This window comes from Sporosarcina sp. FSL W7-1349 (genome assembly GCF_038003045.1).
Taxonomy (GTDB): Bacteria; Bacillota; Bacilli; order Bacillales_A; family Planococcaceae; genus Sporosarcina.
Genome location: NZ_JBBOOK010000001.1, coordinates 1,498,604 through 1,556,274, shown reverse-complemented (window position 1 = coordinate 1,556,274; position 57,671 = coordinate 1,498,604). Strand labels below are relative to the sequence as shown.

Annotated in this window: 50 protein-coding genes and 1 other annotated feature (2 of these 51 running past the window's edge); of the genes, 48 read left to right on the top strand and 2 right to left on the bottom strand. The window is 48.6% G+C overall.

Going from position 1 to position 57,671, the window contains the following annotated elements; translation table 11 throughout:
* The 43 genes from MKY41_RS07725 to MKY41_RS07515 all read left to right on the top strand — a co-directional run.
* On the top strand, window positions 1-1,137 hold the 3' portion of the coding sequence (locus MKY41_RS07725; protein ID WP_340744481.1) for an acyl-CoA carboxylase subunit beta. 414 nt of this gene lie to the left of the window's left edge; 1,137 of the gene's 1,551 nt are visible here — the last part of the coding sequence; its start codon lies off the left edge, out of view; the stop codon is at window positions 1,135-1,137.
* Between the two features lie 122 nt (window positions 1,138-1,259).
* Entirely contained in the window at window positions 1,260-2,162 is a 903-nt protein-coding gene (locus MKY41_RS07720) for a ketopantoate reductase family protein (RefSeq protein ID WP_340744480.1), read from the top strand.
* Window positions 2,159-2,548, top strand: coding sequence for a DUF3397 domain-containing protein (locus MKY41_RS07715; protein WP_340744479.1), 390 nt, complete (start codon window positions 2,159-2,161; stop codon window positions 2,546-2,548). Before MKY41_RS07720 ends, MKY41_RS07715 begins: the two co-directional genes overlap by 4 nt.
* 87 nt (window positions 2,549-2,635) lie before the next feature.
* A complete protein-coding gene (gene bshC, locus MKY41_RS07710) occupies window positions 2,636-4,252 on the top strand; it encodes a bacillithiol biosynthesis cysteine-adding enzyme BshC (protein ID WP_340744478.1) in 1,617 nt (538 codons plus the stop codon).
* A gap of 256 nt (window positions 4,253-4,508) precedes the next feature.
* Window positions 4,509-4,940 carry a division/cell wall cluster transcriptional repressor MraZ gene (mraZ, locus tag MKY41_RS07705; RefSeq protein WP_041073868.1) on the top strand — a complete coding sequence of 144 codons (432 nt, stop codon included), beginning with the start codon at window positions 4,509-4,511 and terminating at the stop codon, window positions 4,938-4,940.
* Between the two features lie 44 nt (window positions 4,941-4,984).
* The gene (gene rsmH, locus MKY41_RS07700) at window positions 4,985-5,917 is read left to right on the top strand and encodes a 16S rRNA (cytosine(1402)-N(4))-methyltransferase RsmH (protein WP_340744477.1); all 933 of its coding nucleotides are present in this window, start codon (window positions 4,985-4,987) and stop codon (window positions 5,915-5,917) included.
* 15 nt (window positions 5,918-5,932) lie between these two features.
* A complete protein-coding gene (gene ftsL / locus MKY41_RS07695) occupies window positions 5,933-6,304 on the top strand; it encodes a cell division protein FtsL (RefSeq protein WP_340744476.1) in 372 nt (123 codons plus the stop codon).
* A 35-nt stretch (window positions 6,305-6,339) separates the two neighbouring features.
* Window positions 6,340-8,505, top strand: coding sequence for a penicillin-binding protein (locus tag MKY41_RS07690; RefSeq protein WP_340744475.1), 2,166 nt, complete (start codon window positions 6,340-6,342; stop codon window positions 8,503-8,505).
* A gap of 66 nt (window positions 8,506-8,571) precedes the next feature.
* Window positions 8,572-10,476 (top strand): penicillin-binding transpeptidase domain-containing protein, encoded by a 1,905-nt coding sequence (locus MKY41_RS07685; protein ID WP_340745657.1) that lies wholly within the window; start codon window positions 8,572-8,574, stop codon window positions 10,474-10,476.
* A gap of 70 nt (window positions 10,477-10,546) precedes the next feature.
* Entirely contained in the window at window positions 10,547-11,518 is a 972-nt protein-coding gene (gene mraY, locus MKY41_RS07680) for a phospho-N-acetylmuramoyl-pentapeptide-transferase (RefSeq protein WP_340744474.1), read from the top strand.
* Complete coding sequence (murD, locus tag MKY41_RS07675) at window positions 11,519-12,868, top strand: UDP-N-acetylmuramoyl-L-alanine--D-glutamate ligase (protein ID WP_340744473.1); 1,350 nt, start codon at window positions 11,519-11,521, stop codon at window positions 12,866-12,868.
* Window positions 12,869-12,950: 82 nt separating this feature from the next.
* Window positions 12,951-14,015 (top strand): putative lipid II flippase FtsW, encoded by a 1,065-nt coding sequence (gene ftsW / locus MKY41_RS07670; RefSeq protein WP_340744472.1) that lies wholly within the window; start codon window positions 12,951-12,953, stop codon window positions 14,013-14,015.
* Window positions 14,016-14,029: 14 nt separating this feature from the next.
* Window positions 14,030-14,815: a cell division protein FtsQ/DivIB gene (locus MKY41_RS07665; RefSeq protein WP_340744471.1), complete on the top strand. Its 786-nt coding sequence runs from the start codon at window positions 14,030-14,032 to the stop codon at window positions 14,813-14,815.
* Window positions 14,799-15,518 (top strand): DUF881 domain-containing protein, encoded by a 720-nt coding sequence (locus MKY41_RS07660; protein WP_340744470.1) that lies wholly within the window; start codon window positions 14,799-14,801, stop codon window positions 15,516-15,518. Before MKY41_RS07665 ends, MKY41_RS07660 begins: the two co-directional genes overlap by 17 nt.
* 19 nt (window positions 15,519-15,537) lie before the next feature.
* Window positions 15,538-16,257, top strand: a complete 720-nt coding sequence (locus tag MKY41_RS07655) for a DUF881 domain-containing protein (RefSeq protein ID WP_340744469.1) — start codon at window positions 15,538-15,540, stop codon at window positions 16,255-16,257.
* Window positions 16,258-16,259: 2 nt separating this feature from the next.
* On the top strand, window positions 16,260-16,631 hold the full coding sequence (locus tag MKY41_RS07650; RefSeq protein ID WP_340744468.1) for a small basic family protein: 372 nt from the start codon (window positions 16,260-16,262) through the stop codon (window positions 16,629-16,631).
* A gap of 94 nt (window positions 16,632-16,725) precedes the next feature.
* Entirely contained in the window at window positions 16,726-18,009 is a 1,284-nt protein-coding gene (gene ftsA, locus MKY41_RS07645) for a cell division protein FtsA (protein WP_340744467.1), read from the top strand.
* Between the two features lie 45 nt (window positions 18,010-18,054).
* Window positions 18,055-19,209, top strand: coding sequence for a cell division protein FtsZ (gene ftsZ, locus MKY41_RS07640; RefSeq protein WP_340744466.1), 1,155 nt, complete (start codon window positions 18,055-18,057; stop codon window positions 19,207-19,209).
* Window positions 19,210-19,785: 576 nt separating this feature from the next.
* Window positions 19,786-20,640: a sigma-E processing peptidase SpoIIGA gene (locus MKY41_RS07635; protein WP_340744465.1), complete on the top strand. Its 855-nt coding sequence runs from the start codon at window positions 19,786-19,788 to the stop codon at window positions 20,638-20,640.
* Window positions 20,630-21,340 (top strand): RNA polymerase sporulation sigma factor SigE, encoded by a 711-nt coding sequence (gene sigE / locus MKY41_RS07630; RefSeq protein ID WP_340744464.1) that lies wholly within the window; start codon window positions 20,630-20,632, stop codon window positions 21,338-21,340. Before MKY41_RS07635 ends, sigE begins: the two co-directional genes overlap by 11 nt.
* A 92-nt stretch (window positions 21,341-21,432) precedes the next feature.
* Window positions 21,433-22,218: an RNA polymerase sporulation sigma factor SigG gene (gene sigG / locus MKY41_RS07625; protein WP_340744463.1), complete on the top strand. Its 786-nt coding sequence runs from the start codon at window positions 21,433-21,435 to the stop codon at window positions 22,216-22,218.
* A gap of 214 nt (window positions 22,219-22,432) precedes the next feature.
* Window positions 22,433-22,678 (top strand): PRC-barrel domain-containing protein, encoded by a 246-nt coding sequence (locus tag MKY41_RS07620; RefSeq protein ID WP_340744462.1) that lies wholly within the window; start codon window positions 22,433-22,435, stop codon window positions 22,676-22,678.
* Between the two features lie 63 nt (window positions 22,679-22,741).
* A complete protein-coding gene (locus MKY41_RS07615; RefSeq protein WP_340745656.1) occupies window positions 22,742-23,440 on the top strand; it encodes a YggS family pyridoxal phosphate-dependent enzyme in 699 nt (232 codons plus the stop codon).
* A complete protein-coding gene (locus MKY41_RS07610) occupies window positions 23,437-23,889 on the top strand; it encodes a cell division protein SepF (protein WP_340744461.1) in 453 nt (150 codons plus the stop codon). The genes MKY41_RS07615 and MKY41_RS07610 overlap by 4 nt, the downstream gene beginning before the upstream one ends.
* A 26-nt stretch (window positions 23,890-23,915) precedes the next feature.
* Entirely contained in the window at window positions 23,916-24,200 is a 285-nt protein-coding gene (locus MKY41_RS07605; protein WP_340744460.1) for a YggT family protein, read from the top strand.
* Between the two features lie 30 nt (window positions 24,201-24,230).
* Complete coding sequence (locus tag MKY41_RS07600) at window positions 24,231-25,007, top strand: YlmH family RNA-binding protein (RefSeq protein ID WP_340744459.1); 777 nt, start codon at window positions 24,231-24,233, stop codon at window positions 25,005-25,007.
* Window positions 25,008-25,095: 88 nt separating this feature from the next.
* Entirely contained in the window at window positions 25,096-25,605 is a 510-nt protein-coding gene (locus tag MKY41_RS07595) for a DivIVA domain-containing protein (RefSeq protein ID WP_340744458.1), read from the top strand.
* Window positions 25,606-25,722: 117 nt separating this feature from the next.
* Window positions 25,723-25,942, top strand: a binding site (T-box leader).
* A gap of 71 nt (window positions 25,943-26,013) precedes the next feature.
* On the top strand, window positions 26,014-28,776 hold the full coding sequence (gene ileS / locus MKY41_RS07590; RefSeq protein WP_340744457.1) for an isoleucine--tRNA ligase: 2,763 nt from the start codon (window positions 26,014-26,016) through the stop codon (window positions 28,774-28,776).
* 399 nt (window positions 28,777-29,175) lie between these two features.
* Window positions 29,176-29,658, top strand: a complete 483-nt coding sequence (lspA, locus tag MKY41_RS07585; protein WP_340744456.1) for a signal peptidase II — start codon at window positions 29,176-29,178, stop codon at window positions 29,656-29,658.
* Window positions 29,659-30,573, top strand: a complete 915-nt coding sequence (locus tag MKY41_RS07580) for an RluA family pseudouridine synthase (protein ID WP_340744455.1) — start codon at window positions 29,659-29,661, stop codon at window positions 30,571-30,573. It abuts the gene before it with no gap.
* A 245-nt stretch (window positions 30,574-30,818) separates the two neighbouring features.
* Entirely contained in the window at window positions 30,819-31,361 is a 543-nt protein-coding gene (gene pyrR / locus MKY41_RS07575) for a bifunctional pyr operon transcriptional regulator/uracil phosphoribosyltransferase PyrR (protein ID WP_340744454.1), read from the top strand.
* Window positions 31,362-31,387: 26 nt separating this feature from the next.
* Complete coding sequence (locus MKY41_RS07570) at window positions 31,388-32,674, top strand: uracil-xanthine permease family protein (protein WP_340744453.1); 1,287 nt, start codon at window positions 31,388-31,390, stop codon at window positions 32,672-32,674.
* 190 nt (window positions 32,675-32,864) lie between these two features.
* Window positions 32,865-33,743: an aspartate carbamoyltransferase catalytic subunit gene (locus MKY41_RS07565; protein WP_340744452.1), complete on the top strand. Its 879-nt coding sequence runs from the start codon at window positions 32,865-32,867 to the stop codon at window positions 33,741-33,743.
* A gap of 1 nt (window position 33,744) precedes the next feature.
* On the top strand, window positions 33,745-35,022 hold the full coding sequence (locus MKY41_RS07560) for a dihydroorotase (protein WP_340744451.1): 1,278 nt from the start codon (window positions 33,745-33,747) through the stop codon (window positions 35,020-35,022).
* Window positions 35,022-36,122, top strand: coding sequence for a carbamoyl phosphate synthase small subunit (locus tag MKY41_RS07555; protein WP_340745655.1), 1,101 nt, complete (start codon window positions 35,022-35,024; stop codon window positions 36,120-36,122). Before MKY41_RS07560 ends, MKY41_RS07555 begins: the two co-directional genes overlap by 1 nt.
* Window positions 36,115-39,312, top strand: coding sequence for a carbamoyl-phosphate synthase large subunit (gene carB, locus MKY41_RS07550; RefSeq protein ID WP_340744450.1), 3,198 nt, complete (start codon window positions 36,115-36,117; stop codon window positions 39,310-39,312). Before MKY41_RS07555 ends, carB begins: the two co-directional genes overlap by 8 nt.
* Entirely contained in the window at window positions 39,309-40,085 is a 777-nt protein-coding gene (locus MKY41_RS07545; protein WP_340744449.1) for a dihydroorotate dehydrogenase electron transfer subunit, read from the top strand. The genes carB and MKY41_RS07545 overlap by 4 nt, the downstream gene beginning before the upstream one ends.
* Window positions 40,082-40,996 (top strand): dihydroorotate dehydrogenase, encoded by a 915-nt coding sequence (locus MKY41_RS07540; protein ID WP_340744448.1) that lies wholly within the window; start codon window positions 40,082-40,084, stop codon window positions 40,994-40,996. Before MKY41_RS07545 ends, MKY41_RS07540 begins: the two co-directional genes overlap by 4 nt.
* On the top strand, window positions 40,993-41,703 hold the full coding sequence (gene pyrF, locus MKY41_RS07535) for an orotidine-5'-phosphate decarboxylase (protein WP_340744447.1): 711 nt from the start codon (window positions 40,993-40,995) through the stop codon (window positions 41,701-41,703). The genes MKY41_RS07540 and pyrF overlap by 4 nt, the downstream gene beginning before the upstream one ends.
* A gap of 3 nt (window positions 41,704-41,706) precedes the next feature.
* Window positions 41,707-42,336 (top strand): orotate phosphoribosyltransferase, encoded by a 630-nt coding sequence (gene pyrE / locus MKY41_RS07530; protein ID WP_340744446.1) that lies wholly within the window; start codon window positions 41,707-41,709, stop codon window positions 42,334-42,336.
* Window positions 42,337-42,675: 339 nt separating this feature from the next.
* On the top strand, window positions 42,676-45,084 hold the full coding sequence (locus MKY41_RS07525) for a penicillin acylase family protein (protein WP_340744445.1): 2,409 nt from the start codon (window positions 42,676-42,678) through the stop codon (window positions 45,082-45,084).
* 137 nt (window positions 45,085-45,221) lie between these two features.
* On the top strand, window positions 45,222-47,249 hold the full coding sequence (locus MKY41_RS07520) for a FapA family protein (RefSeq protein ID WP_340744444.1): 2,028 nt from the start codon (window positions 45,222-45,224) through the stop codon (window positions 47,247-47,249).
* 128 nt (window positions 47,250-47,377) lie between these two features.
* Complete coding sequence (locus MKY41_RS07515) at window positions 47,378-49,657, top strand: S-layer homology domain-containing protein (protein ID WP_340744443.1); 2,280 nt, start codon at window positions 47,378-47,380, stop codon at window positions 49,655-49,657.
* Window positions 49,658-49,896: 239 nt separating this feature from the next.
* Here MKY41_RS07515 and MKY41_RS07510 read toward each other — a convergent pair whose 3' ends face one another.
* Both MKY41_RS07510 and MKY41_RS07505 read right to left on the bottom strand, forming a co-directional pair.
* The gene (locus tag MKY41_RS07510) at window positions 49,897-51,516 is read right to left on the bottom strand and encodes an MFS transporter (protein ID WP_340744442.1); all 1,620 of its coding nucleotides are present in this window, start codon (window positions 51,514-51,516) and stop codon (window positions 49,897-49,899) included.
* 335 nt (window positions 51,517-51,851) lie between these two features.
* Window positions 51,852-52,469, bottom strand: a complete 618-nt coding sequence (locus MKY41_RS07505; RefSeq protein ID WP_340744441.1) for a TetR/AcrR family transcriptional regulator — start codon at window positions 52,467-52,469, stop codon at window positions 51,852-51,854.
* Between the two features lie 222 nt (window positions 52,470-52,691).
* Between MKY41_RS07505 and MKY41_RS07500 the strand changes: the two genes are divergently transcribed.
* From MKY41_RS07500 to MKY41_RS07480, 5 genes are all read left to right on the top strand, one after another.
* Entirely contained in the window at window positions 52,692-54,260 is a 1,569-nt protein-coding gene (locus tag MKY41_RS07500) for a class I adenylate-forming enzyme family protein (protein ID WP_340744440.1), read from the top strand.
* 63 nt (window positions 54,261-54,323) lie between these two features.
* The gene (locus tag MKY41_RS07495; protein ID WP_340744439.1) at window positions 54,324-55,493 is read left to right on the top strand and encodes an acyl-CoA dehydrogenase family protein; all 1,170 of its coding nucleotides are present in this window, start codon (window positions 54,324-54,326) and stop codon (window positions 55,491-55,493) included.
* A gap of 51 nt (window positions 55,494-55,544) precedes the next feature.
* Window positions 55,545-56,066, top strand: a complete 522-nt coding sequence (locus MKY41_RS07490; protein ID WP_340744438.1) for an FAS1-like dehydratase domain-containing protein — start codon at window positions 55,545-55,547, stop codon at window positions 56,064-56,066.
* A 2-nt stretch (window positions 56,067-56,068) separates the two neighbouring features.
* The gene (locus MKY41_RS07485) at window positions 56,069-56,512 is read left to right on the top strand and encodes a hypothetical protein (protein ID WP_340744437.1); all 444 of its coding nucleotides are present in this window, start codon (window positions 56,069-56,071) and stop codon (window positions 56,510-56,512) included.
* Between the two features lie 5 nt (window positions 56,513-56,517).
* On the top strand, window positions 56,518-57,671 hold the 5' portion of the coding sequence (locus MKY41_RS07480; protein ID WP_340744436.1) for a thiolase C-terminal domain-containing protein. 16 nt of this gene lie beyond the right edge of the window; the window shows 1,154 of its 1,170 coding nt (coding positions 1-1,154); its start codon is at window positions 56,518-56,520; the stop codon falls past the right edge of the window.

Genomic DNA, 57,671 nt, shown 5'->3' with positions numbered 1-57,671 from the left:
TTCCCGAATCGTCGGGGAGCGGGCCGGATTTTCCATAATCAAGTGCGGTTATCCGGTTTCATTCCTCAGGTCTGCATCCTTTTCGGACCGTCTGCGGCGGGTGGAGCGTATATCCCGGCATTCTGCGACATCGTCATCATGGTAGACGGAAACGCCTCGATGTATTTGGGCTCTCCGCGGATGGCAGAGAAAGTGATCGGCGAAAAGGTGACGCTCGAAGAGATGGGTGGAGCGCGCATGCACTGTTCCGTTAGCGGAGTCGGTGATGTGTTGGCGGCGAATGAAGAGGAAGCGATTGCCGAGGCTCGCCGTTATCTTGAGTATTTCCCAGCCAACTTCACAGAGATGCCGGCCTTGAAAGAAACGGTCGCTGCAAAGGCGGGTCGTCCTTTGGAAGCGATCATTCCGGAAAACCAGAATGCGCCATTCGATATGTATGAAGCGATCGATGCATTGATCGACGAAGGCAGCTTCTTTGAAATTAAGAAACTGTTTGCGGCAGAAGTAATCACCGGCATTGCGCGGATCGAAGGGCAGCCTGTCGGGATCATTGCGAACCAGCCGAAGGTGAAAGGCGGCGTCCTGTTCGTGGACTCTGCGGATAAGATGGCGAAATTCATCAATCTTTGTGATGCGTTCTCAATTCCGCTTCTATTCTTGGCAGACGTGCCAGGCTTCATGATCGGTACAAAAGTCGAGCGCGCAGGAATCATCCGTCATGGCGCAAAAATGATCATGGCAATGAGTTCGGCAACTGTTCCGAAGATTTCCGTCGTCGTGCGCAAAGCGTATGGAGCAGGTCTTTACGCGATGGCCGGCCCTGCGTTCGAGCCGGATGTCTGCATTGCCCTGCCGACTGCCCAAATTGCGGTCATGGGTCCGGAGGCGGCGGTCAACGCGGTGTATTCCAATAAAATCGAAGCGATTGAAGATCCGAAAGAGCGTTTGGCGTTCGTTCAGGAAAAGCACAAGGAGTATAAAGAGGAAATCGATATTTATAAATTGGCTTCCGAGATGATTATCGACGAAATCGTGGCTCCTTCCAGCTTGCGTGAAGTGCTGGCGGATCGCTTCCGTCTTTATAGCACGAAAGATATTCCACAACCACCGAGAAAACACCCGGTATATCCTGTATAATCAAATAGTGGAAACAAGGCCCGCCTGGATTCCGGCGGGCTTTTACTTGAATCCGCAAAGGTTATTGCGAATTCAAGTAAAAGCCTTCCGGCGGATTATCATCATGAAAGGGGGATGGCCGAATGAAGGTGGTCATCGCTGGTGCAGGATCGATCGGCATGCTGATCGGATCCTATTTGCAAGAAGCTGCTATGGACGTGGCGTTCCATACGAGAAGAAAGGAACAGGCGGATGCTCTGAATCGGGAAGGGATTCAGCGGATCAATATGGATGGAACGGCATCCGTTTTCCCCGCTTACGCAACGGATGATATCCAACAGTTGCCGAAAGACGCCCTTTGGATTGTCAGCACAAAGTTTGCCGGGCTGCATGGCATTCTGTCCGAAATGAAGGAAACGAAGGTGACCGGGCCCATCCTTTTCATCCAGAATGGCATTGCCCATCTGGAACTTGCCTATGGATCGGATTGGGAACAGTTCGCGTTCGCGACGGTCGAGCATGGCGCGGGGCGTCTGGATGATCGGACCGTGTCCCATAACGGCGTCGGTTCCATGACAATCGCGGTCGGCAGGGGAAAACGGAATGTCTTTCATTTGCTGGATAGCGCAGTAACCGAACAATTCCCTATTGTATTTCATGAGGACGCGGAGCAGATTTTGATGCGTAAAGTGCTCATCAACTGCATGATCAATCCACTGACCGCCCTGCTGCAAGTGAAGAATGGAGAGCTGGTCGACAACTGTCATGCGTCCTCCCTGTTCCGGCAATTGTATGCGGAACTGATGGAAGCTTTTCCGGAATTCCGCACTTTCCTTCCATATGAAGCAGTGGTCGGCGTTTGCCAAAAGACGGCATCCAATCATTCCTCCATGCTGGCGGATCGGCAGGCCGGACGTCCGATGGAAATTGAAACGATAGTGACCGCGGTTATCCGAAAAGCGGAAAGCCGTAATGTATCATTGAATTTATTGAAGACGCTGGAGCGGATGTTGAAAGCGGTTGATGGGGGAGGGGCAGGTCGATGAATGAAGTGATCTCAGGGCTTCTTGGCACGATCATCCTTTTTCCGCTCATCGTCACGCTCTCCTATGTGGTAATCATGCGGAAGATGGGTAGGGCACCCGCCAAGATGATGGGGCGGGCAGCGGATGTCACGACCCCATTCCTATTTTTTGCTGTCTATGTCGTAGCCCATGCAATATTCGGGGATGGGCCTGGGTGGCTCATATCGGGGATTGCCCTCGTGATTGCCATTGTTCTCATCATCATCGAACGGCTTCGGGTGAAAGAATTCAAAATCCTTCGTGTATTGCAGCGTGCATGGCGTCTCTATTTCCTCGTGCTTTCCTTCGCATATATCATTTTGATCGCCGTTGGTGTCATCAAGAAGATTGTCGAGTATGTCGCCTAGTGGGAGTCCATAAGCATTTGTTTTTCAAATAGTTCGATTGAAATGCTATACTCGGTTCATACTGTTAGTTACAAAGGGGCTTGAACGATGGAATTGCAAGAGATGACGCTGCCAATAAAAAATAAAGTGATGCAGTCATATCAACATGATCACGGATTTGTACATACATTTTTTGATTACGTAAATAAGCAAGAGGCTTATCCAGAGCGATTGGAGGAGCTTTCTGGAAGGACCTATCGCCGGACGGAGCTGGCGGAGGTCATCCAATCCTTCATGGAGCCGTTTGGCATCTCGGAAGCCGCCCGCCGCCATATCGCGGAGTTGGGGGACAAAGCGGCGGTCGTCATCGGGGGGCAACAGGCCGGCATCATGACGGGTCCCTTGTATTCCGTGCATAAAGCGATCACGGTCATCCTTCTCGCGAAGAAACAGAGGGTGGAGCTTGAAACCCCGGTCGTTCCGGTATTCTGGGTGGCAGGCGAAGACCACGACCTGAATGAAATCAATCATGTCTATACGGAGTCAGGCGGACGGATTGCGAAAAGCCAATACCCGGAAAATTATATATTGAAGTTGATGGCTTCCGATGCGACCTATGACAAGAAGAAGATGGAGTCGTTTATTCGGGAGGTTTTTGGGAAGTTCGGGGAAACATCCTACACGAAGCGATTATTAGATGAAGTGTTGGCCGCAGTGGGAAATGAAGACAATTTCACCGGCTTCTTCGTGCGTTTGATGAATGGTCTGTTCCAGGAGGAGGGGCTCTTATTCATTGATTCGGCTTATCCGGCGCTGCGCCAATTGGAGTCGGAATACTTTCTTCGATTCATCGAAACTTCTCCGGAGCTCGCGCGTTTGATCCACGATAAGGAACAAGCATTTGAACGAGAGGGGTTCGGGACACCGATCATGGCGCAAGAAGACGCAGCCCATCTTTTTTATGTGCATGAAACGGGGCGGATCCTTCTTTCCAGGGAAAATGGCGAGTTTGTAAACCGTGCTAGCGGCATCCGGTTCTCGAAAAGGGAGTTGCTTCGCATTGCGGAGACGGAACCGTGGCTGCTAAGCAATAATGTAGCCTCTCGTCCGCTGATGCAGGATATGGTATTCCCGGTTTTGGCATTCGTTGGCGGACCCGGAGAAATCGCCTACTGGGCCGTGCTGAAAGACGCGTTCCATCATCTTGGTATGAAAATGCCAATCATCGTCCCCCGGATGTCGATGACGCTCGTCACGCCCCAGGTCAACCAAGAACTGGAGAAGAGATCGTTCTCGGTAGTGGATGTGATAAACGGCGCAGTCGGGAAAACGCGGGAGTCATTCATTGAAAGCTTGTCAGATGAGCGATTCGAGTCATTTATTGTGGAAACGGAAAGACTGCTCACCGAACAATATGGCAAGATCGCAGCCCACCTGGGACAAGAATATCCGACGGTCGAAAAATTGGCCGACAAAAATCTAGGGTTTCATCTAAAACAGCTCGGTTATTTACAAGATAAGAAAGAAGAAGCCGATCTGCTAAAAAATGATGCCGTTCTCCGTTCATTTGATCTGCTTGAGTCCGAGCTGTTTCCGAACGGAGGCTTGCAGGAACGGGTTTACACACCATATGGCTATATGAACGAATATGGGCCGTACCTCATACAGGATTTATTGAAACTGCCATTCACCATCGACAGTTCCCATAAGGTCGTCTATCTGTAACACAACGTGACATCTTCCGAGGCGCAGTTGCGGCTCTTGTCGCATCGTTGCTGGAATGTAATGGAATACAAAAAAATGTCGAACACTCATGCAAGCATAGTCATGCGGGCAGGGGTGTTTTCTTTTTTGCATTGAAATCTCAATGAATGAAGTACTATTGACACATTTTGATATGTAATCGGTATTATTCTCATGAAACTGGTGGAGGAATGTGGGGGGATGTGGTACATTAAATTCATATAGTGGGGTGAAGAGTATGTTCATGGGGGAGTATCAGCACACTGTCGATACAAAGGGCCGCCTGATCGTTCCTTCGAAATTCAGGGAACATCTCGGGGATGGTTTCGTATTGACAAGAGGGCTCGATAATTGCCTCTTTGGCTACCCGATGGATGAATGGAAGCGCTTGGAAGAAAAGCTGAAGGCGCTGCCTGTTACAAAAAAAGATGCCCGCGCGTTCACCCGGTTTTTCTTTTCCGGTGCAACGGAAGTGGAACTGGACAAGCAAGGGCGCATCAACATCCCATCCTCCCTGCTGCAATACGCGAAAATTGAAAAGGAATGCGTCGTCCTCGGAGTTTCCGGCCGGATTGAAGTATGGTCGAAAGACTTGTGGCAAGACTATTATGAGGACTCCGAACAATCCTTCAACGAAATCGCGGAAAATATTATTGACTTTGATTTTTAAAATTAGAAGCGTATGGTTGAACTTTTAGAAAGAAGGCGGTTTCAATGTTTCAACACACAACTGTATTACTTCACGAAGCCGTCGAAGGACTGAACATAAAAAACGATGGTATTTATGTGGATTGTACGTTAGGCGGTGCCGGCCACAGCCGTGAGATTGCCAAACAGCTGGCCGAAGGCGGAAGGCTGATCTGTTTCGATCAGGACTTGACTGCTATCGAGGCGGCCAAGGAAACGTTGCGAGAGTATTTGCCGAATGTGACATTCATCCACTCCAACTTCAGAAACCTCAAAACGGAATTGGAGAAGATCGGCGTTGACGGGTTGGATGGCATCCTCTATGATCTCGGGGTTTCGTCCCCGCAACTGGATACGCCCGAACGGGGGTTCAGCTATCATCACGATGCCCCGTTGGACATGAGAATGGATCAGGATGCTCCATTGACGGCATATGACATTGTCAACGAATGGCCTTACGAAGAGCTTGTCCGTATATTCTTCCGCTATGGGGAAGAGAAATTCTCCAAGCAGATCGCACGGAAAATCGAGGAGGCGCGCAAGCACTCACCGATTCGGACGACGACCGAGCTGGCTGAATTGATCAAATCGGGCATTCCGGCGGCGACCCGCCGAACAGGTGGACATCCGGCGAAGCGTGTCTTCCAAGCAATCCGGATTGCGGTCAATGATGAATTGGGTGCCGCAGAACAATCTTTGACGGACGCCATCACATTGCTGAACCCGGGAGGCCGGATCAGTGTAATCACCTTCCATTCATTAGAAGACCGATTGTGCAAAACAATCTTTAAAGAAGCATCTTCCTTACCGGATCTACCACCGAACTTGCCAGTCATTCCAGAGGGGATGGAGCCGGTATTGAAACTGGTCACACGGAAGCCGATCGTGCCCACAGAGAAAGAGATAGAAGAAAATAAAAGGGCAAGGTCAGCAAAACTCAGAGTTGCAGAAAAAAAGTAAAGGGGAAATGGGTGAATGGCACTAGAACAGAGAAAATTTCAGACAACCTATGTACGCGAACTTGAAACACCGGAAGTACCGAAAAACGCACCGAAGACAAAGCCTTCCCGTCGGATTTTCTCCGTCGGGGAAAAATTCTTATTCGTGCTTGTCGCCTCCCTGCTCGTACTTTGTGCAACAACGATTTTACATACGCAGGCTCAGATCAATGACACGAATAAGGAAGTGCAATTGCTGAACAAAGAAATTGAAGAAACTACAAAAAAGAATATGGAATTGTCCATCCAAGTAAAAGAAAAATCCACATATGAGCGCATATGGGAAAAAGCGAAGGAACTCGGCTTGGATCTGAACGAGAACAACGTAAAGGTCGTGCCTGGACGATGAAAAAAAAGTTTCGATTCCAATGGGGAGCCTTTCTGATGTTTGTAGTTTACGGAGGGCTCTTTTTCCTTTTATTCGGAAGATTGCTTTTCATCCAGATCACCGGTCAGGCGGAAGGTCGGGTGATGGCCACCTTGGCTGAAGCAAAATATGCAAGGGAATCCATCCTGAAGGCAGACCGCGGGACAATTGTGGACCGCAATGGCGAATTGATCGCTTCCGACACATTGAGCTATAAACTCATTGCCGTGTTGAATGAAAAGGCGAGCAAGGATTCCAAGAAGCTCCGGCACGTCGTGGATTATGAAAAGACGGCGGAAGTCCTGGCGGAACATATTCCGCTTGAAAAAGAGAAAATCCTATCCATCATGACGGATGCAAAAGCAGCGAATGCGGACGTCTATCAAGTGGAATTCGGCAAGGCAGGACGCGACGTCAGCCATGAAACAGTTATGGCAATCCGGGAACAGGAGCTGCCAGGCATCCTGTTCATCGAAGATAAAAAACGATTTTATCCGAATGGCGTGTTCGCTTCCTACTTGGTCGGGTTTGCGACGAGGGAAGAGGATAAAGATAAAAATGTCATGACCGTCGGCAAAATGGGGCTGGAGAAAACATACAATGATGAATTGAACGGCACCGATGGAAAAGTAAATTTCGAATCCGACCGATGGGGGTTCATCTTGCCGAATTCCAAAAAGATGATCACGCCTGCACAGCACGGTCATCAGATTGAACTGACCCTTGACAAGACAATCCAAAATTTCGTGGAAGATGCACTGAATCGCGTTGAAAAGGAATATTCGCCTAAAAAAATGATGGTCATCGTAGCGAATCCGAAAACAGGTGAAATTCTGGCGATGAGTCAACGGCCGTCCTTCCATCCCGGTACCCGGGAAGGGCTGACGGAAAATTGGTTGAATGAAGCGATCGAACAAACAATTGAGCCGGGTTCGACGACGAAAATGTTCACGTTGGCCGCCGCAATCGAGGAAAAGAAATGGGATCCGGGCGCTTACTATAAGTCAGGGCAATATACCGTATATGACCGGACAATCCGCGACGTCGTCCGCCAAGGATGGGGGACTATCACATTTTTAGAAGGGTTCCAACGATCCTCCAACGTTGCGATGGCCTATTTGCTTGAAAGATTAGGCGATAAAAAATTCATCGAATACATGCATTCCTTTGGTTTCGGTAAAAAAGTCGGCATCGATTTACCGAATGAGGCATCGGGCATCATCTTAGATCGGTATCCAAGTGAGCGGTTGACGACTGCTTACGGACAAGGTTCGACTGTCACACCTATTCAAATGATCCAAGCCGCCACGGCCATCGCCAATGATGGCGTTATGATGAAACCGTATGTCATCCGATCCATTACGGATCCTAATACCGGGAAAATCGTCCAAAGCCGTAAGCCGGAAAAAAGCGGTACGCCAATTTCTGCTGAGACTGCGAAACAAGTGAGGGAGATTCTGGCTTCCACCGTCACATCGGATATCGGTACCGGCAGACCGTTTGCGCTACAGGAATATTCAGTCGGCGGTAAGACCGGTACTGCGGAAATCTCCTCCGGCGGACGCTATTTGTCCGGGAACGGAAATTACCTTTATTCCTTCCTTGGTATGGCTCCCATCGAGGATCCTCAATTGTTGACATATGTCTATGTGCAACAGCCTAGATTAGGAGATGGAGAGTATGGTTCCAAACCGGTTTCGGAGGTGTTCAACTCGGTCATGGAGAGCAGTTTGAAGTATTTGAACATCGTGCCGGAAGGGGAGACGACAGTTGAACCGACTGCACTCCCGTCGTTCATCGGAAAAGAGTCTGCCAGTGCGGTAGCAACACTTCAGGAAGAGGGTTTTGTCCCGGTCGTCATTGGTGAGGGGGGTATTGTCAAAGGGCAATATCCAGAGGGAAGCAGTGGACTTGGAAAAGGCTCCCTTGTTTTATTGAAGACGGATGGTTCAACAACATTGCCTGACTTCACCGGATGGTCCAAAAAAATGGTGTTTTCCTTTACCTTGTTATCGGGCTTGGATATCCGCATGAATGGTGACGGTTATGTCATTGAACAAAGCTTATCGCAAGGGACGGTCGTCGGACCCGAGGATCCACTCGTCATTCACTTGCAGCCTCCTTCGGAACAGTATAAGCCGAAAGAGGAGCAGGCGGAGGAGGAAACTATTATCGGAGGTTGACGAATAGCCGTTCACTCCTGTTCATACCTTGGTAGAAAAACAGGAGGCGTGTTTTCGCTGCGTTCCATGATCGATTTACAATCTAAAAAAAGATTACGTGCCGTATTCGTACTATTTCTCATACTGCTTTGTAGTGTCGTAGGGAAGCTGTTTTATAGCCAAATCGTAAAGCATGAAATACTGAAAGAGCGGGCGGAAGTGAATTGGGACCGGGAAATCCCGTTTGGCGGGATACGCGGGGACATTCTCGATCGCAACGGCAATCTGATTGTCGGCAACCAGCTGGCGCCTACTTTGTATTTCATGCCATCCCAAAATGAGGACATTGAAAGTACAGCCAATACGCTCGCCGCCGTCCTAGATGCCGATCCGGCGAAGCTGGAAGAGAAGATGTCCGAAAAGGCGTATATGGTCAAGTTGGCGCCAGAAGGGAAAAATATTACACAGGATCAAGCCGAGGAAGTTGCCAAGCTTCAACTGGATGGCCTGTATACAGGGGTCGATTTTGTCAGGCATTATCCGAATGGCGAATTGCTGTCGAGGCTGATCGGATTCACCGGTTATGACGGCGATGGCCTGGCGGGAATCGAATATGCGTATGATGAAATTTTACGGGGCACCGGCGATAAAATCCGATTGTTCACGGATGCAAAAGGGGTGCCCCTCCCTCATGTGGACGACGGGTTCAAGACGGGCAAGGAAGGAGCATCCGTCGAATTGACGATCGATCTCCGGATGCAAAAGATCGTTGAGCGCGAATTATTGCAAGCAATGGAAAAATATGATGCCGAACAGGCATTGTCCATCGTGATGAATCCGAAAACGGGCGAAATTTTGGCTCTTGCTTCCGCTCCGACCTTCCACCCTGCGAATTATCAAAAGGTAGACCCAAGTATCTATAACCGGAATCTTCCCGTTTGGATGACATTCGAACCGGGATCCACTTTTAAGATTGTCACGTTGGCAGCGGGACTGGAAGAGAAATTGGTCGATCTCCACAACGAGCATTTTTATGATCCAGGCTATACGATGGTCGGCAATGCGAGGCTTCGCTGTTGGAAACGGGATGGGCATAAAGATCAAACCTTCCTGGAAGTCGTCGAAAACTCGTGTAACCCAGGCTTTATCGAAATCGGCCAGCGGCTTGGAGCTGAAAAGCTTTCCAAATACATCCGGGATTTCGGATTTGGCCAATCGACCAAATCGGGGATTGCGGGCGAAGCGAATGGTATTTTATTTTCCAAAGAGGCATTCGGCCCGGTCGAGCAAGCGACGACGGCATTCGGTCAAGGGATTTCCGTAACTCCGATCCAGCAAGTTCAAGCTGTGGCTGCAGCAATTAATGGTGGATATTTATATAGGCCGTATATTGTGAAAGAAATTACGGATTCTAAAGGAAATCCACTGCAAACCTTTGAACCTGATATGCAGCGTCGTGTCATCGGAGAAGAAGCATCGAAGCAGGTGAGGGAAGCGCTTGAGTCCGTTGTTGCCAACGGCTCGGGCCGCAATGCGTTCACCGATGGCCTTCGAGTTGGCGGGAAGACGGGGACTGCTCAAAAAGTGCAGGATGGCCGTTACAAGGATGGCGATTACATCGTATCGTTTATCGGTTTCGCTCCGGCGGATGATCCTGAACTGCTAGTCTATACAGCTGTGGATAGTCCCAAAAACTCCGTCCAATTTGGTGGTGTCATCGCCGCTCCAATCGTCGGAAGAATCATCGAAGAGATAGCCCCATTGGCGGGTATTTCCAAAAGAGAAGGCCAGATTGAAAAAGAATATCGGTGGGGAGACACCCTCACCCATCGGGCACCTGATCTGACAGGGATGACCCGAGGGAAAATCATGAGTCAATTGCATACGTATCGCATCGAATGGCATGGCTCGGGAGAACAGGTAAAATATCAGTTGCCGGCGCCGGATACGTTGATTACGATAGAGGATGTCATTCACGTCTATACGGAATGAATGATGAATTGCAAAGGCTGGCACGGCAGGAAATTCTTGCCGTGCCGGTAGGATAGAAGGAGAAAAAAACATGACACTCGCCACGACCTTGACTGCCATTTCGGTAGCATTCATTGCTTCGGCAATACTAGGAGTTTTCATCCTCCCCGTTTTGAGGAGAATGAAATTCGGACAGAGCATCCGGGAAGAGGGACCGGAATCCCATCAGAAGAAAGCGGGAACCCCGACGATGGGCGGTCTCATCTTCATCGGTTCCATCATCATCACCACTCTTGCCCTATCATCGATTTATGATGTGATGACAACCCAGACCATCGTCCTCTTGATCGTCTTTGTCGGTTTCGGGATCATCGGTTTCCTGGATGATTTCATCATCGTCGTTTTGAAGAGGAATCTAGGATTGACCTCCCTGCAAAAATTGGCAGGTCAAATTATCGTCGCCATCTTGGCGTTTTTCCTATTGAAGCTCGGGCCGTTTGATACGACTGTCAAATTGCCATTTACAGATTTCACGATTGAATTGGGCGTATTTTATGTGGCGTTCCTATTGTTTTGGCTTGTTGGATTTTCCAATGCAGTCAATTTGACGGATGGACTGGACGGTCTTGTCGCCGGGACATCATCTATCGCGTTCGGTGCGTTCGGCGTCCACGCGCTGCTGTACGGCCAGCTGGACATTGCCATGTTCGCGTTTATCGCCACCGGGGCGATGCTCGGCTTCCTATTATTCAATGTCAAGCCGGCAAAAGTGTTCATGGGCGATACGGGATCGCTGGCTCTCGGAGGAGCGCTTGCGATGACATCTGTCCTCATCAAGCAGGAATTCCTGCTCCTCGTGATTGGAATCGTCTATGTAATTGAAACACTGTCGGTCATCATTCAAGTGATCAGTTTTAAAACGACAGGCAAACGGGTATTCAAAATGAGTCCGATCCACCATCATTTTGAATTATCCGGTTGGTCGGAATGGAAAGTTGTCCTCGTATTTTGGGGAGTCGCCTTTCTTGCAGCCATCGTTCCTGTCATGTTGGAGGTGATGTAAATGAAAAACCGGGAATTCTTCAAGGGGATGAATGTCCTCGTCCTTGGTCTCGCGAAAAGCGGGGTGGCGGCAGCGAATTTGCTGCATTCGATCGGTGCGACCGTCACAGTGAATGACGCCTCACCCGACGGAGGAAATGAGGAAGTGAAATCGCTTCGTGAAGCGGGGGTCACGGTTATTTGCGGCGGGCATCCTCCCGGAATTCTAGACAAAGGATTTGACTTGGTCGTCAAAAACCCGGGCATCCCTTATCATAATCCGGTAGTCCATGAAGCACTCCAGCGCGGCATCCCAGTCTGGACCGAAATTGAACTTACATATCGCATCAGTGAGGCTCCGATCATTGCCATCACCGGATCGAACGGCAAAACGACCACGACTACTCTCTTATTCCATATGCTCAACATCGGTAAGAAGCATCCGTTGATTGCCGGGAATATCGGAACGGTCTCCTGTTCGGTCGCCGAAAAGGCGATGGAGGACAATATCATCGTATTGGAAGCTTCCTCCTTCCAATTGATGGGGACGGAAGCTTTCCGTCCGAAAATCTCGATTTGGACCAATTTATACGACTCCCATTTGGATTATCATGGTTCGTCAGAAGCCTATGCGGAAGCCAAGTTCGCAGTTACGAAAAACCAATTGGAAAGCGATTATTTTATCTACAACGCCGACCAGCCGGAAATCGAGAAGTATGCCGCTTCCACAACAGCGACGAAAATTCCGTTCTCGCTCAAAGGCAGAACGGAATTCGGGATATCAGCGGATGAGGAAGGAATATATTGGAATGGGGAGCCGTATGTGTCCCGTTCCCTCATCATGCTGCCGGGTCAACACAATTTGGAAAACATTCTCTCCGCCACAGCTGCTGCAATTTTGTCTGGCTGTGATAAAATTGCTATCGAGAATGTACTTAGTTCCTTCACCGGAGTCAGACATCGGATGCAGTTCGTCAAGGAATCGAAGGGACGTAAATTTTACAATGATTCCAAAGCTACCAATACATTAGCGACGAAAAGCGCCTTAACGGCTTTTAACGGACCGATCGTGTTGCTTGCCGGCGGTCTGGACCGGGGGCATTCATTCGAAGAGCTCCGGCCTTATATGACGAATGTCAAGGCGGTAGTCTGCCTGGGAGAAACGGCCGCAAGATTCGCTGAGTTCGCGAAATCTTGCGGTGTACTAGACATCCTGCTCGCCGACAGCATGGAAGACGCGGTTCAGAAGGCATTTCCATTGTCGGATGAAGGGGACACGATTTTACTATCGCCCGCATGTGCCAGTTGGGATCAGTATCCGAACTTTGAAACACGCGGCGATCATTTCATCGAAGCGGTCATGAATTTGTAAAAGTTCCATGGAAATCGGGTCTGATTTTTGACCTTTGTTAGTAATTTTCGGAAGGATGCGTTCACTGGACAGAAAGTTGAAAATGGCTTTTGTCGTTTCAGCCATAGGACTTTCCCTGATCGGGCTGGCATTCGTGCATTCGGCCGGTTCCTATTGGGGCATGATGAGATATGCGGATACCTCGCCATTCATCGTCAAACAGGGGATTTACATGGTCGTCTCGATCGCCATCGCCTTCCTGATCATGAAGAGCCCTTGGACGTCGAACCCACGTGCGTGGACCGTATTCTATTATGCTACGATTATCTTGTTGGCACTTGTGCTCGTTCCGGGCATCGGGGCTGTCCGGAACGGATCGCAAAGCTGGATCGCCCTCGGACCGTTCAGCCTTCAGCCTGCCGAATTCGTCAAGGTGGCACTTATCGGGAAACTAGCGACGGGCATTCAGAAGACGGGTGGCAAACAGAAGATCCAGCTAAGCCATTTTGCTTTGATTTTGCTCCCGGCGGTGTTGATCATGTTGCAGCCAGACCTTGGCTCTGCCGTCATTATGATCGTTTCCGCATTTGTCATCCTCTTCATCGCGGGGTACCCATTGTCCTTTTTCGCCATTCTTGGGTTTACCGGCATCGGTGCATTTATCGCTTTGATTGCTACGGCACCTTACCGGATCGATCGGATCAAATCTTATATCGATCCGTGGAGCGACCCCCTCGGAACTGGGTTCCAGGGGATCCAATCCTTGTTCGCGATTGCGCCGGGCGGACTGTTCGGCCATGGATATGGCAACAGCCGCCAAAAGTATTTATACTTGCCCGAGCCGCAAAATGATTTTATCTTCTCGATCATTGCGGAGGAGACGGGGTTCATCGGGGCCACCTTCGTCCTTTTCCTCTTTGGAGTCCTGCTTCTGGCAGGATGCGGGATTGCAATCAGGACGGCGAGCCGGACCGAGTTCCTGATCGTTGCCGGGATGGGCGCCATGATCATCTTCCAAACTTTTTTGAATGTCGGAGTCGTCACAGGGCTTCTGCCAGTGACCGGCGTGACATTGCCATTTATCAGCTATGGCGGTTCCTCTCTCATGACGACATGGATGGCGGTGGGGACGATTCTCCATTTTGCGACGGTGAGAAATTATAGATAAAAAGGAGGCACAGAATGGATAAAGTCATTGATATAGAAGAGCGGATCCCTTCCATGCGGAAGAAAAGGCGCCGGAGAACGAATAAGAAATTCCTCTTTATCCTGACTGTATTCGTTCTTGCCCTTCTTGCCATCCTTTATTTCCAATCATCGTACAGTAAAGTCGCCCAGATCCACGTGATCGGCGCGCAACTGCATGATTCAGAGGATTATGCGAAACAAAGCGGCCTTTTGGAAGGGGATCCGGTTTGGGGATTCAGCATAGAAGAGACCGAACAAGCTGTATTGCGGATGGATGGTGTCCGAAAGGTCGAGGTTTCGCGGAAATGGCTGCGGGATGTCGAGATTACTGTGACGGAATGGAAACCGGTCGCCTATTTGTTTGATGGAACCCAATACGAACTTCTGTTGGAAAACGGGGACTTGTTCAAGGACGGGGTCAAAATGGAGACGGAAGCGCCCATACTGAATAATTTTGATGACGCTGCAATTCGTGAAGAAATGACCGGCCAGTTGCTACAGGTGGATTCCGATGTCTATGATGCCATATCGGAAATCATCTACGAAGGAACGGAAGAAGATTCCGATCGCTTGAGAGTCTATATGAACGATGGCTATGAAGTACGGGCAGTCATTTCTTCATTCGCCGATAAAATGAATTATTATCCGCAAGTGACGGCGCAATTGCAGGGTCATGAAAAAGGCGTCATCGATATGGAAGTTGGGACCTACTTCACCCCTTTCAGTGAAATGTATGGCCTGAAAGAGGAGAGTGAATCCATTGATGAAGAAAACGAATGAGGCCTACCAGAAAAAGGGCAGGCATATTCTGTTCTCGGTCGTTTTCCTTGTGCTCGGATTCATCTTGGCCTTCTCTTATCGGACACTAGGGGTCAATCAAGAGGAGGAAGCGCTCTACTCGGCGGAATTCATCCAAGAGGAGCAATATCGTGAAAATCTCGTCAATCAGCAGGAGCGGAACAAGGAATTGTTCGATGAAATAACGGCAAAGCAGGAAGAAATCCGGCAATATGAACAGACGTTTTCCAAAGGCAAGGAAAACCATGCCGATCTAGTGGAAGAAGCGAAGGATCTCCGGTTACTTCTAGGGGTCATACCCGCAACGGGAGGCGGTGTACGCGTCACCTTGAAGGATGGCGACTATGATCCGGTGGAGCAGAACCCGAACGATTATATCGTCCATGAGAGCCATGTCCTGCGTGTCGTCAATGAATTGAAAATCGCCGGGGCGCAAGGTCTTGCTATCAACGGGCAGCGGATCACTTCCAATTCGTATATTAAGTGTACAGGCCCTGTCATCACAATCGACGGAAGAACTTTTCCAGCGCCGTTTGTCATTGAAGCCGTCGGTGATATGGACGTGCTGTCAGCGTCCTTGCAATTGAAAGGCGGCGTGATTGATAGCCTCGTCCGTGATAATATTGTCGTCACGACGGAGCAGTCCAAGGAAATTAAACTGGCGGCCGTTCGCAATGAAAGTTGAGTATTGAGAGGGTGGGTGGATGAAAAAAAGAATTCAATGGCAGTTTGTATTGATTCTCCTGATTGTCGGGTTCATGACAGCCGTCCAATACAATACGATGAAAAACCCGGAAGAACGGGATACGCGAGATCTTTGGGCCATCCGCAACGATTTAGCGGCCGAACAGAAACTTCATTCCGAATTATTGTCCGAAATCCGAGATTTGGACAAGACCATCGTCACGTATAAAATGCTGGGTGAAGATGATACGGGGAAGGCGCTAACCGATACGGTGGACAAGCTGAACCGGCAGGCCGGCATGACCGAGATTGAAGGCCCGGGCATCCTCATAGAAGTGAAGCCCTCGCCGGAAAGCGTGGCATATGGCCTCCCGATTAACGGCGTTTCTCCCGACTTGCTGACCCGGTTCGTCAATGAAATCAACCGGTTCAAATGGGGGGCGCTGGAGATTGACGGAAAGCGATACACCTTATTAAGTTCCATCCGGGACATTAACGGCACCACAACGGTCAACGGGTTGAACGTGTCCACGCCCCCCTTTTCAATAAAGATTATTTCCCAAACATTGGAAGACAGTGAGAAACTATACAATTATCTACTGGCTTCGTCAATACAGGATGATTTTTATCTTGAAAATCTCATTCTCGATATCGGACAACCGACCGCCTCGATCCGGATTCGGGGTGGAGCGGAAGAATTTGAAAACCGGTTCTTAAAAGAATTGCCGAAAGGGGAATGACCATGTGGTTGCCATTGCTCGGGCTGATCATCGGGATCACGCTCGGCCTGTTGTCAGATATTCAAATACCGCAAGTGTACGGCAACTACTTATCCATCGCCGTATTAGCCGCCTTGGATACGTTGTTCGGCGGCATCCGGGCGCATTTGCAGCAAGTGTATGATGATAAAGTTTTCGTCTCGGGATTCTTTTTCAATATTGCCCTTGCTGCCGGACTGGCGTTCTTGGGCGTCCATCTCGGGGTGGACCTCTATTTGGCCGCCGTCTTCGCTTTTGGCGTTCGGCTATTTCAAAATATAGCGGTCATCAGAAGGATTCTTCTAGTCAAATGGGAGGAAAGAAGCAAAGTTTCAAATGTAAAAGGTTCGGAGTAAAAGGATTTAGAACGAAGATGTCGAAAATATTTAGACAATACGTCTCGAATGCAATAGAATGGGATGTAAGAGTCGCTATCGGAGGTGCCATGAATTGAGCCAATCACAATTATACGTTTCACTTGATATAGGTTCTTCATCGGTCAAGGTGCTGATCGGTGAAGTGGATGGCGAATCCCTGCATGTGATAGGGGTTGGCAATGTCCAATCAGCAGGAATCCGCAAAGGGACAATCGTCGATATCGATGCGACTGTCCAGTCGATCCGGAAAGCGATCGATCAGGCGGAGAGAATGATAGGGATGCACATACGGGAAGTCATCGTTGGAATTCCCGCAAATGGCGTCCATTTGCAAGATGTGAAAGGCGTCGTGGCCGTCAACTCGGAGAACCGTGAAATTACGGATGATGATTTGGATCGTGTTATGAAATCGGCACAAGTGATGTCGGTTCCACCTGAACGCGAGATTGTCAACATCATTCCGAAACAGTTCATCGTGGATGATTACGACGAGATAAAAGATCCGAGAGGCATGATCGGAGTACGGCTCGAAATGGATGGCACACTCATTACTACTTCGAAAACGCTCGTGCATAATATATTGCGTTGTGTAGAACGCGCCGGACTCGTCATCCGGGAGATTTACCTTCAGCCCCTGGCGGCAGGCACATTTGCCTTGACGGATGATGAAATGAACCACGGTACAGCCTATATTGACATCGGTGGGGGATCGACGACGATTGCCCTGTTCGATGAAGGCCGCCTGAAGGCAACAACGGTTGTCCCGGTCGGAGGGGACCATATTACAAAGGATCTTTCCATTGTTTTGAAAACGCCGACCGAACAAGCCAGGAAAATCAAACACCAGTATGGACATGCTTTTTACGATGACGCTTCGGATGACGAACTTTTCGAAGTTCCGGTAATTGGAGCAGATTCGAAAGATCAATATAGTCAACGATACATATCGGAAATTATTGGCGTCCGATTGGAAGAGCTCTTTGATTTGATTTTGGAGGAATTGTTCCGGATGGGCGTGCGTGATTTGCCCGGCGGTGTCGTGTTAACCGGAGGAATCACCAAGCTGGACGGGATTCTTCAACTAGCAAGGCATGTATTGAAAACTAGAGTCCGCGTCCATACGCCGGAATATATCGGCGTCAGAGAACCGATGTATTCCACCGCAGTAGGTTTGATCCGCTACGCGCATATGCAAGATATGTATTTCGGGCATGTGCAGGATTCACCTACAGCTACTATGGAAGCGGAAGAAACGGTTCCGGCATCCGGCATGAAAAAGAAGCCGGCCGAACGTAAGGAAAATAAGCCGGGGCTCATGACAAGAGCTAGAAAAATATTCGACAACTTTTTTGAATGATAGGGAGCTAAGGACTTCAGTAGAGATAGGTCAGGAGGAGAGATCATGCTGGAATTTGATACGAATGTTGATGCACTAGCGGTCATCAAAGTAATTGGTGTCGGCGGTGGAGGAAATAATGCAGTAAATCGAATGATTGAACATGGCGTACAGGGCGTGGAATTCATTGCGGTTAATACAGACGCGCAAGCTTTGAATCTATCGTCCGCGGAAGTAAAGTTGCAGATCGGGGCGAAATTAACACGCGGTCTGGGAGCTGGCGCAAATCCGGAAGTCGGCAAAAAAGCGGCCGAGGAAAGCAAGGAGCAGATTGAAGAAGCGCTGCGCGGCGCGGATATGGTATTCGTCACTGCCGGCATGGGAGGCGGAACGGGGACAGGGGCTGCTCCAGTCATTGCGCAAATTGCGAAAGACCTCGGCGCTCTTACAGTCGGTGTCGTAACGCGTCCATTTACGTTCGAAGGGCGCAAACGCTCGACTCAGGCAATTGGCGGAATAACGGCGATGAAAGAATCCGTCGATACGTTGATTGTCATCCCGAATGATAAATTGCTCGAAATTGTAGATAAAAACACGCCGATGCTAGAGGCATTCCGCGAGGCGGACAATGTATTACGCCAAGGGGTTCAGGGGATCTCGGATTTGATCGCGGTCCCGGGTTTGATCAACTTGGACTTTGCCGACGTCAAAACGATCATGTCCAACAAAGGTTCAGCCTTGATGGGAATCGGGTTGTCCACAGGGGAAAACCGGGCGGCGGAAGCGGCGAAAAAGGCGATTTCCAGCCCGCTCTTGGAAACATCCATCGACGGAGCGAAAGGGGTGCTCATGAATATTACGGGCGGCTCCAATTTAAGCCTCTTCGAAGTACAGGAAGCGGCCGATATCGTCGCCTCCGCATCGGATGAAGATGTCAATATGATCTTCGGTTCGGTCATCAATGATAATCTGAAGGACGAAATCGTCGTCACCGTCATCGCGACCGGCTTCAGCGAAGAACAGCTGAGCCAAGCAAGACCGGCTAGAAGCTCCGGCTTCGGAACAAACCGCGTCCGCGAACCGGAACCGAGAGAGCAACCACCGATGCGCGAGCGCCGGGAAGAAGCACCATCCTATCAGGAGCCGGTGCGCCAACAGCAAACTCACCAACAAGAAGACGCGCTGGACATCCCGACATTCCTCCGCAATCGTCGCAGATAAGAGAACAATATAAACTGCCCTGCAGCTAACTTTGCCTGCAGGGCAGTTTTTTGCCGTATTTATCCCGTGGAAAGGAAAATTTGCCTTTCCTCCGTCAATTGTAAAAGTTCTTTGCGAAAGCCATGTAGATTAATCCTTCCTACAACATTTTTAAAGAATTTCCAACAACCCCCCTGAACTTCCCAATAACCCAGGGGAAACCTCGAAACGTTCTCTCCAAACTTCGCAATGTTTCTACCGATGTTCCCAACGTTTTCCCGACTTCTAAACGTTATCAAGGAACTTCACAAGGTTTACCCCAAACTTCATAACAAAAAAAGAAACCTCGAAACGCTACCTTGCAACCTCGCAACGTTTCTCCCGAAGTTCCCAACGTACTCCTCACCTCACAACGTTTCTCCCAAAGTTCCCAATGTCCCTCCCCAACCAAGACATGCGCTTTCCTCCAAAAAATTCATTCCCCAATAAACCCTCTCCCGCAGAGTATGTCGAATATTTCTTGCGAACCTGTCCTCAATCCGACAAACATTTCAAGGCAAGGGTGGTATCGTTAACGACAAGGAGGGCGGGCGGTCTATGTATGGAGAACTCATCGTCGGCATCAATATGCTCTTCAACTATATCATTCTGTCATTTGCCAATAAGGTGGGGCCCATCCAAGCGAGTCGGGGACGCCTACTACTCGCTTCTTTTGCGGGAGCTCTCCCGGTCGTCGTCTTTCCTTCCTCCACATTTGTCATCTTTCTCTCCTTCTTTGGCATGACCGTATGCGCTTTCGGGGCAGCATCGCAAAAATGGAGAAGGTCTGCCTCCGTGGCCTTGATCGGCGGTTTGTTTGCGGGTGGGGCCTTGACTGCCATCCCTCTCCGATTCGGGACGGTGAATGAAACATTATGGGTATTGGCGTATGCCAGCGCGGCCTATGTCTCGCTCGCCTACATGAGGAAAAAATGGCTGGACATTCGGACAGCCAGTCAACTCGCCGATATGCGCGCTCCCTCCACGCTCCGAATTTGGGGTGCGGAAATGGAGGTGGAAGTGTTTGTGGATTCGGGAAATGCGTGTATGGAACCGTTGTCGGGCTCGCCTGTCCACTTTGTCTCCTTTCAAGCTGTCGAGAGCCATATTCCGGAGCCGCTGCGCCAGCCGTTGCTTGATTGGAATCCTGCTCAAACCGGTACATTGGCGGAATTCCCGGATCCTTACCGGAAGAATATGCGATTGATTCGCCTGATGACTGTCCAGGGGCAATCTTGGGCACTCGGATTTAAATTTGATCAATGGATGCTCGACGATGGGGAAGTGTTGCAACCGGGGTATATCGTACTGACACAGAACGACCGCCGTTATCCTGAAGGGGCTGCGGCCATATTGCACAGATCCGCAATGGAATCCATTAACCGGGAAAGGAGAACGAGGCATGCTGTCTAAATTAAGAATCTGGCTATCCAAATTGTTCGGCTTATTTAGAAGAAAACAAGGGACTTACTACATCGGGGGACATGAATCCCTTCCAAAGCCGCTGACCCGGGAAGAAGAAGCGGCTACACTCCGTGCTTTCATGGAGGGGGATATGAATGCTCGGGATACGCTGATCGAAAAAAACTTGCGGCTCGTCGTTTATATTGCAAGACGCTTCGATAATACGAACACTCATATCGAAGATCTGATCAGCATCGGCACCATCGGACTTATAAAAGCGATTGAGACTTTCAAAATGGATAAGAACATCAAATTGGCCACCTACGCCTCGCGCTGCATTGAAAATGAAATTTTGATGCACTTGCGGAAAACGAATCGGACACGCTCCGAAATCTCTTTTGATGAACCGCTTAATTCGGATGCGGATGGCAATGAATTATTATTGTCGGATATTCTTGGAACCGATGAACATATTATCATCGATGATGTGGAAAAGAAAATCGAAAGGCAGCATATGATCGAGGCGATCAGCACACTGGATGATCGCGAACGATATATTATGGAATGCCGCTTCGGTTTGACTGGCCAAATTGAAATGACGCAAAAAGAAGTGGCGGAACTCCTCGGCATTTCTCAATCTTATATTTCCCGACTTGAAAAGAAAATTATCTCCGATTTGCGGGAGCGCTTGAATCATCCAATCGCCTGATGGTTGAAATTGGCGGCGGACACTTCGCATATTCTGAACGGCTGCGGTTACACTACATCGTACAGTCATCACAGAATGCGGAGGCAGAGAAAATGGTACGTACAAGAGTAGAGATATGCGGAATCGATACATCTGAATTGCCATTACTCACAAACGAAGTCATGCGGGAAACATTCATCCGGTTGCAAAGTGGAGATGCATCGGCGAGAGAAGAGCTGGTAATCGGGAATTTACGACTGGTTCTTAGTTTAGTTCAACGTTTTGCCTACAGAGGGGAACAGGCGGACGACCTCTTTCAAGTCGGTTGCATCGGCCTGTTGAAATCCATTGATAATTTCGATCTCAAACATAATGTCCGCTTTTCGACGTACGCGGTGCCGATGATCATCGGGGAAATCAAAAGACATTTGCGTGATCACCATGCGGTCCGGGTTTCAAGATCGCTTCGGGATATCGCCTATAAAGCCATACGGGCGAAAGAGCAATTTATCAATGACCATCAGAAGGAGCCGAAGATATCGGATTTAGCAGCAGCGACCGGGATTCCGGAAGATGATATTCTGTTTGCGCTGGATGCGATCCAAGATCCGATGTCACTCCATGAACCGATCAACGGCGATGGGGGCGATCCGGTATTTATGATGGACCAGCTTCAGGATAAAACGGTTTCCGAAGACAAATGGCTCACCTATGTATCGGTGAAAGAAACCGTCATGACGTTGGATGAAAGGCAACAGAAAATACTATCTAAACGATTTTATTTGGGCCAGACCCAAACGGAAATCGCCAAAGAGCTTGGCATCTCTCAAGCGCAAATTTCAAGGCTGGAGAAAAATGCAGTGAAAATCATTCGGAATGGAATCGAACATAAAACATGATGGGATAAGGCTGTCTCCAAGTAGTTTGGAGACGGCTTTTATTTATATACATTTTTAAAATTTGAACGAACTTAGGATCGTGTTTGAAGGAATATAGGCTGCCGTAATTTCCGCATAGAGCGCAAAAATACGGCAAAACGATTGCTTCGCTAATGCTGAAAATCCAAATCCTTTTTTTCCACTCCTTTGCATATATTCAAGTAGGAGGGGTGCTATGAGATTTTCGGATATCCAAAAAAAAGAAGTGATCGATGTGGAAAAAGGTGCTTTTCTAGGTTTCATCCAAGATGCGACTATCGATACTGCAGATGGCAAGGTGAAGTCCTTGCATGTCGGGGGAGGGGACCGAGGCGTGTTTTTCGATACACGGGATAAGGAAGTGAAAAAAGTGCCTCTTGGAGACATAGCCACCATCGGAAAAGATATCATCCTTGTTGGTCAAAAAGGATTGAAAAAATGACTTATCATTGATATGTCGAGGTTCCCTTGATACAATGATAGGAAAGAAAGATGAAAAGTAGTGATGACAGTGGGGAACCTCCAACAAAGAATTCAGCATATTGAACATACCATACAGGAAGCATGTGACCGGACAGGGCGGAAGCGTACCGAAGTGATGGTTGTGGCAGTGACGAAACAAGTTTCAGCCAAGAGGGCGGGCGAAGTATTGGCCGAGGGTATCCATGATCTGGGGGAAAACCGTCCCGAGGGATTGCTTGGAAAACAGCAGGAAATATCAGAAGGTGCCGTTTGGCATTTCATCGGGAACGTCCAAAGCAGGAAAGTGAAAGACGTTATCAATCAGATCGATTATTTACATTCGGTGGACCGATTAAGTATCGTCAAGGAAATCCAGAAGCGCGCGACAAAAACAATTGATTGCTTCGTGCAGGTCAATGTATCGGGGGAAGCTTCCAAATCCGGCGTAGCCCCGGAAGAACTTCAACAGTTTATCGAAGAGGCGGCGGCTTATGACAAAGTCCGGATTATCGGCTTAATGACTATGGCTCCTTTCACAGAGGACCAGGATCTCATCCGTAGCGTGTTCCGCTCGCTTCGGGAGCTGCGGGACGAAATGGCAGCCCAGCAGTTGGAACATGCCCCATGTACAGAATTATCGATGGGAATGTCTAATGATTACATCATCGCTATTGAAGAAGGTGCAACCCATGTCAGGATCGGTACGGCACTTGTCGGAGCAGAAAGCGAGGTAGACGCATGAGTATCAAAAAAAAATTTGAGAAATGGTTTTACCTTTATGATGAAGACGAGGAAGAAATCGAGGAGCCGGCTCGGCGGGAAGAGCGCCGCCCGGTACAGGAACAACCGAAACGGGTGACGCCGATCAGGAAGCAGCCGGTTGGAGAGCCACAACAATCGGCTACCGTCGTCAGCTTGCAAAGCATTCAAAAGTCCTCCAAAGTGGTGCTGATCGAGCCACGGGTATACGCAGAGGCACAAGATATATCCGAACATCTGAAAAACAAACGGGCGGTCGTGGTCAATCTCCAACGGATCGAACGTGACCAAGGAATCCGGATCGTCGATTTCCTGAGCGGCACGGTTTATGCCCTTGGCGGGGACATCCAGCGGATCGGCACAGATATTTTCCTATGCGTGCCCGACAATGTGGAAGTCGCAGGCGCCATTTCCGATTATTTTGAACGATGAAAATTGAATGAGGTGTACGTTTACTAATGGCAGCTATTATTCTTCTACATGATGCAATCATGGGGGCAATCCGGATCTATTCCATCCTGCTCATTATTTATATTTTAATGTCGTGGGTGCCCGCTTCGAGAGAAACGAAGTTTGGTGAGCTTCTTGGCAAGATCGCAGAACCCTATCTTGGATTTTTCAGGAAATTCATTCCACCACTTGGCATGATCGATATTTCACCGATTGTGGCATTATTCGCTTTGAACTTCATTTCGATGGGGATTAGCGAAATATTTAAAATGATCGTTTCCTCACTATTGTGAGGATTTTTCTTTAAGGAGCCGAAAAGGACAATGGAGACGCTTTTGCAGCATTTCAGAAAAGACGAACAGCCCTTCATCGAAATGGCGACAGGTTGGGTCCGGGAAGTGGAAAACGCCTATAGTCCAAAATTGACGGGATTCCTTGATCCGAGGCAACAATTCATCGTTGAGTCAGTTGCCCGGGGAGCCGGGATGTCAGTGAGTGCGTACGGTGCCTTTGAGGACGCGGAGCGTCAACGGCTCCTCCTGTACCCTGATTATTTTTCACCCGAACCGGATGATTTCCAAGTAACCGTTTTCAAGGTGCGCTATGCTACAAAGTTTCTGACATTGGAGCATCGTGACCTGTTAGGCGCATTGCTTTCTGTCGGACTCGACCGTTCCAAATTCGGTGATATTCGGCTAAATCAGGAAGAAGTCCAATTTTCCATCGCAAATGAAATTAAAGACTATATCGTAGTCAATTTGACATCCGTCGGAAAGGCGAAAGTGACAGTGGAGGAAGTGCCGGAAGCGGGGGACTGGATCATGGCTGCCGAAACTTGGAAGGAATCGACCTACACGGTCAGTTCGCTCCGGTTGGACGTGGTCGTGGCCGCCTTGACGAAAGCTTCTCGCCAAAAAGCGGCTGCCCTTATCCAAGGGGAACGTGTGAAAGTGAATTGGGCTGTGCGTGATCAGCCTTCCTTCGAGTTGCAGGAATCGGACATGCTTTCCATTAGAGGGGCCGGCCGTTTCAAAGTATCCGCTATTGAGGGCAGGACGAGGAAAGATAAGATTCGGCTGGTGATGGGCAAGCTGGAATAGTTTTCAGATAATAGGGCGAAATATGCTGTTTTCTCTACCGGCCACCATGTATAATGAAAAAAGGATTACAATAAGGGGAGATGCTTGGATGGCGCTTACACCGCTTGATATACATAATAAAGAATTCGGTCGCGGTTTCCGCGGCTATGATGAAGATGAAGTGAATGAGTTCCTGGAGCAGTTGGTGAAGGACTATGAGAATATTCTTGATGAAAATAGACAGTTGAAAGAGAAATTGAAACAATCGCAGGAGCAGATCTCCCATTTCAACTCCATTGAAGAGACATTGCAAAAGTCGATTTTGATTGCACAGGAAGCAGCGGAAGACGTCCGCCGCAACTCGATGAAGGAATCGAAATTGATTGTCAAAGAAGCGGAAAAGAATGCGGACCGGATCATCAATGAAGCCCTGTCACGTGCCCGTAAGATCTCGGTCGAAGTCGAAGACCTGAAAAAGCAATCGAAAGTATTCCGGAACCGCTTCAAGATGCTGATCGAAGCACAATTGGATCTAATTAAAGCGGACGACTGGGACCGGCTCCTCGAATATGAAATGGACACGGAGCGGCTTGAAGTTGCAGCCGATCAGGAAAACTGACTCATCTGAATCCAGCGGAGCTGAATTCGGATAAAGCCTCCTGACCAATTACGACAAAGCGTAATTGAATGCTTGACTGAATCGGTTTCCAACCATATAATTATTTGCATATATTCACAATAGGCGTTGAAAGAGAAAGTATTTTCCGAATTTAGGTACAGCGAGCCGGGGGCGGTGGGAGCCCGGTCCATAGATTGGAAATGAAAATCACTCTAGAGCTGGATGGCGGAATTGCAGTACGTCTTCCCGGAAACACCCCGTTATGGTGTCTGAGTGGCAGCAGGATTTATCTGCTGCAAGTAGGGTGGTAACGCGAGAATTAGGCCTCGTCCCTTTTATAGGGGCGGGGTTTTTGTGTTTTTATTCGACGATGGATAGCGATTTGACTATGTTAAGGAGGAATTATGAATGGATTACAAGGATACACTGCTCATGCCGAAAACGGATTTCCCGATGCGTGGGAATTTGCCGAACAATGAGCCGAAAATGCAGGAAAAATGGGAAGAGATGGACATCTATAAAAAGGTGCAGGAGCGGACAGAAGGCCGACCGTTTTTCGTCCTGCATGATGGCCCTCCATATGCGAACGGTGATTTGCATATGGGGCATGCCTTGAACAAAGTGTTGAAAGATATGATTGTCCGTCATAAGTCGATGACCGGTTTCCATGCGCCTTATGTGCCGGGCTGGGATACACACGGTCTGCCGATCGAGCAGGCGCTCGTCAACAAAGGCGTCAAACGGAAAGAGCATTCTGTGGCGGAGTTCCGTAAAATGTGTGAGGACTATGCGTATAGCCAAATCGATAGCCAACGGTCTCAATTCAAGCGGATCGGTGTCCGTGGTGACTGGGAAAATCCGTACATCACTTTGAAACCGGCGTTTGAAGCACGTCAAATCCAAGTGTTCGGCGATATGGCGAAAAAAGGATATATCTACAAAGGGCTCAAGCCGGTATATTGGTCGCCATCGAGTGAGTCGGCGTTGGCTGAGGCAGAAATTGAATACAAGGACAAGAAATCGCCATCCATTTACGTCAGCTTCCCGGTGAAAGACGGACGGGGCGTTCTGGACACTGATGTGGAATTCATGATCTGGACGACGACACCTTGGACGATTCCGGCGAACCTCGGGATTTCGGTTCACCCGGATTTCCAATACGCTATCGTCAAAGTGAAAGACCGGAAGTTTTTAATTGCCAAAGAATTGCTTGAAATGGTAGCTAAGGAAATCGGTTGGGAAGAGTATTCCGTGGAACGTGAGCTAAAAGGGTCGGAATTGGATCGTATCGTGGCGAAGCATCCGATTTATGACCGGGATTCCCTTGTCATGCTCGGGGAGCACGTCACGTTGGAAGCAGGGACCGGCTGTGTCCATACGGCGCCAGGCCACGGGGAAGACGACTTTTATGTATCCAAAGCATATGGAATCGACGCCCTTTCTCCGATCGATGACCGCGGTGTCATGACGGCGGAAGCTCCAGGATTTGAAGGATTATTCTATGACGATGCGAATAAAGCCGTCACGGAAGCGCTGGATAAAGCGGGCGCTCTTCAGCATTTATCCTTCATTACCCATTCGTATCCACATGACTGGCGGACGAAAAAACCGGTCATCTTCCGTGCGACTGCCCAATGGTTCGCTTCGATTGAATCGTTCCGGGATGAATTGCTGGAAGCAATCCGCAATACGAAGTTCACGCCTTCTTGGGGCGAGACACGCCTGTATAACATGGTTCGTGACCGGGGCGACTGGTGTATTTCACGACAACGGGTATGGGGTGTGCCAATTCCTGTATTTTACGCGGAAAACGGAGAATCGATCATTACTGATGAAACGATTGAACATGTTTCCAACCTGTTCCGTGAACATGGGTCGAATATTTGGTTTGAACGCGAGGCGAAAGATCTATTGCCGGAAGGGTTCAAGCATGAAGGAAGCCCGAATGGCCAATTCACGAAAGAAACGGATATCATGGACGTTTGGTTCGACTCAGGCTCCACTCACCAAGGCGTTCTTGTCGAACGGGACGATCTTGTCTATCCGGCTGACTTGTATTTGGAAGGGTCCGACCAATATCGTGGCTGGTTCAACTCCTCTCTTACAACAAGTGTCGCCATCAACGGGCATGCCCCGTACAAAGGCTTGCTAAGCCATGGCTTCACATTGGACGGCGAAGGGCGGAAGATGAGTAAATCACTCGGAAACGTCATCGTGCCTGCGAAAGTTATGAACCAACTGGGCGCTGACATCTTGCGTCTATGGGTATCGTCGGTCGATTATACGGCGGATGTCCGGGTTTCCGACTCCAACTTCAAACAGGTGTCCGAAGTATACCGGAAAATCCGGAATACGCTTCGCTTCCTGCACGGCAATACGTCGGACTTCAATCCGTCTACAGACGGCATTGCTTTCGCTGATTTGCGCCCTGTGGATCAATACGTCTACATTCGCTTGCAAGACTTGATCCAAGAGGTCCGGGAGGCGTATGACCGTTATGAATTTGCAGGTGTATACCATGCAGTGAACAATTTCTGTACTGGTGAGCTTAGTTCATTCTATCTCGATATCGCGAAAGATGTCGTATATATCGAAGGGGCGGATCATCCGCACCGCCGTGCAATGCAGACCGTCATGTACGAATCCCTCATGGCGTTGCTGAAATTGCTTGCACCGATCTTACCGCACACTGCGGATGAGATGTGGTGCTACCTCGAGCATGTGAAAGAGGAAAGTGTCCAATTGACGGATATGCCGGAAGCGCAAGATTTTGGAGAAAAGGCGGCACAACTTCGCGAGCGCTTCTCGACATTGATGTTGATCCGCGACGATGTCCTAAAAGCATTGGAAGAAGCACGGAATGCAAAAGTGATCGGAAAATCGCTCGAATCGAAAGTGACCGTAGCGCTGCCTGAAAACCTTCAAGGGGTATTCAATTCAACGGATATCGACTTTGCTCAATTCTTCATCGTGTCCCAATTCGTAGAAGGGGCAATCGATCAAATGCCGGAAGGAACATTGAAGCTCGACACAGTCAACGTGCTCGTTGAGAAAGCGGACGGGGAAAAATGTGAACGCTGCTGGACAATCTCCGAAACAGTAGGTTCGGATGAAACTCATCCCGCACTATGTGCTCGCTGTGCTGATGTAGTGAATAAATATTACGCATAATGCTATAAAGAATGAACAGATAACATGTGCTTAATGACCGTAGTTGCTTGGAGTGGAAGGCGGCGACTCCTGCGGGGTGAAGCGCGAATGGTGAGACCCCGCAGGAAAAGCCGTAATGCAGAACGGCTTTTGCGCCAAAAAGCAAAGCGTTTGGCAGCACGGGATGCCTTAATTTCTGCGAAATGCGCAGAAATACGGCAAATCGAACCCTTCGTTGTTCGATTGGCTCACCCGCGCCCCGCGGAAAGCGTCCGCCTGGAACGGAAAGCAACGGTTTGATGATAATGTTCATTTTATAAAGTCACAAAGCTGCCCGAATAGCCGGATAAGGCGCGGGCGGCTTTTTTTACCTTTCGTATGGTAGAATATAAACGAAACTGTCGGACGGAGGTTGTGGGATTGCTCATTTATTACGCAGTGGCGGTATTCGTGATCATCTTGGATCAATGGACAAAATGGCTCGTCGTACAAAACATGGAGCTGAATGAACGGATCGGAATCATGGAACCTTATCTAGGATTGCTGTCCCATCGGAATCGGGGAGCGGCATGGGGAATGCTCGAAGGCCAAATGTGGTTATTCTATATTGTGACGGTTATTGTCATTGGCGGCATCATTTATTTTTTCCATAAAGAAGCGAAAGGCTATCCATTGTTTGGCCTGAGCTTGATGCTTTTGTTGGGAGGAGCGATTGGGAATTTCATCGATCGATTATGGAGGAAAGAGGTCGTCGATTTTGTCGATGTCCTGATTCCCGTCATCAATTACGACTTCCCGATTTTCAATGTGGCGGATGCTGCGTTAACCGTAGGTGTGATTTTAATCATTTTCCATCTTTTCATGGATGAAATGAAGAATAAGAAAAAGGAAAAGGTGTCCTGAATGGGAAAAATTGAAATCGAAATTACAGAGGAACAAAAAGGAACCCGGATTGACAAGGCATTAAGCGAGCTTCAGCCGGAATGGTCTCGGACACAAATCCAGCAATGGCTGAAAAGTGGTCTTGTGTTGGTTGCCGATAAACCGGTGAAGCCGAATTATAAAGTGAATCCCGGAGAGATCATCCTTGTCGATGAGCCAGAACCGGAAGAACTGGACGTCGTGGCGGAAGATCTGGGGTTGGATATCGTGTATGAGGACAAAGATGTCCTCGTCGTCAACAAGCCCCGTGGCATGGTCGTCCACCCGGCTCCCGGCCATATGACCGGCACGGTCGTCAATGGATTGATGCACCATTGCACAGATCTATCGGGTATTAACGGAGTGCTTCGTCCCGGGATTGTCCACCGGATCGATAAAGATACTACCGGTTTGTTGATGGTGGCGAAGAACGATCAGGCGCATGTCTCCCTTGTGAATCAATTGGTGGAGAAAACGGTCACGCGCGTTTACACGGCGCTTGTCCACGGACATATCGCACATGATAACGGCACTATCGACGCACCAATCGGTCGGGATCCACGGGACCGGCAAAGCATGACTGTTGCGGACAACGGAAAACATGCCGTCACCCATTTCAAAGTGTTAGAGCGTTTCGGCGACTATACGTTAGTCGAATGCCGTTTGGAAACAGGGCGGACCCATCAAATCCGGGTTCATATGAAGTATATCGGTTTCCCGCTTGTCGGAGATCCGAAATACGGACCAAAGAAGACAATCGATTTCGGGGGCCAGGTCCTTCACGCGGGAACGCTTGGATTTACGCATCCTTCAACGGAGGAATATCTAGAGTTCAGCAGCCCTTTACCCGATGATTTCCAGCAACTGCTTGACGAGTTGAGAGAAGGGGAAATTTGACTGGACCCATTGATAAATTAATAAAGTGTACAACTTATTGACAAGCAAACAATACAGAGGTATACTGAACCAAGCAATTGAATAGCGATACCTTTAAAGTCAGTCCAGAGAGGCTGGGAAGGTTGCACGGAAGTGTACAGATGAACTGTTGCGCGCAGTTTCAGTGTACCGTTTTTTCTGCACGTATACCCTCCCGCCTACCAAGGCAGGGAGGTTTTTTTGTGAAATCAGAGGAGGGCAGGGCTATGACGGAAAAAGCAAATATATTGGACGAGCAGGCTATCAGTCGGGCGATCACGCGCATCGCCCATGAAATTATCGAACGCAATCGCGGAATCGATGATTGCATGCTCGTCGGCATCAAAACGAGAGGAGCCTTTCTCGCGGAACGGCTCGCAAAGAAAATTGAACAAATCGAGGGAAAATCGATTTTGACGGGGGAACTCGATATCACACTATATCGCGACGACTTGATGCTCAAGCATGGAACGAACGAACCTCTTGTCCAAGAGGTGGATATCCAGCATGATGTTGCAGACAAGAAAGTCGTCCTTGTTGATGACGTGCTCTACACCGGAAGGACAGTACGGGCCGCGATGGATGCCGTGATGGACCGCGGAAGGCCGGCTGCGATCCAACTGGCCGTGCTTGTCGACCGAGGACATCGGGAATTGCCGATCCGCCCGGATTTTGTTGGAAAAAACATACCGACGTCCAGCGACGAACGAGTCGTTGTCAGCTTACAGGAAGCGGATAACATGGACAGCGTCACCATTCATGAAAAATAAAAAGCGTCGCGGAGGAAAAGGAAATTATGAACGGAAAAGTTCTGGATGTGCATCAAAAGCCGCCTATCGATAAATGGCTTGCCTTAAGTTTGCAACATATGTTTGCAATGTTCGGAGCGACTATTTTAGTCCCGAAACTAGTCGGACTCAGTCCCGCCATCGCGCTGTTGACAAGCGGGATTGCAACGATTGTCTTTGTCCTAGTGACCGGCTTCAAAGTACCGGCATATCTCGGATCTTCGTTCGCCTTTATCGCACCGATCTTGGCTGCGACAGAAACGGGAGGCATTGGCAGCGCGATGATCGGAAGCATGTTCGTGTCGCTAGTCTATGCGATCATCTCGCTTCTCATATGGACCACCGGGTCGGCATGGATCATGAAACTGCTGCCTCCGATCGTGGTGGGGCCGGTCATCATGGTCATCGGGCTCGGAGTGGCGCCAGTAGCAGTCAATATGGCCAGCACGATTGAAGTGGGTGGCGAAAGCGTCTATAATCTGCTGCACTTCTCGGCAGCATTAGTTACATTAGCATCGGCCATTATCTGCCTTATGTTCTTTCGGGGAGTTATCAGCTTGATGCCGGTGCTGATCGGTATCATCGTCGGATACATCTACTCCGGATTCATCGGAATCCTCGATTGGCAACCGGTGCGAGATGCGGCTTGGCTGGAAATACCGGAATTCCTAATTCCCGGTGTCGATTATGAATTTGTCATCACGCCTACCTTGCTGCTAATCATGGTGCCGATATCGATTGTCACCATTTCTGAGCATATCGGCCACCAGCTTGTACTCGGCCGGGTTGTGGAAAAGGATTTCATCAAAGATCCCGGTCTAAACCGTTCAATCCTAGGTGATGGGCTTGGGACGCTGATCAGTGGCCTGCTCGGCGGGCCGCCAAAGACGACGTATGGGGAAAACATCGGTGTCATGGCGATCACCCGGGTGTACAGTGTCTACGTCATCATGGGGGCTGCCGTGTTTGCCATCATCTTCTCCTTCATCGGTAAAATGATGGCGATGATCCAGACTATCCCTACAGCGGTTTTGGGGGGAATTTCCATTCTCCTGTTTGGAATCATCGCGTCATCCGGATTGCGAATGCTCGTTGATCATAAGGTCGATTTCGGGAATCAACGCAACTTGGTCATCGCCTCGGTCATTCTGGTCATCGGTGTCGGAGGTGCGACCATCCAAGTGAGCGAGACATTCCAAATCGGCGGCATGGCGCTGGCCGCCATCGTTGGTGTCATCTTGAACCTTATTCTCCCAGGCAGAACAGATGAAAGCCTGGCGGATGAAACTGAATAACCCACACCTTTTAACATTATCCAGAGAGATATGGAAAGGTTCGTTTGCCGGACTCCTTTACGGGACTCCTGTATGCTGCTCGCGAGCCTTTCCAAAGAACGGAAAGGCTCTTTTTTGGGAGTATGATTGACTGGTAAAAGTCATGCACTTCTGTTGATCGTGTACGGTTTCAAAAATGGGAGGTATCTACATGGAACACTTAGTTTCAATGAAACAACTATCTGAAGATAGCATTATGGCGCTCCTCGAACGCGCAGATATTTTTAAAAAGTATGGAGGCCGGGAATTTCCCGGGAAATTTAAAGTGGCCAACTTGTTTTTTGAACCGAGCACGAGGACCAAAATGAGCTTTGAAATGGCCGAAAGAAAACTAGGCCTAGATATTCTGCCATTTGAATCCAGTTTTTCCAGCACTCTAAAGGGTGAAACCTTGTACGACACCGTGAAGACTTTGGAAGCGATCGGTTTGGACGCACTTGTGATCCGACACCCCTATAATGGATACTTCAAGGAACTCATCGGGAGAACTTCCGTTTCAATCATCAATGCAGGGGACGGAGCAGGCCAGCATCCGACGCAATCCCTCTTGGACCTGTTTACAATTTGGGAAGAGTTCGGGACGTTCAAAGGATTGAATATCCTCATTGCGGGGGATATAGCACATAGCCGTGTCGCTCGTTCCAATGCGGATGCTTTGACCAAATTGGGCGCCAATGTGAGATTCCTTTGTCCGGCTGAATGGGCAGGCGAATTCGATAGTGTGGATGACTGGGACGAAGTGCTTGAAACAAGCGATGTTGTCATGCTTCTCCGTGTCCAGCATGAAAGACATGAGTCACATGACGTATTCACCGAATCCAGCTACCATGAACGGTACGGGCTGACGGAGGAACGGTCGAAAAAGATGAAGGACCGAGCCATCATCATGCACCCGGGACCGGTGAACCGCGGTGTCGAGATAGCGGAAAGCCTGATCGAAAGTCCGAAATCGCGTATTTTCAAACAGATGGAAAATGGTGTGTATGTTCGGATGGCGGTATTGGAAGCTGTACTAAAAGGGAGGAATTGACATGAAAAAACTAATCCGAGGAGTCCGAATCTTAAACGAAGAAGGACAACTTCAACATACAGATGTAAAAATAACCGATGATAAAATTACCGAAATTGGTGCGGATCTTGCTCCGGAGGGTGCTGAAACCATAGAAGGGAACGGCCTGTTTCTCTCTCCGGGATTCATCGATGTCCACGTCCATTTGCGTGAACCGGGCGGAGAACATAAAGAAACTATCGCCAGCGGGACGTTAGCAGCTGCAAAAGGCGGCTATACGACGGTGTGTTCGATGCCGAACACCCGCCCTGTGCCGGACACGAAAGAAAATTTAGATTTTGTCAATGGTTTAATTGCCAAAAACGCTTTGATCCGTGTATTGCCATACGCCTCCATCACAATCCGCGAAGCAGGAAAAGAACGGACTAACTTGGCTGAACTGAAAGAGCATGGTGCGTTTGCTTTCACCGACGATGGGGTAGGTGTCCAGCAGGCCGGCATGATGTATGAGGCGATGCAAGACGCGGCTCAAATCGGTATGGCGATTGTCGCGCATTGCGAAGACAATACCCTCATCTATGGAGGTGCAATGCACGAAGGGAAGCGCAATAAGGAATTGGGCCTTCCGGGCATTCCATCCATTGCGGAATCTGTACATATCGCGCGTGATATTCTCCTTGCCGAGGCGGCGGGAGCCCATTATCACGTATGCCATGTCAGCACGAAAGAATCCGTCCGGACGATCCGGGACGCGAAGAAAGCAGGGATCCATGTGACGGCGGAAGTAAGCCCGCACCATTTGCTCCTTTGCGAAGATGATATTCCGGGAGATGACGCAGACTGGAAAATGAACCCTCCATTGCGAGGAAAAGAGGATTTGCTGGCGCTCCGCGAAGGTTTGCTCGACGGCACGATCGACTGCATTGCGACCGACCATGCCCCGCATACAGCGGAAGAGAAAAGTGTCGGAATGGAAAAAGCACCTTTTGGCATCACGGGATTCGAAACGGCGTTCCCACTCCTGTATACGAATTTCGTCAAGGAGGGGAAATGGACGCTGCAGCAATTGATTGATTGGATGACCGCAAAGCCGGCCGAAGTGTTCGGATTGCCGTATGGGAAGCTGGAAGTCGGAGCACAGGCAGACCTGGTTCTGATCGATCTGGAAAAAGAACAAGAAATCGACCGCAACACCTTCCTATCCAAAGGGAAGAATACACCGTTCGATGGCCAGCAATGTACAGGTTGGCCGGTTAAAACGATTTACGGCGGAAAAGTCGTCTGGGAGGATGCTGAATGATGAAAAAACGATTACTCATTTTAGAAGATGGCTCTATTTTTGAAGGAATCGCTTTCGGTTCCGATGAAGCTTCCATCGGTGAAACAACGTTTTCCACAGGAATGACAGGTTATCAGGAAGTCATTTCCAACCCATCTGCATGTGGACAGATTATTGTCATGACGTATCCATTGATCGGAAATTACGGCATTAATCGCGATGATTATGAATCGATCGATTTGGCCATTAACGGACTGGTCGTACGGGAATTGGCGGACGAGCCTTCCAACTTCAGAAGCAGCATGACGTTAGATGAGTTATTATCCATTAAAGGGATTCCGGGAATCCAAGGGATTGATACACGGAAATTGACTCGCCTCCTGCGGGATAAGGGCTCCTTGAAAGGGATCTTGACAGCGGCGGGAGAAGAACCGAACATCGAGGAAAAAATTGCGGAAGTACAAGCAACAACATTACCGACCGACCTAGTGGCACGGGTTTCGACAAGAAAATCCTATCCAAGCCCAGGCCGCGGCAAGCGGGTTGTCTTGATCGACTACGGTATGAAACATGGCATCCTTCGTGAATTGAATAACAAGGACTGTGACGTCGTAGTCGTGCCGTATAATACTTCATCTGAAGAAATATTGGCCCTCAGCCCGGATGGTATCGTCCTTTCCAACGGTCCCGGCAATCCGAAAGACGTGGAAGGCGCAGTGGATATCATCAAGGAATTGCTTGGCAAAGCGCCGATCTTCGGCATCGGACTTGGCCATCAACTGTTCGCGTTAGCTTGCGGGGCAAAAACTGTGAAGCTGAAAAACGGGCATAACGGAGGGAACCACCCGGTGAAAGAATTGGCAACCGGCCGGACTGAACTGACAGCCCAATGTCATGGCTACGCGGTGGACGAAGCATCACTCGCGGGAACAGGTCTGGAAGTGACCCATATCGCATTGAATGATGGCTCGATCGAAGGATTGAAAAGCGAACAATACCAAGCATTCTCGGTCCAGTTCCATCCGGAAGCATCGCCGGGCCCTGAAGATTCGATTCATCTGTTCGGAAGATTCACCGATTTCATGAAAACGAGCAACGGAAAGGAGCATACCAATGCCTAAACGTCAAGATATAGAAACGATCCTCGTCATCGGGTCCGGCCCGATCGTCATCGGCCAAGCGGCAGAATTCGACTATGCCGGAACGCAAGCCTGCCTTTCATTAAAAGAGGAAGGATACCGCGTCATTCTCATCAACTCGAACCCGGCTACGATCATGACCGACACGGAAATTGCGGATAAAGTGTATATCGAACCGATTTCACTCGAGTTCGTCAGCCGTATCATCCGTAAAGAACGTCCGGATGCCATCCTTCCGACACTCGGAGGTCAGACAGGCCTGAATATGGCGATTGAGCTGCATGAATCAGGCATTTTGGATGAACTAGATGTGGAAATCCTAGGTACGAAACTGGATGCCATCCATCAGGCGGAAGACCGCGACCTGTTCCGAACGTTGATGAATGAATTAGGTGAACCTGTCCCGGAAAGTGAAATTATCCATAATATTGAGGAAGCCCGTGCGTTTGTCGCGGAAATCGGCTATCCGGTCATCGTCCGCCCAGCCTTTACGCTCGGCGGAACAGGCGGCGGAATTTGCTACAACGACGAAGATCTAGAGGAAATTGTTGCAAGCGGATTGAAATATAGCCCGGTTACGCAATGTCTGCTCGAAAAATCGATAGCTGGCTTCAAGGAAATCGAGTATGAAGTGATGCGGGACTCCGCGGATAACGCCATTGTCGTTTGTAATATGGAAAATGTCGATGCGGTCGGTATTCATACAGGGGACTCCATCGTCGCAGCTCCGTGCCAAACAATGTCAGACCGGGAAAATCAAATGCTGCGCAATGTATCTCTGAAAATCATCCGCGCTTTGAAAATCGAAGGCGGCTGTAACGTCCAACTTGCTTTGGATCCGCATAGCTTCGATTACTATATCATCGAGGTGAATCCGCGGGTCAGCCGCTCATCCGCCCTTGCCTCAAAAGCGACCGGTTATCCGATTGCCAAGCTTGCGGCAAAAATCGCGGTTGGCTTGACACTAGATGAAATGATGAATCCTGTTACGGGGACGACATATGCTTGTTTCGAACCGACGCTAGACTATGTCGTTACGAAAATCCCGCGCTGGCCGTTTGATAAATTCGAATCGGCTAAACGGAATCTCGGAACGCAAATGAAAGCGACCGGGGAAGTGATGGCGATCGGCCGGACGTTCGAAGAGTCCATCTTGAAAGCGGTCCGTTCCCTTGAAACCGGCCAATTCGGGCTATCCCTGAAAAATGGCTCTGAAATGTCGGATGAATGGATTGAACAACGGATCCGACGTGCGGGCGACGAGCGCCTGTTCTTCATAGGCGAAGCGCTGCGCAGAGGGGTGACGGTTGAAACGCTTCATGACTGGAGCATGATTGACGTATTCTTCCTTCGGAAATTGGAGAACATCGTCAAGTTCGAGGCTATCTTGAAGGAAAACCCATTTGATGAAACTACCTTATATAAGGCGAAACGGATGGGATTCGCAGATGTGACAATCGCCGAATTATGGAATTCGGATGAGCGAGCCGTTTATGACTTCCGTAAAGAGCAAGGTATCATCCCAGTCTATAAAAAAGTGGATACGTGCGCGGGCGAGTTTGAATCGGATACACCTTACTTCTACGGAACATATGAAGAGGAAAACGAATTTATCCAATCCGAGAAGAAAAGTGTTCTCGTCCTCGGTTCCGGTCCAATCCGTATTGGACAAGGGGTCGAGTTCGACTATGCGACCGTTCACTCGGTTTGGGCGATTCAACAGGCGGGGTACGAAGCGATCATTGTCAATAACAACCCGGAAACCGTGTCGACGGACTTCTCAATTTCCGATAAATTATATTTTGAACCATTGACGCTAGAAGATGTCATGCACATCATCGACTTGGAACAGCCGGAGGGCGTCATCGTCCAATTCGGCGGGCAAACGGCCATCAACTTGGCGGCTGGTTTGGAAGCACGCGGTGTGAAAATCCTCGGAACTTCCTTGGAAGACATCGACCGTGCGGAAAATCGTGATAAATTCGAACGTGCTTTGCATGAGATCGGCATTCCGCAACCGCTTGGGAAAACAGCAGTCTCCGTGCCGGAAGCAGTAGGCATCGCCAATGAAATCGGCTATCCAGTTCTCGTTCGCCCATCTTACGTTCTTGGGGGCCGCGCGATGGAAATCGTCTACCGCGAAGAAGAATTACTTCATTACATGGAACATGCGGTGGAAGCAAGCCCCGAGCATCCGGTATTGATCGACCGATACTTGACGGGAACAGAAATCGAAGTCGACGCGATTAGCGACGGAACGAACGTCGTTATCCCAGGAATCATGGAGCATATCGAGCGGGCGGGTGTCCACTCAGGAGACTCAATTGCCGTATTCCCTCCACAAAACTTGACAGAGCGCCAAGTGGAAACATTGGTCGATTACACGACAAGATTGGCTAGAGGGTTAAACATCGTCGGCTTGCTGAATATCCAATATGTCATCTCGGATGGCGAGGTGTATGTCATTGAAGTGAACCCGCGTTCCAGCCGGACAGTGCCATTCCTTAGCAAGATTACGAATATCCCGATGGCTAACGTCGCGACGAAAGCCATTATGGGACAAACCATTACGGATCAAGGCTATAAAACAGGACTGGCTCCTGCTCCGGAAGGCGTCTATGTGAAAGTGCCTGTCTTCTCCTTCGCGAAACTGCGCCGTGTTGATATTACACTCGGACCTGAGATGAAATCGACCGGGGAAGTCATGGGGAAAGATACAACCCTCGAGAAAGCATTGTATAAAGGCCTGGTCGCAGCCGGCATGGAGATCAAAGGCCATGGTTCCGTCCTGATGACCGTTGCGGATAAAGACAAAGAAGAAACAATCAGCTTGGCTAAACGCTTCCGGAATATCGGCTATCATATTTTGGCGACGGAAGGAACGGCAAAAGCTTTGAAAGAAGCCGGAATCTCTGTAGAAACCGTGGAGAAAATCGGTTCGGAGGGACCAGACTTGCTCGATGTCATCCAAAAAGGCGAAGCGCAATTCATCATTAACACGTTAACGAAAGGGAAGCAGCCGGAACGTGACGGCTTCCGGATTCGCCGGGAAGCGGTGGAAAACGGCGTTCCATGCTTCACTTCCTTGGATACTGCGGAAGCGACTCTCCAAGTAATCGAATCGATGACGTTCCAAATGGAGGAAATGCCAAAGCAGGAGGTACCAGTATGATTATGCAAGATCGAATGACGGTGACAAGCCAACAACAATTGGCAAAAGCCATTTTTGAAATAAAACTATCAGGAAAATTGGTCGGGGAAATTACTTCCCCCGGCCAGTTTGTCCATATCCGTGTTTCGGATTCTTTTGAACCGTTATTACGGCGTCCGATTTCCATCGCTTCGATCAATCGGGAAGCGGGGGAAATGACACTTATATACCGTGCCGAAGGAAGAGGGACATCATTGCTGTCACAAAAACGTGTCGGGGATGAAGTTGATGTGCTCGGTCCGCTCGGCAACGGTTTTTCTGTGGACGAAACCGCTGCGGGAGAAACGGCAATCCTGATTGGCGGGGGGATCGGAGTGCCGCCGCTATATGAATTGTCGAAGCAATTGACGGCAAAAGGCGTCAATTGCATTCATGTCCTCGGCTTTCAAAGTGATGACGTTGTGTTTTATGAAGAAGAATTCAAAGCGCTGGGCGAAACTTACATCGTTACAGTTGACGGGTCTAAAGGGACGAAGGGCTTCGTGACGAACGTCATGACCGAGCTTCCGACAGAGTTAGCCACGTATTATAGTTGCGGGCCAATGCCAATGCTGGATGCGGTACAAAAAATGTACGAAGGCAAAAAAGGGTTTCTTTCATTCGAACAGCGGATGGGCTGTGGAATCGGTGCTTGTTTTGCTTGCGTATGTCAAACGACGGAAGAGACGGACAAAGCGTATATCAAAGTATGCTCGGACGGTCCGGTCTTCCCGGCAGGGGTGGTGGCGATATGAACAGATTATCAGTGGAATTGCCAGGGGTGCAGTTGAAGAATCCGATCATGCCGGCTTCCGGATGCTTCGGTTTTGGGAAAGAGTACGGCCAATTATATGACCTATCGAAACTTGGCGCAATCATGATCAAGGCGACGACGCTCGAAACGAGATTCGGCAATCCGACTCCGCGTGTGGCGGAAACGGCGGCGGGCATGCTGAACGCCATCGGACTGCAAAACCCGGGCTTGCACGGAGTTATGGAAAACGAACTGCCGTGGCTGGAGCAATTCGATGTGCCGATCATCGCCAATGTTGCCGGAACGGAAACAGAGGATTATGTCGAAGTGGCCAAGACGATTTCCACCGCTCCGAATGTCCAAGCGTTGGAATTGAACATCTCTTGCCCGAATGTAAAATGTGGAGGGATTACGTTTGGTACGGATCCGCAGCAGGCGCATGATTTGACGGCTGCGGTAAAGCAAGTTTCCGAAGTGCCGGTCTATGTAAAACTGTCGCCTAATGTGACGGATGTAAAAGAAATTGCATTGGCGGTGGAAGAAGCCGGCGCGGACGCTATCACGATGATCAACACACTCGTCGGCATGCGATTGAACCAGAAGACAGGACGCCCGATCATCGCCAACTTGACAGGAGGCTTGTCGGGTCCAGCGGTCAAACCGGTTGCCATCCGGATGGTGTATGAAGTGAGCCAAGTCGTCAATATTCCGATCATCGGCATGGGAGGCGTGGCGGAAGTGGAAGATGTCATTGATTTCCTTTCAGCTGGAGCAAGTGCCGTGGCAGTCGGAACGGCCAACTTCGTCAATCCGTTCGTCTGTCCGGAAATCATTGATCAATTGCCTGCGAAGTTGGATGAACTCGGCGTAGACCACATTTCGGAACTGGTGGGAAGGAGTCACCGACTATGAAAACATCTCCGATTATTGCCCTCGATTTCGATTCCGCTGAAAAGACGTTAGCGTTTTTGAAGGCGTTTGAAGGCGACCTCAATGTAAAAGTAGGCATGGAACTGTATTACAAAGAGGGACCTGCCATTGTGGCCAAGCTGAAAGAGGCTGGCTATGGCATCTTCCTTGATTTGAAACTGCATGATATTCCGAACACTGTCATGTCTGCGATGGCCGTACTTGCCGGGATGGGTGTCGATCTCGTCAACGTCCATGCGGCTGGCGGGAAACGGATGATGGAAGCCGCGTTGGAAGGGCTCGATAAAGGGACGCCGGCAGGTTCGAAACGTCCATCACTTATCGCAGTTTCACAGCTGACTTCCACGGATGAACGTCAAGTGCGGGAAGAGCAATTGATTGAAGTTCCGCTGAAAGATTCAGTCCTGCATTATGCCAAGCTGGCAAAAGAGGCCGGATTGGAAGGGGTCGTCTGCTCGGTTCATGAAGCGGGGGCCATTGCAGATGCTTGCGGTCCATCGTTCTTCAAAGTGACACCGGGCATCCGGATGGCGGATGGTGGACAACATGATCAGAAACGAATTGCAACGCCAGACGAGGCAAGAAAAGCCGGTTCGACTCATATCGTCGTCGGACGGGCCATTACGGGAGCAGCTGATCCGCGTGCGGCTTACGAACGCGTCAATGCCTTATGGAAAGGGACGGATTGATATATGGAAAAGAAAGATATAGCGAAAATTCTCTTGAATGTCGGGGCGGTGGCGTTAAGCCCGCAAGATCCATTCACTTGGGCTTCGGGGATCAAATCTCCTATCTATTGTGATAATCGGTTGACGATGTCCGATCCGGTTGGCCGGAAACAGATTGCGGAAGGCCTGGCCAACCTTGTTCGAGAAAATTATCCGGAGACCACGGTCATCGCGGGAACGGCAACGGCCGGTATCCCACATGCCGCATGGGTCGCCGATATTCTTGGATTGCCGATGGTCTATATCCGTTCCAAAGCGAAAGGCCATGGCCGCAGCCGGCAGATTGAAGGGAAAATCGCGGACACGGACAAAGCCGTCATTATTGAAGATTTGATCTCCACTGGCGGCAGCAGCTTGAATGCAGCCGAAGCCCTTCGTTCGGAAGGGGTCGAAGTGACAGGGATCGTATCCATTTTCACGTATGAACTGCAGAAGGCGGATGAAGCGTTCGCATCTGCCGGATTGACATACAATAGTTTGACAGATTTCGGTGCATTGACCGAAGCAGCCTCGGAAAGTGGTGCCATCAGCGAGGACTCGATTGGAGAATTGCTTGAGTGGCATGGGAAATTGAAACAAGGATTATTAAAATAAAAAGAAGTCATTCCGCTGAGGAGGAGCCGGGCGGAATGGCTTTTTTAGATTGATGAAATATTACAGATTTTAGAATAAGTGATTTTTATTGTAATATATACTTAGATATGACCTTTAATTTGCAAGAAGTGTTGGAGTTTCTACAGCAATTATCAACTAGTGGATGTCATTCATTCTCCCATCTAACTCTTATTTCATACGCATTAGCAAATAAATCCCTTAAAATATAGTGCTTACGAAACAGATTTCAGAACATTCATAAGTTTCATTGACTGGTCATAACCAGATGTATATAATATGTCTCGTAAGTGTTATATATAGCTAAAGGGGGATGTGTAGATGAGGAAAAAGTGGTTTTTAGCTGTACTTATGATTTTTGCATTAATACTTCCGCAAAACATCATAATGGCAGCAGAGAAAGAAAAGGTAGGAGAAGTCACTGTCATACGTGACGCATATGGCGTACCGCATTTATATGCTAAAAATAATTCGGATTTATATGAAGCATACGGTTACGTAATGGCCAAAGACCGTCTATTCCAATTGGAAATGTTCCGTCGGGCGAATGAAGGAACGGTTTCCGAGATATTTGGAAAGGACTATCTTTCCAAGGATGAACAAACGCGACGGGATGGCTATTCCGATGAAGAGATCGAAGAAATGCTTGCAGATGTTGATGAAGAGTATCAGCTTTTAATTTCAAAATTTGCTGATGGGATTTCACGTTATGTGAAGGAAGCGCTTCAAAACCCGGATGAAAAGCTTTCGAAGGAGTTCCATGATCACCAATTGGTTCCTCGTGAGTGGACATCCACTGATATTGTCCGTTTGTATATGTCGACGATGACATTCTTTATGGATAATCATCAAGAGTTGACCAATGCAGAAATTCTGGCAGGACTTGAAGAGAATTATGGTAAAGAAACGGCCCTTGCTATGTTCGATGATCTAGTGTCGACAGATGATCCAGAGGCACCTACGAGCATTCCAGACGAGGAATCGTCCTCGTCGAACGCAACTTCTAAAACTTTGCAACCGATTTCACAGGGAGCTGTTGCGGTTTCCAAAGAGATTAATGCACAAAGAAAAGACTATGTCCAATCATCCGAGGAGCTCGGTGTACCGCTTTCTGTCGGAAGTAATGCAGCAATTGTCGGCGCCGAAAAATCGGAAACGGGACATGCTTTGTTGTTCAGCGGCCCGCAAGTCGGTTTCGTTGCTCCGGGATTCTTATACGAAGTGGGTCTGCATTCCCCAGGCTTTGATATGGAAGGATCCGGTTTTATCGGATATCCATTCATCATGTTCGGTGCAAATAAACATTTTGCCTTTTCCGCTACAGCTGGTTATGGAAATGTAACCGATATTTTTGAAGAAAAGCTGAATCCGGAGAATCCACTGCAATATTGGTTTGACGGAGAATGGAAAGACATGGAGAAAAGAACAGAACAGATCGAAGTGAAAACAGATGATGGTTTCGGGAAAGTGGAGAAGGAGTTTTATCGGACAGTGCATGGACCGGTGATTAGCATTGATGAAGAAAATGACGTCGCCTATAGTAAAGCATGGTCGTTCAGAGGAACGGAAGCACAGGCGATGGCTGCTTATATGGAAGCCAATTTTGCGAAAAACCGCAAACAATTTGAAGAGGCGGCCAGCAAATATACGATGTCGCTCAATTGGTATTATGCTGATATTACAGGAGATATCGCCTACTACCATGTTGGTAAATATCCAGTGCGCCATGAACAAATTGACGATCGATTCCCTACTCCGGGAACGGGTGAATTTGAATGGGCAGGATTTTTGCCATTCGAACAAAATCCGCAAGTTGTCAATCCGGACAGCGGCTACGTTGTGAACTGGAATAACAAGCCATCAAAAGATTGGAGAAACGGCGAAAATAGCATTTTTTGGGGCATGGATAACCGGGTGCAGCAATTCATTAATGGCATGGAAGCGCGAGAGAAAGTGACGCTGGAAGACCTAAACGATATTAACTATCATGCAAGTTTTGCCCAGCTTCGCACCCATTATTTTAAGCCGTTACTAATTGAAACGTTGGAACAACATCAAGATCAGGACCCTGATTACGCGATGTTGATCAATGAACTGAAACAATGGAACAATTTAAAAGAGGACAAAGATAAAGACGGATATTATGATGCAGAAATTGCAACATTCTTTGACGCGTGGTGGAGCGTGACGCATGAAAAATTATTTGGTGAATCGCTTGAAGAGGTTTCAAAGATGACCAATGGAATTACGGATCATCGCTATGGAGCTTCATTGGCTTACCGACTGTTGAACGAAAAAGAAACAAACTATCCATGGCTGCAAGAGGATGATCCAACGGAGATTATCATGGAGAGTGTCAACGAAGCTTTAGATAAATTAGAAACAGAAAAAGGTCCATCGGTTGAGGATTGGAAAGCAGAAATTAAAACGATGACGTTTGGCAAACAATCCTTAATTGCGGTACCTCACGGGGAAGGGTCATCCACCCCGATTATTGAAATGAACCGCGGAAGCGAAAACCATTACATCGAAATGGTTCCAAGTGGTCCAGTGGGCTTTAATATCACCCCGCCAGGCCAAGTCGGGTTTATTAAAAAAGATGGAACCGTCAGCGACCATTACGAAGATCAGTTGCAAATGTTCGCCAACTGGGAGTTCAAGCCGTTTTTATTCAATAAAAAGGAGATTGAAAAAGCCGGCGTGAACACTACAACCATTGAATTGAATTAAATGACTAGGAGACCATTCCCTCTAGCTTTTCAGGAGGAATGGTCTCTTTTCAAATTAAGCTGGACGCTCTCTCAATAAATCCCAATATATGATATTATGAAAATAATAGGTAATTCGGTATGGGAGGATGGATTTAGATGAAGAAGGCGGTAACGGTTCAGGCGAATACGGTGGAAGAAGCTATTCAACAAGCGTTGGATATTATTGGACTGCCAATCGAGCAAGTTCATGTGGAAGTGATTACGAATCCGGGGCGGCGGTTGATGGGATTTCGTAAGGTGATGGCGGAAGTGACGGTCACGGAATTAGAAGCTGGCCCGACGGATGAGTCATTCGCCGAATTGGTTGCCATCGTGGATGACGTGTTAGCCACCGATCACATAGGTGGCGACAATCGCCCCAACCCGATCGTGCAGTCAGCTAATTCTTCATTCGGCGTGAAACTGAGCGATGGCGAACTGCAATTTCTTTTCGATGAAGCACAGTATCCGGTTCTCATTCCGGATGATTCCGTCCAGCTTTTCGTGAATGGGGAACAGAAGAAGGAGAAGACGGTCATTTCGCCGACGGATGCTGTCACAGTCACATTATGTGATGAACTCATCCCTCCGCAATATTCCATCCAACTGATCGAGCAGGAGATGATCGCGCTTTTACATTTCACGCCGGGGAAACGGGTTCGGCGTACGTTAGCTGACACCGATTGGCAGACGCAATTACATATTCGGGCCGTGGAAGAGATCGAGTATTACAATAATGTGGAGCCACAAGAGATCGTAGATGAACTAAAGGAAATGGGCATCCAGCAGGGGCTTTTATTCCCGGCCATCAAAAAAGTGACAGCTGTGAATAAACCATATGAGCTTATCGTGGCAAAGGGAACTTTGCCCGTCGAAGGGACGGATGGGGATTTGGAGGTCCATATCCAATACGAGGAATTCGATCCGGATAGCGAGGAGAAGGTTGATTTTCGTGAAATGAACGCCATCATGAATGTCCGGGAAGGGCAAGTCATCGCGACGCATATTCCGCCCGTTCCCGGAACGGAAGGCCGGAATCTGCTGGGGAAATCGATTCCCGTCAAACCGGTCCGTGATATCCATTTAAGACTCGGAAAAAATGTCAAACAGGTGGGCCAAGATGTCATTGCGACCATTTCAGGAAAGCCGTCGTTGGATTGGCGGGAGAAGTTGGTGAAAATTGATGTCCATCACGAGTTCAATCACCCGGGAGAAGTCGATTTGGAGAGTGGGAACATTCGGTTTGAAGGGGATGTTCGAATCGGCGGAAATGTAATGCCGTCCATGTTTGTCAGAGCAACCGGAGCGATTTATATCGGGGGGACAGTCACTAAAGCAACGGTCCATGCCATTCAATCCGCTTTTATTCGAGGAAATGTGCTCTCTTCCACGATCAGTGTCGGGGAACAGGAAGTCGTGATCAGTGAACTTGTCGCCGACTTGAAACATGTCGTAACGATGATGGAACAGATTCGGACGGCGATCCAACAAGTCGTAATTATCCGCGGGAATGACGAAGAGGAGATGAGCCCGTCCGAGTTGAAGCGTCTCATTTATTTATTGATGGAAAAGAAATATTCGCGTTTTGAGGAACTGAATAAGCGGTTCATCCAAAATGTCAAAGAGCATGCAGATCATTTGACGGATGAATGGACGAGCATAGCAGATCGTTTTTATGATGCTTTCGTCAATCCGTTGAAAGAGAGTTTGAAAGGCTTGGCGGAATTCGGAATGCTGATCGAGGATGCGCAACTGCTCATTGAAATTTATGGTGCCGAGGCTTCACCTCATAATGAACTCGTACTTCCATATGCTATCAACAGTACTTTATTCAGCAACGGAAATATCGAGGTCACTTCGAAAGGGGTCTATCATAGTTCGTTGAAGTCGAAACATGATATTACAATTAAAGGGGTATGCCGCGGGGGCGAAATTATAGCAGAGAATCTGATCACCTTGCAGGAAACGGGTTCCGAAACACCTGTGAAAACAGTCGTCAAAACGAGCAGGACTGGCAGGATTAAAATCGGACTTGCCTACGCAGGGACCGAAATTCAAGTAGGCCCTAGAAAGCATATTTTCTCCCAAAATGGACATTCCATAGTTGCCCGGTTGAACGAAGAGGATGAACTGGTGTTATATTAATCGCGGGCGGGTTTTTTCGGAATATCTGTTTCCTCCGAGCTGGTCCATTCGCCTCGTTTTCTGTTGGAAGGGCACGGCCTCTGTCAATTCGTGTATAATGGGGGCAGAATCAGGAGGGGATGCTGCGGATGAAACAGATACATCATTATGTTTTTGCCATATTACTTATTCTACTCACATTGACCGGTCCTCCCGTATTTGCAGAAGCCACTAAGGCGGGAGATAACGAAGCAAATGAGCTCTTGAAAGTGACGGCGGAGGCGAAATTCTCGGATATCACCAACCTGTTCTGGGCGAAAAATGCAATTATGCAGTTAGCCGAAATGGGAATCATGACAGGCTACCGGGATATGCAGTTCCGTCCCAATGCCGAAATGACAGTTGGGGAAGCTGCCCAGGCCTTTGCGAGAGCATTGTCTTTGGAGGAAGTCCCGTATGAACCGATTTTCAGTGATGTGGAAGAGGATTCCGAGTATCAGTCGGCCGTTCTTGCCACATACCAAGCGAATATCTTCCCTGGAAAGCAGGATGGAACATTCGGGGTGAACGATAAGTTGACCCGCATCCAATTGGAGGCCGCCATTGTCCAAGCTTTTCATTTGCGGGAAAACGAGGGAGTCAACAGAATCATCGAGTGGCCGACCAGCCAGATGTTTAAAGGGAAGGAAGGTTGGTTGCCGTCTATGGATATGTCCCAAGTCGGGCAAAGTCTGTTCACTGGCAACCAGACCGTCAATCGGGCCTCCTTCGCCTATGTACTGCATGGCGAGCTTGTTGATAATGGAAAAATAGCTTCAGAAAAGGACTATCAGATTATCACATCAGCCTTCTCAGATAATTTCAAGTCGGAGGATTCGGATGTACATTTGGTGAAAGTGTCCTTTGACGAGCATCCGATCTACTTACGGTCCACGGAAGAGATCAATTTCACGGATCATACGCGGATTGATAATTCATTTTCAAGGGATAATATTTACACCTATAAGGTCGGATCGAAAGGTGCGACTATTGAGCTGACGGTCCGTTCCTTCGACAATGGTGACTACTTCCTGTTCTCGAAAGTCGATAATCCAACTAAATCGGCTCTCGCGGTAGATGTCATTCAAAAGGAGAATGATGTCGATTCGTTTGAATTGTTCCGCTTTGATCGCTATCCGATCAAGAGGAAGTCAACGGATACATTTGCGGCTGATACCACATCTTATCCTACAGGAGTTTTGCGCTTCGTGAAAGAGGATGGCACGGTTAGTGAACGGATGGTTGGACAATCGTATGTGTCCAAACCATTATCGATGTCGTATCCGAATGATGGATATAGTTACATGCGTCAGCTGCTTGGTGAAGTGGAGGCGTTCTCTTATGCTCGCCTAGGCTCAACGTTAGTTTCCATTCATTCCTTGAAGTCGCAAGGCGAGGATATTGTCGATCAATGGTATATGAATGCCGATGCCCCATTATTTGAAACGGACGAGCATCGCGAAAGCTGGATGGAAGAGACGTCGAAGTACTACAAGAAGCGCAACAATTGGTATACGGCAAGCGGTCCGTACAATAAGATGGCGGTAACGACAGAACCGATGCCCGAAACCGGGCAAGGGTATGGACGCAATCTGCTGATGGTGAAAGAGGATCGGGCGCTGGCGCTTTATCATCAACAGAAGGACCGATATTTCGAAAATTTAGTCTATAACGCTTTTATCAATCTGAAGAACTTCAAGGACGATAACACATATTGGAAAACCGAAGTGACGAGCACGTACTTGAAGGATCTGTACGGCATTACGGCCCCGTTCATCGATACACGTTTCAATGAGCAAATCGCCTTGTTCTACTATAATAGTGGGGATGAATTCCATGTCGGGAACACGACGGAACCGCTCCGCAACTACGCGGATCTGCTCGTGTCACAGAAGAGCAAAGGCAATATCATCCCAGTCGATGGGGAGTCCTACTATCTTGCCGATTACTACCCGATTGCGCAAGAGGTGACGACCCATGCGTCCATGAATCATGTGCTGGGAGGCATGAATATTCTGCTCATCGCGTATAAGGAGTTTCATGATGAAAGATATTTGGAGACGGCTCGTGCCATTCAGACCGCTATCGCCAAAGAAAAGGAAAAGTGGATCCGCGACAACGGTGACATCTGGTATCGGATCTCCCCGGACAAGGACTTTAAGGGGGATGACTACAAGCATTTAACGCTGGAGGATCTCATTAACTCCTATAAATTATGGCAAGATATCGATCCGAGTTATTTACCGTTGTTGGAAGAAATGATCGCTTCCAAAGCATCTTATTTATCCAATGTCAACTTAGGCTATACGACGAAGATCAAAAACGGTCTGCAGGATATCGGCTTATCCAAATATCTGCCGCGAGGGGAAGAGCAGACGGATGCTTTGTAAGACTATAGTAGCGGAAAGAGATTGTCCTGAAACCTGGAAAATCGTCCAAGAAGGCTCGCTTTCCGTGGGCGTCGCCTCAGCCTCCTCGGTCGCTTCGCGCCCTCCGGGGTCTTCGGCTGACGCTACTCCCACAAGAGTCTCGCCGTTCCTGAACGATTTTCCTGGCATAAACAAAAAAATGGGGCTATCCGATTAAGCCAGTTCTCACTGACTTATTGGACAGTCCCTTTTTCAATGGCTTAGTTAGTCGTCGTCTCCAGTTTTTCCGATAAGCTTTCTTCGAAAGGTGCCACTATGACAGGCGCCTTTTCTTTTTGCTTTTGTGGGATGAGGAGCACAAGGATCATGATGACGACGAAGAAACCAGCTACAGTCAAGGATAAATTTTGTATAGCAGATGTAGATCCATCGCCGAGAGCTGTCTTCAGTAGATCTTCAAACTGGATGCCAAGTGATATGAGTTCAGCGGAAAGGGCATCACTGATTGTAGCTCCATTAGTCGCCGCAGCTTGTTGCACATCAGCCATCAACCCTGGAGAAACGCCCGCATCCGTCGCTTGTTGCACTATCGAAGAAGTTTTCGCTTTCGCATTGAACTGGGAGAATAAGACAATCCCAGTTGTGGAACCAAGTGGTGCCCCAAAATCCCGGACAATTGCCAGCAAGCCGGAGCCTGATCCGTACTTGATAGGCGGAATGTTTTGCAGTGCGTATTTGATAAGGATGGCAGTTGCCGCGCCGATTCCGAAAAATGCAGCAAGCGATAAAATATAGGTAGTTTCCGTATACGCATGAATTCTTGAGAGCAGAAGTACTGCGGTCAACGGCAGGATATAGGTACCAATCAATAGTTTTTTGTTATTCACTTTATCTGAAAGCCTTCCTATGATAATCCCGCCGATTGCCGCCGCACCCGAATTAAACATGAAGAACAATCCACTCTCCGCAACATTCCCGTCAGGACGCAACGCAAGGAAAAAGCTCATCGAGTAAAGAAGCAACTGCATGGCAGCCGTATAAATCAAGTAAATGAGAACGATCAAAGCAAAGACTTTTTGTTTTAAAATGGATATTTCGATAATCGGATTCGCAATCCGGTTCCCATAAAACCACATAATTGCAATGGCAAGCACAGCAGTCACAATAGTCCCGATTGTATAAGGGGAAGCGATGCCAAACTGACCGACAAGCGTGGAAATCGACAATACCGACGCCGCGATAATGAATAATAACATAGTTCCGAAATAATCAAGCTTCCCGGAAACTACGCCTTTTGATTCCTTGACAAAGAACAGGATGACAAAGAAACCAATTGTAGCTAAGCCACCGCTCACCCAGTAAATGACAGGCCATCCGTAAATATTGATCAAGAAACCGGCTAGCCCTGCTCCGAGCATCGCTCCAATCGCTTGCACGGAATTGAAAATACCAGATGCCATCCCACGTGCACCTTCATGGAAGATGACCCCGATGAAAGCGATGACGATTGGAAAAATACAAGCGACTCCTACCCCTTGAAATATTCTTGCCACAATGAGGAATGTGAACGTCGGGCTTACCGCAGCTGCAAATTCGGAAATCGCAAAAATCGCCATTCCGACCAATAAAACCTTCTTGCGGCCATATTTATCGGCGAATCTGCCTGTAATCGGATAGAGGGTTGCAGACATGATGTAAAATGACAAAACAATAAGAGCAGCCAAATGAGAAGGAACTTCAAAATAAGTTGAAATGACCGGGATAGCCGGTGATTGAAACGCCATTGCTTCAACTGCGATAAATGCTGAGAACACTAAAGCCAGGTATTGAATCCATTGCTCCTTGGTTGTCTTCACTTCCGGTGTCGCTTGTGCTTCCATTGTAATCCCTCCAATAATTAATTTTATTCTTCATAATCAAGCCGTTTAAAAAGTTAGCATTATGAATATATTTGTAAACGCTTTCAAACATGAGCAATGTAGTTTATCGAAATAAGGCCTCCTTTTTTAAGAAAATCAGCAGTCTAGTTGTTTTTGAATTCAGAAAATTTTATGTTGGATTGAATTATAGTTATAAATACTAGTAAACTCAATCACTAATTTTTAGTCTTTTGTCGCATAACCAACAAAATGCACTGAAATGTCGGGTAATTTCACGAAACAAGGCAAAAAGAACAAAAATATGGGAAAAGAAAGGTCGATGATTGGACGGCACTTCATTTGCTCACAGCACGGCCTCTCATGTAAGAAGAGAGAGGATTGGAGAGGAGCACTTTCATATATTCCTCCGCTATATACTCCGGTTTATATTTCCTATCTTTGTTCATCAGCCAGTAATGGATAAAACTGATAAAAGTTGATGCCAAATAATTTGCATAAAAACCGTAGTGGACATTCAGATCATATTCCGCTCCCCGCAGTTCGTTGATTTGTTCGACGGCATACTTGTACAGGCTAGCGTAAAGAATCGGGGTGAATTGTGGAACCTTCATCGTGTTAAGGAGAATCTTAAAGGTATCGGCATGTTCGGAAACAAATTCAAACATCGCTTCGATGGCTCGAGTTGGAAAGCCCCTGTTTTGCTTGGTGAATGGTTGATAGGTTGTCTGATAGGAGGCAATCAAATCAGCAATCAGTTCGTCGACGAGACAATCGATCAAATTTTCCTTGTCATGAAAATGGGCGTAGAACGTCGACCGATTAACGTCAGAACAATCGACAATATCAGTAATGGTGATGTCGGATAAGTCCTTTTCATACAACAACGCAATGAAAGCATCCTTGATCGCCTTGCGGGTACGGACCACCCGTCGATCCAATTTTCTTCTCTGCATTTCCAGATCCCTCCGCTACTAAAAATTTTTCAACGCCTATTAATGAAAGTTTTTCTACAGGATAATCTATTCCGAAAATTTATATATTTCTGTATTGCTATATATGCAATTCTATATTACTATTAGTGCAATGCAAGAGTTATTTACAGAAAAATTAAAAAAGGGGGACTTGGTTCTACATGTTACAGGCTGTTTTCATACAAAACGAAAGGAGGAGGACAATTGAACGCCTATTTATTGCTCGAAATCGCGGCAAGCATTGTGCCGGATCAGGAAATTTTGACGTTTAACGAAGAACGGCTGACATATGGCCAATTAGTCGAAAACGCTGGTCGCCTTGCATCAGCGATGGAATCACAAGGCATCAAACAAGGAGACCGGATTGGGCTGATTGCGACGAATTGCCCCGAAGTCATTGAAGTATTTTTTGCCGCTTTTCAATTAGGAGCCGTCATCGTGCCGATCAATTATCGGGCAAAGGAAGAAGAACTTGCCTATATGGTGGCAGATGCCGAAGTAAAAGCACTGTTCTTTGAACAACGCTATGCGGATCTTGTGAATCCGATTGTGCCGGAAAGTGGAATCCAATTGACCATTTCGATCAGGGGAACATCGGAAGGCCATCAACAGTATGAAGAAGTAAGGAAAGCTATGCCATATGAAGGGTTTGGGGATGTCGAAACGAGTGATCTCGCTATCCTGTTATACACCAGCGGGACGACGAGTAAACCGAAAGGCGTCATGCTTACACATGGACAACTTACGACATACGTCATGAACCATTCGGAAGTGGCAGACGGCACGGATCGAGGTTCATCTGTCATTTGCATCCCGAATTATCACGTAGCTGGAGCGACGAGCATCTGTAATTCGATTTACACGGGACGCCGGCTCATTCTGCTTTCGCAATTCGATGCCGGTAGTTGGCTTCGGGTCGTTGAGCAGGAGAAGGCGACGCAGGCATTTCTTGTCCCGACTATGATGAAACAAGTTTTGGATCATCCGGAGTTCGGACAGACCGATCTTACCAGTTTGACAAGTCTTTCATACGGAGCCGCACAGATGCCACTGCCGGTCATCTTGAAAGCGGTCGAAAGATTTCCGCCAACGACTGAATTTGCAAACGCTTTCGGCATGACAGAGACGACATCCACCGTTTCCGTGCTTGGACCTGAAGATCATAAAATTACGGGGACCAAGGAAGAAAAGGAGAAGAAAATCCAACGTCTTTCTTCGGTCGGAAAACCACTCCCTGGCGTCGACATCATCGTGGTAGATGAAAATAGGCAGCCAGTCCCGCCGAATACGGTCGGAAATGTGTATGTCCGGACGGAAAAGGCGATGAAAGGATACTGGAAACGTCCGGAAGCTTCAGAAGAGACATTGGTGGACGGCTGGGTCAATACGGAAGATATGGGATGGCTCGATGAGGATGGTTATTTGTTTCTAGGGGGTCGCAGTTCGGACATGATCATCCGGGGCGGAGAAAATATCTCCCCTGCAGAAATCGAAGATGTATTTTTATCCCACCCAAGGCTAGCTGATGTAGCGATCATCGGCATCCCAAGCTTGGAATGGGGAGAGGAAATCATGGCGATCGCAGTTCCTAACGACATGGATGCTGCACCGACTGCCGAGGAGTTGCGACAGTTCTGCAGGGAACGTCTGGCAAGTTTCAAAGTCCCTTCCGAAATCGTCATGGTGGACGAACTGCCGCGTACCTCAACAGGAAAAATACTGAAACGGGAACTGAGAGAACGTTATGAGCCTGTCAATGAAAACTATATCTAATGGAGCTGCTAACACAGTTTCATAGAGATACATTTTTACAAAATTAAGCAATGGGGTGAGGAAATGCGTTTTGATTTGACGGAAGAACAGCAGCAATTGAAACAGGAGATCCGGACATATTTGGAAACCCATATTACAGATGAGTTGCTTGAAGAAGTGAAAACGACGACCCAAGGCGGCCCGCTTTGGAATGAATATATCCGGAAGATGGGCAAGGATGGATGGCTCGGTGTCGGATGGCCAGTGGAGTACGGAGGGCAAGGGAAAACACCTTTGGAGCAATATATCTTCTTGGAAGAGATTAGCCGCTCCGGTGTGAACATTCCGTTCATCACATTGGAAACAGTCGGTCCTACTTTGATGAAGTTAGGTTCCAAGGCACAGAAAGAATACTTCCTGCCGAAAATCTTAAGGGGCGAAGTGGAAATTGCCATTGGATATTCTGAGCCAAACGCCGGGACGGATCTTGCGTCACTTCAAACGACGGCCATCCGGGATGGGGATTCCTATGTGATCAACGGACAGAAAGTGTTCACGACGAATGCCCACGTCGCAGACTATATTTGGCTGGCGGCACGGACCGATCCGAGCGCCCCGAAACATAAAGGGATCTCAATTTTCCTCGTTCCGACCAATGTCGAAGGCTACAGCTGCACCCCGATGGATTTGATGGGGAAAGGCGTATCGAATGTGACGTTCTATGATAACGTCCGTGTCCCATTGGATGCGATTGTCGGTGAGGAGAATAAAGGCTGGCATTACTTGACTTCCCAATTGTCGCTAGAGCGCCTCATGCTATCGACATATTCCGAAATGGAGAGGGTCGTAGAGGACATCATCGAATGGGCCAATGAAACGGTCGTGGATGGCAAACGCATTATTGATGATGAATGGGTCCACACCAGCCTGGCGGAATTGACGGTCGATATCGAAGTGCTGCGACTCCTCAATTACCGTGCAGCCTGGGCACATGAAAATGAAAAGACGGCTCCTTTCCGTCCATCCATGAACAAAGTCCTTTCCTCCGAACTAAATTCGAAAACATATGACATCTGCATGCAGATCATGAAACTGTTCGGACAGTTGGGTACAGATTCCGAATATGCCGTACTGAAAGGCAGAGTGGAATCCTTTGCACAAGCCGCACTTATCCTTCTGTTCGGAGGAGGAGCGAATGACGTCATGCGCGATCTCGTGGCACGATTCGGACTAGAACTGGCCAAGAGCTCGTAAAGTGAGAAACGTCGCGGGAATGAATTCATTTTAAAAAGGAGGAACGAATCAATGGCAATTGCTGAAGAATTGATCAAAGAACATCTTAAAATCGAATCTGAAAAAACGGAGGGGCCCGACGCAGTCTGTGAACAAATGATCCGGCATTGGTGTGAAGTGATGCAGGAGAGCAATCCGTTATATGTGGATGAAGCGTATGCCGCATCGAGCAAACATGGTGGTATTATTGCACCGCCGATGCAAGTGCAAGTCTATACGATGAGCCCTCTCTGGCCCGAGCCTGCACGCAAGAAGAATCCGATGGAAGAACTTGTCGAGCTGTTGGACAACAACGGCTATACATCCATCGTTGCAACCGAGCAGGTGCAGGAATACTTCGAGCCGATGAAATTGGGGGACCGAATCAGTTATACAATCTCGGTCGACTATGTTTCACCCGAGAAACAGACAGTGCGTGGACCGGGGTATTTCGTTACATTCCTTTATAAATTCACCAATCAACGCGATGAACTCGTATGCAAACAGAGCTTTACAATATTGGCGTATAACGCGATTTCACAGGAGGGGGCTTGAACATGCTGACAACGAAGGAAGCTGCCATTACATGGGATGACATCGAAGCGGGATATGAATTGCCGGTCCATGAACGGGAAGTCACTGCCGCCCTTGTCGCGGGAGGAGCGATCTCCGCAACCCACGACTATGCGACGGTTCACCATGATTACCATGCTGCCCGCAAAGCGGGGGCGGAAGATATTTTTATGAACATCTTGACGACGAACGGCTTGATCGGAAAGTATATCACCGACTGGACAGGACCGACAGGAGAATTGAAAAAAATTCAATTGAGATTGGCTGTCCCCAATTATCCGGGTGACCGCTTTGTCATCAGCGGAACAGTGACCAAAAAATACGAAGCCAATGGCGAGTATCTCGTGGAAATCGACTACAAAGGAAAGAATAAGCAGGGCGATCATGCAAGCGGTAGCGTTATCGTCTCACTGCCTAAGGGGAGGTAATTGGAATGGGTACAGCAGTGCGTGAAAAAACAGCGATTGTCGGAATTGGAGCAACGGAATTCAGCCAAAATTGCGGGCGAAGCGAGCTTCGCATGGCATTGGAAGCCATTTTGGATGCAGTCGAAGACGCGGGTATCAAAGTGGAAGACATCGATGGCATGGTCAATTACACGATGGATACGGCGGAACAGATCGAAGTGGTCCGTTCGTTGGGCATTCCGAATTTGAGCTTCTTCAGTAAAGTGCCGTACGGAGGGGGAGCGAGCTGCGGAACGGTTGCGCAGGCGGTTGCTGCAATCGAAGCGGGACTTGCCACTACAGTCGTCTGTTATCGTTCCATCCGGGATGCTTCCGGCCCGGTCACTTACGGAGACTTCGAACCGACCCGGGTATCAGGCGATACGTACATGGGTATGTATCATCCGTATGGCTTGCTGACTCCCGTTTCATGGGTAGCCATGTTTGCCCAGCGCTATAACTATAAATATGGCATCAAGGACGGGCAGTTCGCCCCGGTTTCCCTTGTGAACCGCGAAAATGCCAACCGGAATCCGAATGCCATTTTCTATAACCGGACATTGTCACTCGAAGAGTACAATGACTCGCCGATCAATGTCGCACCGTTGCGCAGGCATGATTGCTGCCTAAGCACGGATGGGGCGGTTGCGATTATTGTGACTACCGCCGATCGGGCGAAACATTTGAAACACCGTCCAGCCTACATCTCAGGTGCGGTCCAAGGGATGTCCACGAACGGGGAAGTGATGACTTCTTATACTCGTGAGGATATTGCCACGCTGCCGGAGGTCGAAGAATACGGCAAGCTGCTCTTTGAAATGGCTCGTATCACGCCAAAAGACATCAACGTCGCCCAGTTCTATGATGCGTTCAGCCCGTTGGTGCCGATGCAGCTGGAAGCGCTCGGCTTTGTAAAGAAAGGCGAAGGGGTCGATTACATTGAAGGCGGGGATCGGATTCGCCGTGATGGGGAACTACCGATCAATACATCGGGTGGACTCATGTCAGAAGGCTATATCCACGGGATGAACTTGATTGCGGAAGGGGTCCGGCAAGTCCGCGGCACATCCACGACACAAATTGATGATGTTGAATACTCGTTGGTCACAGGGGGGCTCGGCGTCCCATCCAGCGGTCTCAT

Bases quoted from the DNA above. Each gene is read 5' to 3' on its own strand.
- MKY41_RS07720 (WP_340744480.1), top strand. From the start codon at position 1,260: ATGAAGGTGGTCATCGCTGGTGCAGGATCGATCGGCATGCTGATCGGA.
- MKY41_RS07715 (WP_340744479.1), top strand. From the start codon at position 2,159: ATGAATGAAGTGATCTCAGGGCTTCTTGGCACGATCATCCTTTTTCCG.
- bshC (WP_340744478.1), top strand. From the start codon at position 2,636: ATGGAATTGCAAGAGATGACGCTGCCAATAAAAAATAAAGTGATGCAG.
- mraZ (WP_041073868.1), top strand. From the start codon at position 4,509: ATGTTCATGGGGGAGTATCAGCACACTGTCGATACAAAGGGCCGCCTG.
- rsmH (WP_340744477.1), top strand. From the start codon at position 4,985: ATGTTTCAACACACAACTGTATTACTTCACGAAGCCGTCGAAGGACTG.
- ftsL (WP_340744476.1), top strand. From the start codon at position 5,933: ATGGCACTAGAACAGAGAAAATTTCAGACAACCTATGTACGCGAACTT.
- MKY41_RS07690 (WP_340744475.1), top strand. From the start codon at position 6,340: ATGTTTGTAGTTTACGGAGGGCTCTTTTTCCTTTTATTCGGAAGATTG.
- MKY41_RS07685 (WP_340745657.1), top strand. From the start codon at position 8,572: ATGATCGATTTACAATCTAAAAAAAGATTACGTGCCGTATTCGTACTA.
- mraY (WP_340744474.1), top strand. From the start codon at position 10,547: ATGACACTCGCCACGACCTTGACTGCCATTTCGGTAGCATTCATTGCT.
- murD (WP_340744473.1), top strand. From the start codon at position 11,519: ATGAAAAACCGGGAATTCTTCAAGGGGATGAATGTCCTCGTCCTTGGT.
- ftsW (WP_340744472.1), top strand. From the start codon at position 12,951: ATGGCTTTTGTCGTTTCAGCCATAGGACTTTCCCTGATCGGGCTGGCA.
- MKY41_RS07665 (WP_340744471.1), top strand. From the start codon at position 14,030: ATGGATAAAGTCATTGATATAGAAGAGCGGATCCCTTCCATGCGGAAG.
- MKY41_RS07660 (WP_340744470.1), top strand. From the start codon at position 14,799: ATGAAGAAAACGAATGAGGCCTACCAGAAAAAGGGCAGGCATATTCTG.
- MKY41_RS07655 (WP_340744469.1), top strand. From the start codon at position 15,538: ATGAAAAAAAGAATTCAATGGCAGTTTGTATTGATTCTCCTGATTGTC.
- MKY41_RS07650 (WP_340744468.1), top strand. From the start codon at position 16,260: ATGTGGTTGCCATTGCTCGGGCTGATCATCGGGATCACGCTCGGCCTG.
- ftsZ (WP_340744466.1), top strand. From the start codon at position 18,055: ATGCTGGAATTTGATACGAATGTTGATGCACTAGCGGTCATCAAAGTA.
- MKY41_RS07635 (WP_340744465.1), top strand. From the start codon at position 19,786: ATGTATGGAGAACTCATCGTCGGCATCAATATGCTCTTCAACTATATC.
- sigE (WP_340744464.1), top strand. From the start codon at position 20,630: ATGCTGTCTAAATTAAGAATCTGGCTATCCAAATTGTTCGGCTTATTT.
- sigG (WP_340744463.1), top strand. From the start codon at position 21,433: ATGGTACGTACAAGAGTAGAGATATGCGGAATCGATACATCTGAATTG.
- MKY41_RS07620 (WP_340744462.1), top strand. From the start codon at position 22,433: ATGAGATTTTCGGATATCCAAAAAAAAGAAGTGATCGATGTGGAAAAA.
- MKY41_RS07615 (WP_340745656.1), top strand. From the start codon at position 22,742: ATGACAGTGGGGAACCTCCAACAAAGAATTCAGCATATTGAACATACC.
- MKY41_RS07610 (WP_340744461.1), top strand. From the start codon at position 23,437: ATGAGTATCAAAAAAAAATTTGAGAAATGGTTTTACCTTTATGATGAA.
- MKY41_RS07605 (WP_340744460.1), top strand. From the start codon at position 23,916: ATGGCAGCTATTATTCTTCTACATGATGCAATCATGGGGGCAATCCGG.
- MKY41_RS07600 (WP_340744459.1), top strand. From the start codon at position 24,231: ATGGAGACGCTTTTGCAGCATTTCAGAAAAGACGAACAGCCCTTCATC.
- MKY41_RS07595 (WP_340744458.1), top strand. From the start codon at position 25,096: ATGGCGCTTACACCGCTTGATATACATAATAAAGAATTCGGTCGCGGT.
- ileS (WP_340744457.1), top strand. From the start codon at position 26,014: ATGGATTACAAGGATACACTGCTCATGCCGAAAACGGATTTCCCGATG.
- MKY41_RS07580 (WP_340744455.1), top strand. From the start codon at position 29,659: ATGGGAAAAATTGAAATCGAAATTACAGAGGAACAAAAAGGAACCCGG.
- pyrR (WP_340744454.1), top strand. From the start codon at position 30,819: ATGACGGAAAAAGCAAATATATTGGACGAGCAGGCTATCAGTCGGGCG.
- MKY41_RS07570 (WP_340744453.1), top strand. From the start codon at position 31,388: ATGAACGGAAAAGTTCTGGATGTGCATCAAAAGCCGCCTATCGATAAA.
- MKY41_RS07565 (WP_340744452.1), top strand. From the start codon at position 32,865: ATGGAACACTTAGTTTCAATGAAACAACTATCTGAAGATAGCATTATG.
- MKY41_RS07560 (WP_340744451.1), top strand. From the start codon at position 33,745: ATGAAAAAACTAATCCGAGGAGTCCGAATCTTAAACGAAGAAGGACAA.
- MKY41_RS07555 (WP_340745655.1), top strand. From the start codon at position 35,022: ATGAAAAAACGATTACTCATTTTAGAAGATGGCTCTATTTTTGAAGGA.
- carB (WP_340744450.1), top strand. From the start codon at position 36,115: ATGCCTAAACGTCAAGATATAGAAACGATCCTCGTCATCGGGTCCGGC.
- MKY41_RS07545 (WP_340744449.1), top strand. From the start codon at position 39,309: ATGATTATGCAAGATCGAATGACGGTGACAAGCCAACAACAATTGGCA.
- MKY41_RS07540 (WP_340744448.1), top strand. From the start codon at position 40,082: ATGAACAGATTATCAGTGGAATTGCCAGGGGTGCAGTTGAAGAATCCG.
- pyrF (WP_340744447.1), top strand. From the start codon at position 40,993: ATGAAAACATCTCCGATTATTGCCCTCGATTTCGATTCCGCTGAAAAG.
- pyrE (WP_340744446.1), top strand. From the start codon at position 41,707: ATGGAAAAGAAAGATATAGCGAAAATTCTCTTGAATGTCGGGGCGGTG.
- MKY41_RS07525 (WP_340744445.1), top strand. From the start codon at position 42,676: ATGAGGAAAAAGTGGTTTTTAGCTGTACTTATGATTTTTGCATTAATA.
- MKY41_RS07520 (WP_340744444.1), top strand. From the start codon at position 45,222: ATGAAGAAGGCGGTAACGGTTCAGGCGAATACGGTGGAAGAAGCTATT.
- MKY41_RS07515 (WP_340744443.1), top strand. From the start codon at position 47,378: ATGAAACAGATACATCATTATGTTTTTGCCATATTACTTATTCTACTC.
- MKY41_RS07510 (WP_340744442.1), bottom strand. From the start codon at position 51,516: ATGGAAGCACAAGCGACACCGGAAGTGAAGACAACCAAGGAGCAATGG.
- MKY41_RS07505 (WP_340744441.1), bottom strand. From the start codon at position 52,469: ATGCAGAGAAGAAAATTGGATCGACGGGTGGTCCGTACCCGCAAGGCG.
- MKY41_RS07495 (WP_340744439.1), top strand. From the start codon at position 54,324: ATGCGTTTTGATTTGACGGAAGAACAGCAGCAATTGAAACAGGAGATC.
- MKY41_RS07490 (WP_340744438.1), top strand. From the start codon at position 55,545: ATGGCAATTGCTGAAGAATTGATCAAAGAACATCTTAAAATCGAATCT.
- MKY41_RS07485 (WP_340744437.1), top strand. From the start codon at position 56,069: ATGCTGACAACGAAGGAAGCTGCCATTACATGGGATGACATCGAAGCG.